The sequence below is a fragment of the Methylosinus sp. LW4 genome, from assembly GCF_000379125.1.
Taxonomy (GTDB): domain Bacteria; phylum Pseudomonadota; class Alphaproteobacteria; order Rhizobiales; family Beijerinckiaceae; genus Methylosinus.
This window is the reverse complement of the sequence record NZ_KB900626.1, coordinates 2656943-2713138: the sequence shown is the minus strand read 5'-3', so window position 1 is coordinate 2713138 and position 56196 is coordinate 2656943. Positions and strand designations below refer to the sequence as shown.

Here is a 56196-nt window from a genome sequence, read left to right as displayed (position 1 = left end):
CGATGCGAGACATTTTCGAGGCTGATCTGCGAATGACCGTTTTCACCGCCGAAGCTCGCGGGCTCGACGTCCGCCGTCTTTTCGCTTGCCTGTGCCTTTGCGCCGCCTTCGGCGCGCCGGCCGCGGAGGCGCAGACGACCGGCTCGATTCCCTCCGGCGGGCGCTGCGCCCGTTTCGGCGAGGGCTTCGTCCCGGTCTCCGGCTCGGATAATTGCGTGCGTCTCGGCGGCCATGTGCGCGCCGGCGATCTCGGCCCCGGCTGGGGGCAGGCCGGCGTGCGGCCGATCGGCCATTCCTATGTGCGCGCGCCGAGCGCCCCCGGCCTCTATGCGCGCTGAAGGCGCGCCCGCTCTCGAGGTCCTTTTCGCGCTCGCGACGTCATGCCCGGGCTCGTCCACGACGAGCCCGGGCATGACGCTGCTGCGCGGGACCGGCTCTCGCCGGGGTCGGGAGCCGTAAGGGGCTTCCGGTCGGAGACGCGCTCCGTCAGGACGGCTTTTCGACCGCGAAGGCCCAGGCGCCGCCGTCGAGATCGAAGCGATCGATCTGCGGCCAGCGCGCGCGCAAATGGCGCAGAATGTCCAGCCGCACCGGCGACACATAATCCTCGGTCACGATCGGACGGAAGTGCTGAGCCGCCTTGAAATAGGCGGGCGCGGGCTGGCGGTTTAAATTGTCGGAGTCGAAGATGAACTCCACCGCTTGATCGGCGTGATGCGGGTGAATGCCGCGATGATCGGAGAGATAGCGCGCGATCGTCTCGCGATCATAGAGAAGATGCATATGGCTCGGCAGCTGGCGTTGCGTGAAATCGAGCGCTGGATTGCCGCCGTCGAGATAGAGATGATGGCCGGTCGCGCCCGTCCACACCGGGCCGAATTCGGTGAAGACGACGCCGCCATTCTTGGTGAGGCGCGCGGATTCACGGCAGGCGGCTTCGATATCGCGCATATGCTCCCACACCGACATGAAGACCACGGCGTCGAAGGAGTTGTCGTCGAATGAGGTGCGGCCGCAAATATCGTCTATGATGACGGGGAAGGCGGAGCCTTGCGCGTCGATGTGGTCTTCCCACAGAGCGAGGCGCTTGGCGGAGGCGATGTGCTCCTGCGCCATCAGCGATTGCGCCTGCGCCTCCGAATAGCCGACGAGCAGCACATTCTTGCCGGCGAGGCTCACATGCCCGCGAATCCGCTCTATGGAGTTGGGCGCGTAATTGAGCAGCGGTCCGGGATAGGGAAGCTTCTCGATCGGCGGCAGCTCGTCGAAGGGCGCGCTGTTCTCGTCGATCGCCTCGGTGAAATAGAACAGAAAGTCGAATTGACGCGGCGACGTCTTCAGCACATCGGGAATGTCGAGCTCGGCGACATCCTTCAATGTCGGCGAATTCACATTCTTCAGCTCGGGCGTATGCTCGGCCAGGAATTTGGTGACGACCTCGGCGTTCGACTCGCGGAAGCCGCGATAATTGTGCTTGCCGAAGCGCGTCGGCTTCGCCACCACTTCCGTATTGTCGCGTGTGCGCTCGACGATCGATTGCATCTTCAGCGCGAGCGCCTCCATGCCGCCCATGCTGGAGAAATGCCAGCCGCCATTGGGCACGCGGCGCTCGTAGGAATAGAGCTCGCGATCATAGCCGAGATTGAGACAGCCGCTGCGCGGGCTGATCGGATCGCCCATGCGCGCGCCTTGCGGCATGATGTTCTTCAGCAGGCCATATCCGCAGGCGACCGTGCCGAGCCAAGGCAGATTGTTGAAGTGGCTGATCGTCTCATTGTTCACGAAATATTTCTTCATCACCATGTCGAAGATGGCGATGTTGCGCGGATTGTCGAGCAGCGCGGGAAGCTGCTTCACGCATTCGGCGCGCGGAATTTCGTCTATGTCCGACACCATGATGATGGCGTCGTCGGGAAGGCCCATCAAGGACAGCGGACGCAGAATGCAGTTTCTCTGCAGATTTTCGACGATCCATCCGAGCTCGCGCGCGCTGCCGAAGGCGCCGGGCATGTCGTCGATCAAATAATGGAGAATGTCATAGCCGGCGTCGCGCAGCTCGGCGACCGCGTCACGAAGCAATATCGGCTTGGGCGCGCCTGTATGCGTCTTCGAGGATTCAACGACGACGAAAGCGTCCACGACATTGGTCAGCTCGGCGACTCGCACCAAGAGCATATCGATTTCGTTGAATCCGATAACACAGTCGACGATCTTCGGCATAGGCCACCATCGTTCCGAAAGCTGAAAGCGGCCGTTTATCTCATGGCGCCGCCGGTGCTGTCCACAAAGGACTCCCGCATCGAAGCAATGGCGCGCGCGTGCGCAGCATCGCTGCGATGCGATAAGGGTGAAGTCGTGGACGTCGCCGCAATGAAGCGCGGCTCTGCTCGGCGCGCGATCACGAAAGACAGATCGGCGGCGCTGAAAACAAAAGGCGCCGCGCGTCATCATTCTCGCGATGACTTTGGAGTGTGCGCGGCTCGGCGCCTATGCTCGGGGTTGTCGCGCGGCGCGCCGATTGACGGCTCGCCGCTGCGAGAAAAGAGCGCGCGCTATTCTCGTGGCGCGCGCTGAAGACAGGGAAGGTCGCGAAAGATCAATTCCCCGCGCGCTGAGCGCCGCCGCGATGGGCGCGCCAAGTGCCGCCGCATTTGTCGGTGGATGAGGACCACGCGCCTTGCCCGGCGTTGCCGTGCAAATGGCCATGGGCGCGGGCCACGCGGCCGCCCTGCGTGGTGAAGCGCGTCATGATGGCGCCGTCGCCTTCCACATAGCCCCAATGCGCCATGCGGCCGGCGGCGAGCGCTGCGGCGCCGGCCTGCGTGCCGACGAGAAGATCGCCGCGAATCTCGATCGAGTCGGGCAGAAGCCCCGGGCAGGAGCCGACGGTCGTGCGCGCCTCGAACGCCCAGCCGCCGTCATAGCGGCCGGCCTCGGGCGCAGCGCTCGCCGATTCGCGCGGAGCCGCTTCGGCGGCGCCGATCGCCATCATCGAAGCAAAAATGAAAATTCCCAGCCCCCGCATCACCCGGCCTCCTCGAACGCACGCTGCAGCGTGTCGAACATATCGCCGCCAGCGTAAATAAATTCTGCAACGCCCGCCGCTCTCAGCGCCGTCTCGAGCTCTCCCGGCCGGCCGGCGAGATAGACCCGCGCGCCGGCGGCGGCGAGATCGCGCGCCGCCTGCTCGGCTTTTTCCGCATAGATCGCGTCGGACGAGCAGATGCATGCGAGTTTCGCGCCGCTCGCGCGAAAGCCCGCCGCGACATCCGCGCCCTCGTCGCCGAACACGGCCTCTATGCCGCCCGCCTCGAAAAAATTCTTGGCGAAATTGGCGCGCGCGGTGAAGACGGCCACCGCGCCGAGATTGGCCAGAAAAATTCGCGGACGCGCGCCCTTCGCCGCAGCGGCGTCGGAGCGTTCGCGCAGCGTCTCGAAAGGCTCGGCGAGACGACGCGGCCGCAGAGGCGGCGATTTCAGCGCGCCGGCGGGGGCGGGCGCCTCTGCGAGCGCGGCGTCGAAAGGCGCCAGCGTCGCCACAGGCGCTTCGCCGATATCGGGAAACGCGTTGGAGCCGGTGATCTTGTCGCGCGAGCGCGCGACATTCTGCGCGCGCTTGCCGGCGACCTCGGCGACGCGGCCCTGGAAGGAGCCCTTCTCCAGCGCCGCGGCGAGGCCGCCCTCGGCTTCGAGGCTCTGGAACTCGGCCCAGCCGCGCTCGCAGAGCGCCTCGGTCAGCGCCTCCATGCCGCCGGAGCCGCTCGCCGGATCGTCGACCGCATAGATGTGGGATTCGTCCTGCAGCACCAGCTGCGTGTCGCGCGCGAGGCGACGGGCGAAATCATCCGGGGCGCCGAGCGCCTGGGTGAAGGGCAGAACGGTCACGGCGTCGGCGCCGCCGATCGCCGCGCCGAAAGAGGCGAGCGTCGCGCGCAGCAGATTGGTCCAAGGGTCGCGCCGCGTCATCATGCGCCACGCCGTCTCGGCGTGGACGAAGATCGGCGCCGGCGCGAGGCCGCAAGCCTCCTCCACGCGCGCGAACAGGCGCCGCAGAGCGCGGAACTTGGCGATGGTGACGAATTCATCGGCGTCCGCCGCGAGGCGGAAGGCGAGCAGCGCGCGCGCTTCGTCGAGCGCGACGCCGCCCGCCTCGAGGGCGCGCAGATAGGCGAGCGCGGCGGCGAGCGCGAAGCCGAGCTCCTGCGCCTCCGTCCCGCCGGCGGCGTGGATCACGCGGGCGTCGGCGGCGACGGTCCCGAAACGATAGCCGGCCGAGGCGAGGCTCTTGGCGCGCGCCGCGAAGGATTTGCTCTCCTCGCCCCAAGGCGCGGGGGAAAAGCCGTGCAGCGCCTTGGCGCCGAGCGGATCGAGCCCGAAGGAGAGGCGCGTGATGCTCGGCTCTATATGGGCGCGATCGAGGATGCGCAGCAGCGTGTCCGCCGCTTTCGGCGCGGCTGGGGAAAACTCCACCAGCGCGGGAATTCCGTAGTCGAAGCGGATCTTGTCGAAGACATGGGCGAGCGCCTCCTCGCCATCGTCGGTAAGGCCCGTTCCATAGGCGCCCTGCGCGCCCGCGAAGACGATGTGCAAGCCGTCGGCGCCGCCCTCGAGATCGCCGAGCGCGAGGGCGTTGGCGGCGTCGGGGCCGGAAACGTCGACCCGCGCCAAAATGGACCAGCGGCCGGCCGCGGCGCGCAGCGCGCGCGGACCCGGCGCGGTCGCGCGCGGATAGAGCGGGGATATCTCCACCCCGTCATAGGTCTTGGATATCAGCCGGTCGAAGGACGCGCCCTTGAGCGCCCGGTCGACGATTTTGCGCCAGCCCTCCTCGTTTCCCGGTGGAAAAACGCCGGCCAGCGGCGCGTCTTGCAAACTCATGAGCGAGCCTCGAACAATGACGGGGTTGCGGGCGTCTTCTTGCATGAAGCGCCGCGCGCCGCCACCCATATCCGCAGCCTTCTCCCGCGCCGGGCTTTATTTTCGCCTCCGGGCGCCTTAACGAGAACGCGACGCCGCCCGCCGCGAGGAGGCGGCCCGACTGGCTGAGAAACCCTGAACGGAGGTGGACGTGGCTGAAGATCCGCAGGATAAGGCCAAGCTCGTCGAAGAGATCATCGAGGTCATCGCCAAGGAAGGCATGATCGACCGCACGAAGGTCACGCCCGATGCGACGATCGAGAGCCTCGGCCTCAAATCGGTCGATATCGTCATGATTCTCACGGCGCTCGAGGAAAAGTTCAACGTCTATATCCCGATGGATGGCGCTCTGCAGGACGCCAAGAATGTCGAGGGATTGATCGACGCCATCGCCGAATATGTGTCGAAAGAGAGAGAGAAACAATAATATGGCCGCTTCGTCCGGGGGCGTCGGCGAGCGTCGGGTGGTGATTTCGGGCATGGGCGCCGTCTCGGCGGCGGGCGTCGGCGCCGCGGCGCTGTGGACGGCGGCCCGGGACGGAGTCTCGCAAATCCGGCCGCTCGTGACCGAATATCCCTATGACGGCCGCATCAGGATCGCGGCGCAGGTTCCCGGCTTCGATCCGTCGCAATATCTCGAGAAGGCGCTTCTCACCTTCTGCGATCCGTTCACGCAATTCACGCTGGTCGCCGCCGATGAGGCGGTCGCTCAGGCCGGCTTTGCGCGCGAGGAGCTCTCCGGCCCGCGCGTCGGCGTCATCGTCGGCTCCGGCATCGGCGGGATGACGACGATCGACAATGGCCTGCGCCATTACTATCAGGAGCGCATAAGGCCCGATCCGTTCAGCGTCCCGCGCCTCATTCCGAGCGCCGCGCCGACGACGCTCGGCATGCGCTATTCCGCCAATGGCCCGACTTTCGCGCTCGGCAGCGCCTGCTCCTCGGCCAGCCAGGCGGTGGGGCTCGGCGCGCAGATGATCCGCTTCGGCCTCATGGACCGCGCCATCGTCGGCGGCGCCGAGGCCTGCGTCATCAATGGCACCATCCGCGCCTGGGAAGGGCTGCGCGTGATGACGCCGGATTTCTGCCGGCCCTTCTCCATGGGCCGCAACGGCATGAGCCTCGGCGAGGGCGCCGCGGTCTTCGTGCTGGAGACGCTGGAATCGGCGCAAAAGCGCGGACATGCGCCGCTCTGCGAGCTCGCCGGCTATGGCACGACGAGCGACGCCAAGGATTTCGTGCGGCCCGATCTCGACGGAATGACCGGCGCGATGCAGGCGGCCCTCGCCGACGCCGGGCTCGGCCCGGAGGCGATCGACTATCTCAACGCCCATGGCACGGCGACCCACGCCAATGACGTCACCGAGGCGGCCGCCATCGGCCGCGTGTTCGGCGAGCGCGCCGCGCATCTGCCGGTCTCCTCCACCAAGCCGATCCACGGCCACGCTCTGGGCGCCAGCGCCGGGCTCGAGCTGGCGCTGACGATCCGCGCGCTGCAGGAGCAGATCGCGCCGCCGACCATCAATTTCCTCGGCTTCGATCCGCGCTGCCCGATAGACGCCGTACCCAATGAGGCGCGCCGCGTCGAGATTCGCACGGCCATGTCCAACTCCTTCGCCTTCGGCGGGATCAACGCCGTGCTGATCGTGCGCGCGCTCGCGGGAGAGGCCTAGATGGCCGAAGCGCCCGAGAGCGGCGAGACGCGGATCGGCCCACTGCGCGTCGTGGCGGACGAAGAGCGCATCGCGCGCTACCGCCGCGAGACCGGCTTTCCCGACACGCTGGAGAAGATCGTGCCGGTCGCCTTTCCCGCCGTGTGGATGACGACAGAGGAGATCGAGACGGCGATCCGCGATTTTTTGGCGGACGCCGATGTGGTTCCGGTGCACGAGTCGCAGAGCTTCCATTATTTCGCGCCGCTGCGCGTCGGCGAGAGCTATGATCTGACCGTCTCCATGCGCCGCGAGGCGGAGCCGCCGCGCCTCGCCGTCAACGCCAACCTCATGACGACAGGCGGCGAGCCGCGCCTGCACGCCGAGACGCTTTTGCGCATCGTGCCGCGCCCGGCGGGCGTCGGGGGCGCTCCGTGAGCGGCGCCTATCTGCCCGCGGTCGGCGAACGCCTGCCGGACTGGCGGATCGGCCCCTTCGACGCCGCCGCGCTCGCCGCCTATGCGGAGGCCTCCGGCGACGCCAATCCGCTGCATCTCGACGAGGATCTGGCGCGCGCCATCGGCTTTCCCGCGCCGCCGGTCCATGGCATGAAGCTTCTCGCCGCCTTCGAGCCGCTGCTCAGCGCTTGGCGGCGCGATTTGTTTCTGGCGCGGCTCTCCGGCAAATTCGTGCAGCCGGTGCTGCGCGGCGAGGCGGTGACGCTCACCGCCCGCGTGCTGCGCTCATCCCCCGAGGAGGGAGTGTTCTTGCGACTTCTGGCCTATGGCGAAACGCGCGCGCCGGCGATCGTCGGCGAGGCGCTGATGACCCTGCCGCGAAAGCTCCGCCGGTGAAGCGCGGGGCGCGGCGCATTCTCGTCACCGGCGCATCCAGCGGCATCGGCCGCGCGCTGGCGCTGCGCTATGCGCAGGAGGGGCGCAGCCTCGCGCTGTTCGGCCGCGACGCTGCGCGGCTGGAAGCGGTCGCCGCCGACTGCCGGGCCAAGGGGGCCGAGGCGGACGTCTCCATCGCGGATGTGCGCGACCGGGCCGCAATGGCGGAGCGCATCGCCGCGGCGGATGCGCGCGAGCCTCTCGATCTCGTCATCGCCAACGCCGGCGTCTCCACCGGCCTCTCCCGCGGCCAGATCGCCGAGGATCCCGAGGCGGTTCGCGGCACGCTGTCGATCAATGTGCTCGGCGTGTTCAACACGGTGGAGCCGGCCATAGAGGCGATGACGGCGCGCCGGCGCGGGCAGATCGCCGTCGTCGGCTCAATGGCCGGGCTGCGCGGGCTGCCCTATTCGCCGGCCTATTGCGCCAGCAAGGCCGCGGTTCATCTCTATGCCGATTCCCTGCGCGGCGCGCTCGCCCCGCATGGCGTGCATGTGAGCCTGATCGTCCCCGGCTTCGTGGCGACGCCGATGACGGACAAGCTGAAGGCGTGGCAGGCCGGCAAGGTCAGCGACGAGAAAGCGGCGGAGATCATCATGCGCGGTCTGGACAGACGTGCGGCGGTGATCGCCTTTCCGCTCTTCGTCTATTATGCGATGAAGCTGTTTGCGATGCTGCCGCCCCGCACTGTCGATTCGGTCATGCGGCTCTTCGAAGTGTCCGTGCCTCAGACCCATGAACGGGAGAAGCCGTGATCGACAGCATCTTGTCTTCGCTCGTCGTTCTGTCGGCTGTGTTCTGGGCCTGCTCCGCCTTGCTGCTGCTTCTCTCGGTGACGGCGGCGCTCATCCATCCCTGGCTCGTCGCCATGCGCGGAACCAGCCGGGAGCAACCGCCCGTCTCGCTCGTCCTGCCGGTGAAAATGCTGGACCAGAGCTTCGAGCGCGCTCAAGAATCGGCTCTCGCGCAGACTTATCCACAATTGGAGGCGCTGGCCTCGGCGACGGAGGCGGACTCCCCCGCCATTGCGGCGATGCGCGACATCTTCGCGCGTCATCCGCAGATCGAGTCGCGCATTCTCCACTCCACGGCGCGTTTCGCCGCGAGTCCCAAGGTCGACAATCTCTTCGCGCCCGTCAATGCGGCGCGCAACGATGTGATCTTCATGAAGGACTCCAACATCGTGCTGGAGCCGGACGACCTTTCCGAGACGATGCGCCATTTGAAGCCCGGCGTCGGCATGGTCTGCGCTATTCCCTATGCGGCGCGGCCGGAGAATTTCGCCGCGCTGGTCGAGGCCGGCATAATGAACGGCCCGCATCAGCGCATGCTGTTCGCGGCCTCCGCGCTCGGCGGCGGCTTCGGCGTCGGCAAGATCATGCTGTTTCGCCGCAGCGATTTTCTGCGCGCCGGCGGCTTTGCGGCTATCGCCCATACGGTGGGCGAGGACAACGCCACCGCCAAGGCGCTGGGCCGCATCAAGCTTCGCACCGTCTTCTCGCATCGGCTGGTGCGCCAGGAATTGGGCGAGCGCGATCTCCGCGACGTCTATAATCGGCAATTGCGCTGGAGCGTGGTGCGCCGCGACGACGAGATCCTCTCCTTCCTGGCCGAGCCCTTCTGCCAGGCGCTGCCGGCCTTCGCGGCGGCGGCGATCGGCTCGCCGCTCGCCGGCGTGACGCCGATGACGGCCTTGACCGTCACTTTTGGTCTGTGGCTAAGCTCGGAGACGCTGCTTTCCATCGCCAAGGGGTGGAAGGTATCTTGGTCCGCGCCGGTGATTTTTCTGACGCGCGAGGCGTTGATGTTCGCAGTGTGGCTGCACGCTTGGACAGCCACCAAGGTCGTCTGGGCCAGGACGACGATCGACACGCGCTCCTGCGGCGAGGCGGCCGCCGCGACGGAGCCGCAAGTCGCGAAGGAAGAAGGATAAAACCGCTTGATCCTCGCTCTTCTGCAGTTTCTCGTCGATAGCGTCTGGCTCGTCGCGGCGCTGATCATGATCCTGATCGGCGCCGGCTTCGTCGCGATCATCGCCCGCTTCCTCTTCGATCAATTGCGCGGCGCGCGCGATCCCGAGGCGATCGTCCTGCCCGAGGAGGAGCTGCCGCATGTGCTGCTGCAGATCCCCGTCTTCAACGAGGCCGAGGTGACGGAGCAGGCGCTGCGCTGCGTCGCCGAGCTCGATTGGCCCAAGGACCGGCTGCATATTCAGCTGCTCGACGATTCGACCGACGAGACGCCCGTGCGCGCCGAGGCGGTGGCGATCGAGCTGCGCGCCAAGGGCGTCGACATTCATCATGTGCGCCGCGCCGATCGCTCCGGCTTCAAGGCCGGCGCCTGCGCCGAGGGGCTGAAGCTCTTCGACGCGCCCTATATCGCCATGCTGGACGCCGATTTCCGTCCGCCGGCCGACTGGCTGCGCCGCACCGTGCCGCTGCTGGTGAAGGACGATCGCGCCGGCTTCGTGCAATCGCGCTGCGAATTCTCCAATTATCGCAAGAATTGGCTGACGCGGGCGCAAGGTCTCGTGCAGGACGGCCATTTCCTCGTTGAGCAACGCACGCGCGCGCTCGCCGGCTGGCTGTTCCAATTCAACGGCACCGGCGGCATCTGGCGCCGTCAGACGATCGAGGCCGCCGGCGGCTGGTCCGATTACTCGCTCTGCGAGGATTTGGACCTCACCGTGCGCGCGGCGCTCGGCGGCTGGCATGGCATCTTCGTGTCCGAGCCGCCCATTCCCGGCCAGGTGCCGGAGGGGCTGCGCGACTATCGCCGCCAGCAGCGCCGCTGGTCCAACGGCTTCGTGCAAGTGGCGCAGAAGACCGTTCTGCCGCTGTGGAACGCGCCCTGGTCGCTGACCCGCCGCGTCGCCGCCATTGTGCTCATCGTGCATCAGATCTTCTTCCCGACGGCGGCGATCGGCCTCATCTGCCTGCTGCTCGGCGTGATCCTGCGCGGCTCGCTGGCGCCCTATCTGCCGGTGCTGGAGTTCATCTTCCTCGAGACGCTGGTCGTCGTGCTCGGCTTCACGCTTCTGCCCTATCTGGCGCTGAAGCGCGGCTCGCTGACCGATTATGTGAAGACCATGGTCTCGGTGCCGCCGCTGATGATCTATCTCGCCTTCTCCAATGGCGCGAAGATTTTGCAGACGATGCGCGGCCGCAAATCCACCTTCAAGCGCACGCCGAAGACGGAAGTGGCGGCGGCGACTGCGACGCCGACGATTCAAGAAGCGGAGTGAGGCGGCCCGGGGACGGTCACAGTCCCCGGACGTGCGAAAGGCGTGCGTCGCGTGAAGGTGAAACGAAGCGAAGGGCGCTGCGCCCGATTTCGCGGCGAGGCGAGAAGGCGGCTCGCATTCGCGCTGATCGCGGGCTTTCCTTTCGCCCTCTCCCCCGCGAAGGCGGGGCCGCCGTTCCTGACCGACGATCCCGAGCCGGTCGAATACGGCCATTATGAATTCTACGTTTTCTCGCAAGGCGCACGCGCCGGCGGCGAGACGAGCGGCGTCGCGCCCGCTTGCGACTGCAATTTCGGCGTGCTCCCCAATGTGCAATTCCATGTGCAGCCCGGCATGGCCTTCCGGCGGCCCGGCGGCGGCGATCTGTTCTGGGGCGCCGGCGATGTCGAGCTCGGCGTCAAATATCGCTTCCTCGAGCAGGACAAGGACGGCGCCGCGCCATCCGCGGCCTTTTATCCGCTGATCGAAACGCCGACAGGAGACGCATCGCGCGGCCTTAGCGGCGGTCGCGCCCGCGTCTTTCTCCCTGTCTGGCTGCAGAAGGATTTCGGCGATTGGTCGACCTTCGGCGGCGGCGGCTATTGGATCAATCCCGGCCCCGGCGCGCGGAACTTCGGCTTTCTCGGCTGGGCGCTGCTGCGCAAGATCGACGAGCGGCTGACGCTCGGCGCCGAAATATTTCACCAGACGCCCAGCGAGGTCGGAGCTGCTGCGACGACGGGCTTCAACGTCGGCGCGATCTACGATCTCTCGCCCCGCTATCATTTGCTGGCGTCGCTCGGTCGCGCTCTGACGCGTCCGAAGGAGACCGGGCAATTCACCTGGTACCTCGGCTTTCAGGTCACCGATGGCGAAGAGGCTTCGAAAAGCGCGAGCGAAGCTCCGCGCTCTTCCGCGACCGTCGACTGGTCTGGATTTCACGCCGGACTTTCGCTTGGCGGTCTCTTTCGCCGCACGGGAGAAACGCTCGTCGTCGGCTATTCCGCGACGCCGGACGCGCCGAGCGGATCGCGCGGAGCGGCGCTCGGCGGCTTCGCCGGCTATGACGCGCAGCTCGGCTCAGCGGTGCTCGGCGTGGAGACCGATGTGGAGGCGGGAAGCGTCTCGGGCGCGACCTTCGGATCGCGTGGGGGCGCGCGGTTGCGCAATGACGCGCGCGCCTCCTTGCGCGGCCGTGTCGGCCTCGCTCGCGACCGCGGCCTATTCTATGCGACCGGCGGCCTCACTGTCGCCGACGTCTCGGCGACCGCGATGGGCGAGCCCTTCGATCGGGCGCAGACCGGCTGGACCATCGGCGGCGGGGTCGAATATGCGCTCGCCGATCACTGGAGCGGGCGCGTGGAGTATCGCCATGGCCGCCCCGGCGAGATCGCCTTCGCCTCGTCGAGCTTCGACGGCAATCTCTACCGCATCCGCCTGAAGGAGGAGACCATTCGGCTCGCGCTCGCCTATCGCTTCGGGCTGGACGCGCCGGAGGAGAAAGAGGGGAATTAGCCGGTCACGCGTGGCCGGCGGCCGAGGACAGCCGCGCCAGATCTATGCCGATGAGGCGCAGGGCGCGCGCATATTTCGACTCGAGATCGGTGTCGAACAATATGGCGGGGTCGGCCGGGCAGTTGAGCCAGCCATTGTGCTGGATCTCATTCTCGAGCTGGCCGGGGTCCCAGCCGGCGTAGCCCAGCGCCAGCAGCGCTCGATTCGGCCCCTCGCCGGAGGCGATGGCGCGCAGAATGTCGATGGTGGCGGTCAGGGACACGCCATCGTCGATTGGCAGCGTCGAATTGTCGATGAAGAAATCCGAGGAATGCAGCACGAAGCCGCGGTCGGTCTGCACCGGGCCGCCCTGCAGCACTTGGATCGTCTCGGTCTCCTTGGGCAGGCTGATGCGCTCCTGCGGCGCGATGATCTGCAGCTGCACCAGAAGATCGGGGAAATTTCGGACCTGCGAGGGCTGATTGACGACAATGCCCATGGCGCCGTCTTCCGAATGGGCGCAGAGATAGATGACCGAGCGCGCGAAACGCTCGTCGACCATGCCGGGCATCGCCACCAGCATCTGCCCGTCGAGATAGCGCCTGCCGGAAGATTTGGAGCCCGCGCCCGTCTCGCGCCCCGCCTCGGGACCGCGGATGATCGGAACGGAGGAGCCGGCGACGCGCGAGCCCGCCGACCGCCGGGCTGCGCGGGCGGCCGATTTCTCGAGGCCTTGTTTCTTGCCGACCGGGCTCATAGGGTCATACTACGCGCGGCGCAAACGCATAACAAGCGCCGTTAGACGACGTAAAAACCGGCGCGGGGGGCGCCCCGAGGACCTCGAAATGCAGTCACGAAATCTGGCGGCGGCGCTCGCCGCGACCTCGCTCGCGCTGGCGTCGCTCGCCCGGCCGGCGGCGGCGCAGGACGCCGACTTCGCAACCCCCTTCGCCCGCGCGGCGCATTCGGCGGCCCGTCTCCTCTCGGCCGGCGCGCCGAGCGGCGGCGTCTATCGCCTGGGCGTCGAGATCGCGCTCGATCCGGGAACCGTCACCTATTGGCGCAGCCCCGGCGACGCCGGCGCGCCGCCCGTCCTCGATTTTTCCGGCTCGGAGAATGTCGCCGCCGTCGAGACGCTCTATCCGGCGCCCAAGCATATCGCCGAGGCCGGAATGACGGTCGCCGGCTATGACGAGAGCCTGGTTTTTCCCTTGCGCGTCACAGCGAAAAAGGCGAGCGCGCCCGTCGTGCTGAAGCTGGCGCTGGACTATGCCGCCTGCGCGCAAATCTGCTTGCCGGCCAAGGCGAAGCTCTCCTTGGCGCTGCCACAGGCCGGGGCCTCGCCCTTTGCCGAGCGGCTGGCGGCGGCGGAGACTTTGGTTCCCCGGCCGATCGGCGCCGGCGAGGCGAAGAAGCTGGTGGAGGTGGCCCGCGCCGGGGCCGGCGCGTGGCGGTTGCGCTATCTCGGGCCGGGCAAGGCCGCGGATGTCTTCATCGAGGCGCCGGAGCCCTACATCATCGACAGCGCCGCCGACGGCCAAGGCGGCTTCGAGCTGAAGCTCGGCGAAGGAAAGCAGCAGGGCGCGATCGAAGCCCGCGCGACCATCCGCACCGAAAAGGGCGGGGTGGAGCTGCCGCTGAAGCTGGATTGAGGCTCTCGATTCCCTTGTTCTGAAAACACTCCAAAACAATAAGAAGGGCGCGGCCCGAGGGCCGCGCCCAGTAAGAAGAAGAGCTCTGCATTCTTCGATATGGTATTTAGAGTCTCATTCGACAAGGGGCGATCGGCGCGCTCGCTCGATCAGCGCGTTTTCGTCTGAAACGGCGCCATGCCCTTGCGGGCGAGAGCGTCGGCGCGCTCGTTCATCTCGTCGCCGGCGTGGCCGCGCACCCAATGCCAGGCGATCTCGTGACGCTCGGCCGCAGCGTCGAGCCGCGTCCACAGATCGACATTCTTGACCGGCTTGCGGTCGGCGGTCTTCCAGCCGCGCGCCTTCCAGCCCTTCAGCCAGGAGGTGATGCCGTCGCGCAAATATTGCGAATCCGTGTGCAGATCGACATTGCAGGGCCGCGTCAGCGCCTCCAGCGCCTCGATCGCGGCGGTCAGCTCCATGCGGTTGTTGGTGGTCCCCGTCTCGCCGCCGCAAATCTCCTTCTCGCGCTCGCCGAAGCGCAAAATCGCGCCCCAGCCGCCGGGGCCGGGATTGCCGGAGCAGGCGCCATCCGTCCAAATGGCGACGCGCCCGCTCATGCGCCGAGGCCATAGTCGCGCGCGGAGCGGATCGTCCGGTGGAAGCGCAGACGGGCGAGATATTCGCGCGGGTCCTTGGGCCGCACCAGCGCGCCCGGCGGCACATTCAGCCAATCGACGAAGCGCGTCAGCAGAAAGCGCAGGGCCGCGCCGCGCGCGAGCAGCGGAAACGCCTCCACCTCCGCCGCCGTCAGCGGCCGCGCGCGCGCGTATGAGGAGAGCAGCGCGGCGCCCTTCTCTGCGTCATAGGCGCCGGCGGCGTCGAAGCACCAAGCGTTGAGGCAGATGGCGAGATCATAGGCCAGCGAATCGACGCAGGCGAAATAGAAATCGATGAGGCCGGAGACGCGATCGCCGAGGAAGAACACATTGTCCGGGAAGAGATCGGCGTGGATCACGCCCTCCGGCAGGCCGCTGGGCCAATCGCGCTCCAGCGTCTCCAGCTCCGTGGCGACGATCGCGCCCAAATCCTCCGCCACCTCGCCGGCGCGGGCGGAAAAAGGCGCATAGAGCGGCCGCCAGCCCCCGACCGAGAGGGCGTTGGCGCGGCGCAGCGGAAAATCCGCGCCGGCGAGATGCAGCTGCGCCAGCGCCTCGCCGAGCCGCGCGCAATGGGCGGGCTCGGGATGATGGATGGAATAGCCGTCGAGAAAGGTGACGATCGCCGCCGGCCGCCCGGCGAGTCGCCCGAGCGCCGCGCCGGCGCGGTCGCGCACCGGCTGCGGACAGCCGAGGCCCTTGGCGGAGAGATGCTCCATCAGCCCCAGGAAGAAGGGCAGATCGGCCTCGGCGACGCGCTTCTCATAGAGGGTGAGGATGAAGCTGCCGGCGCTCGTATGCAGGTAATAGTTGGAGTTCTCGACTCCTTCGGCGATGCCCTTGCAGGACAAGAGCGCGCCGAGGTCGTAGCCGGCGAGAAAGCCGATCAGCTCCTCGTCGTCGACATCCGTGTAGACGGCCATGAGTTCCGCGCGGTTGGAGAAATGCCGGGCGCGTCAAGCGTGCGCGCGCAGCTCCTTGGGAAGCGGGAAGGCGACATCCTCCAGCGCGGCGGAGACGGTCTCGACCGAGATCTCATAGCGCTCGGCGAAAGCCTCCATGATCTCCTCGACCAGAACCTCCGGCGCCGAGGCGCCGGCGCTGATGCCGAGCGAGCCGATGCCGGTGAACATGCTCCAGTCGATCTCGCTGCGGCCCTGGACCAGCTGGGCGGGCGCGCCGGCGCGCTCGGCCACCTCGCGCAGGCGCTGCGAGTTGGAGGAATTGGGCGAGCCGACGACGATCACCGCATCGACCTGCGGCGCGACCTGCTTGACCGCGCCCTGGCGATTGGTGGTCGCATAGCAGATGTCCTCCTTGTGCGGACCGACGATCTGCGGGAAGCGCCGCGTCAGCGCGCTGACGATCTCCTGCGAATCGTCGAGCGACAGAGTTGTCTGCGTCACATAGGCGAGATCGGCCACATCCTCGAGCCGCAGCTCCGCCACCGCCTCCACCGATTCGACCAGCACGACCGCGCCCGGCGGCAGCTGGCCCATGGTGCCGACCACTTCCGGGTGGCCGGAATGGCCGACGAGCAGCACTTTTCGCCCGCGCTTGTGATGAATCTCCGCCTCGCGATGCACCTTCGTCACCAGCGGGCAGGTGGCGTCGATCGCCAGAAGATTGCGCGATGCGGCCTCGGCGGAAACGGATTTGGCGACGCCATGGGCGGAGAAGATCACCGGCGCCTTGGTGTCCGGCACCTCCTCCAACTCCTCGACGAAGATCGCGCCCTTGGCCTTCAGCGCCTCGACCACATAGCGATTATGGACGATCTCGTGCCGCACATAGACGGGCGGGCCGAATTTGGCGAGCGCCCGCTCCACCGCGTCGATCGCGCGCACGACGCCGGCGCAAAAGCCCCGCGGCGAGCACAGCAGAATCTTCAACGGCGGCTTTGACGACGGGCGATGCTGAATATTCATCCTCTAGCGCCTCTCGATCGAAAAGGGGGCGGCCGAAGCGCGCCGCTTTGTGTGTCCCGCATAGGGAAAGGTGTCAAGCCGAGGGTCCGCGCCATTGGGGACGATCGCCCGACGCTCTGAGCCGATCCCTCGCGGCCTGCCGAAAAATCTGCTACACAGGCGATCGACGAAGACTGGCCGCGCCAATGCCGGAGTGTCTCGCGGCCCATTGAGGGGACGGGGGCGAATATGTCGAATATCGTCGATATAATACAGTCCGCCCAGGGCGGCCAGATCATCGAAAATCTCTCCGAGCGCTTCGGCCTCGCGTCCTGGCAGACGCGATCGGCGGTCGAATCGCTGCTGCCGGCGCTGGTCGCGGCGCTGAGCAAGGCGGCCGAAGAGCCCGATTCGCTGCGCCCCGTCATCGACGCCGCCAATGATTCCACTCATCGCGCCGCTTTCGAGAGCGCCGAGGAGGCCCATTCGCAGGCCAGCGTCGAGGGCGGCGACGCCATTGTCGCGCATCTCTTCGGCTCCGCCTCGGCCGCCGGCGAGGTCTCGCAATTCGTCGCGCGCGACAGCGGCCTGCGCGCCGATGTGCTGCAGCGCCTGCTGCCGATTCTCGTCTCCGTCGCCGCCGGCGGCCTCGGCTCGACGCTGGAGCGTCAGAGCGCCGCCGAGCCTCCGGCTCCCGCGCCGGCCCCGGCGCTCGCGCCCTCGGGCGGCTGGCTGAGCGCGCTTTTTGGAACTTTGTTCGGGACGAAGCCGGCGGCCCCGCCGCCGCAGGCCGTCCCCGCCGCCGAGCCCGTGGACGCGCTGGAAGCCGCTCGAACAAAAATTCGCGAGACGCTCGCGCCCGCGGCCGAGCGGCAGGCCGATCTCGACGAATTGCTGGGACGGATCTTCGCCTCGGCGAAGGTCTGAGAGCTCAGGTCAGATTATTGGCGACGGGCAGATAATAGGCCGCCGAGAGCTTTGTGCCGATGATGCGCGTCGCCGCCAGGATCACGATCGAGAGAAAAAAGCCGATCATCGCATATTCGAGGGTGGTCGCTCCGCTCTCGTCGGCCAGAAATCGGCGCAGGCAATTCGGCATGGATCAAATTCCTCGGGCGGGCCGGCCGGGGAGCGGGCGTCGCATTTCATTTGACGAAAACACGGCCGTCTCGGTAACAGAAACATAAGCTTAATTCGTCTCGAAAGCGTTAAGCCATGCGCCGCCCGGGCGCCCGGCGCGGCGGGGCGGTCTTGCGCGCGGGCGGCTTTTCCGCCAATTCAGCAGCCGGAACGCATATTGCTTCGGCGCCCACGCCGGAAGCGCTGTGGTTCGCGCCCGCCCTTTCGCGCCCGCCGAAAGGGAAGTCGACCTATATGGACCGCTGCGCCGGTCCTCACTGAAAGTTGCTGATGGCTCGCGACGTAAACGATACGACGCCGATCACGTCGCGCAATGCGCTCGTGGAGTGGTTCGAGGCCGGCGTTAAGACGCCCGACGATCTCAATGTCGGGACGGAACACGAGAAAATCGCGTTTTTCGACAAAAGCCGCGCGCCGGTTCCCTATACGTCGCCGGCCGGCGGCATAAAGGATCTGCTGGAAGGTCTGGGCGCCGCGCTCGGCTGGGAGCCGATCACCGACCGTGAGGCGATCATCGGCCTCTATGATCCGCATGGCATGGGCGCCGTGTCGCTGGAGCCGGGCGGACAGTTCGAGCTCTCCGGCGCGCCGCTGGCCACCGTCCATGGCACGAAGGCCGAGCTCGACGCCCATTTCGCGGCGCTGGAGCCGGTGGCGCGCCGTTTCGGCGTCTCCTTCCTCGATCTCGGTGCGAGCCCCAAATGGCGGCGCAGCGAGACGCCGGCCATGCCCAAGCAGCGCTATGGGATCATGGCCGGCTATATGCCGAAGGTCGGCTCGCTCGGCCTCGACATGATGTTCCGCACCGCGACCATTCAGGTCAATCTCGACTACACATCCGAGAAGGACATGGTGGACAAGCTGCGCGTCGGCCTGGCGCTGCAGCCGATGGTCACGGCGCTCTTCGCCAATTCGCCCTTCATCGACGGCGAGCCGAGCGGCTTCCTGTCGCAGCGCTCGCAAATCTGGCGCGACACCGACGGCGACCGCACCGGAATGCTGCCCTTCGCCTTCGAGCCCGGCATGGGCTTCGAGCGCTATGTGGATTACGCGCTGGACGTGCCGCTCTATTTCGTGAAGCGCGGCGAGGTCTATCACGATGTCGCCGGCGCGAGCTTCCGCGACCTGCTGGACGGCAAGCTCGCGGCTCTGCCCGGCGAGCGCGCGACAATGTCCGACTGGGCCAATCATCTCGGCGCGATTTTCCCGGAGGCGCGGCTGAAGCGCTATCTCGAGATGCGCGGCGCCGATGGCGGGCCGCGCTCCCATATGACCGCTCTGCCGGCGCTCTTCGTCGGCCTCTTCTACGATCGCGCGGCGCTGGACGGCGCGCTGGCGCTGATCGAGGGCTGGAGCGCCGAGGAGCGCGAGGCGCTGCGCGCCGATGTTCCGCGCCTCGCCTTGGAGGCGCGTATCGGCGGACGGCGGGCGCTCGACATTGCGCGCGATATGCTGGCTCTGGCGCGCGGCGGCCTCGCCCGTCGGGCGAGGCTGGACGCGCAAGGCCGCGACGAGACCATCTATCTCGCGCCGCTGGAGGAGATCGCCGAGACGGGCCGCACGCTCGCAGAACGGCGGCTCGAGGCCTATCACGGAAGCTGGGGCCGCTCGGTCGATCCGGCCTTCACGGATTGCCTGCTGTAAGAGGAGCGGCGCCAGCGCCGCCGCCTCGGAGCCTTGCGAGCGTTCAGCTGAACAGGCCTTGAAACAGTCGAGCGACGCCGGCGACGCCTGTGAGACCCAGCGTGACGGTGATTGTCGCCGCGCGCGTGCGTGTCATGGCCGGATCACGCGACAGCAGGACGCGTCCGATGAAGCCCGTGGCGAAGGCTGCGGCGACCACCGCCGCAACGATCAATGAGATCATCGCGCCCAGCCCGCAGCTCGGTTCGGACGGGCGGTCGAGGAGGGGCTGCGCCAAAAATGCGATGATCGCGAGCCAGAAGATCGATACGGCGGCGAGCCGCCGCCGCCCGCGCATCGCGAGCGTCGAGGCGAAAGGAATGAGATAGCATGCGAGCAGGAGCAGGATCGTGAGCGCCTGCTCCCAACGCATGCGCTCAGTTCTCCTCCTCGCCGAACACCGGCAGCAGCTGCGGCGAGCGGGAGGCCTGGCGCGAGGGAGCGGGCGTCGGCGCCGGACCCGATTGCTGCGGGATGGAGGCGGCGAGGCCGAGGCCGTCGCGCTGATAAATATCCTCGCGGAACTGCATCACCCCGTCGGGCGTCGCCCAGGCGGTGACATAGACCCAATAGACCGGCACGGCGGGAGAGATCTTCACATCGATGCGCTCGCCGGAGCGGATCGCCTCGTCGATATGGTCGCGGTCCCAGCCGGGCGTCTCCTTCAGCAGCCAGGCGACATAGTCGCGCACATTCTGCAGGCGGATGCAGCCGGAGGAGACGAAGCGGAAATCGTCGCCGAAAATGCCCTTGGCCGGCGTGTCGTGCATATAGACGCCGTAAGGATTGGCGATGTCGATGCGCACCACGCCGAGCGAGTTGAAATCGCCGCCCGTGTCCTGGCGGAACTTGTAGTTCAGCGCCTCGAGCGAGTTCCAGTTGATCTGCTGCGGGGAGAGCTCGACGCCCTCCTTATTGTAGACGCGGATGTGATTGTCGGAGAGATAATTGGGGTCCGCCTGCATCTTGGGGATCAGATCCTTGCGGATCACGGAGGCCGGCACGGTCCAGAACGGGTTGAAATTGACCTGGATCGCCTTGGTCTGCATCACCGGCGACTGGCGGTCGATCTTGCCGACGCCGGCCGTGTGATGGGTGACGACGGCGCCGTTCTCCACCGTCTCCACAGTGGCGGCGGGGATATTGGCGGTCACATAGCGATTGCCGAGATCGCGCGAGAAGCTGCGCAGGCGCACGAGATTGGTCTCGAGCTGGCGCAGGCGCAGCTCGGCGGAGACATTGAGCGCGGCGAAGGTCTGCGTCGAGACGACGCCCGTGGCGTTGACGCCGTGGCGCGCCTGGAAGCGCCGCACCGCGGCTTCCACGAAAGAATCGAAGACGGGGCTCACGCCGGCCTCGGCGCCGATGTCGCCGGAGACGATGAGCCGGCGGCGCAGCGCCGAGACGGCCGGGCCGTTGGAGCCGAGCCGCAGCTGCTGGCCGGCCGGCACCATGGGCCAGCCGCCGCGCGCGACGATCTCCTGCAGCTGCGTGATGGCGGCCTCGGTCGCGGCGACGGTCTGCGCAGAGAGGATGGGGGTGGTCGAGCGCGAGACGGTCAGTCTCGGGTCGGCGTCATAGCGCTGCGCCCATTCGGCCTGGCCGTCATAGGCGTCGCCCGCGGCGATCGCCGCAGTCGTCCCGGCGCCGGCGAGAGCGAGAACGCTCAACGAAAAGACGGACTTCGAAAACCTACGCAAGGGGGAGCTCCAATCCGACTGCGCCCGCAGCGGGCGAGGCCGCTGTCGCGCGGCGCGTCGATAGATTTGCGATTCTTTCGTTAAGAAGGCGCGAATAGTCCGGCGTTTTTGTGACGCGCCATGAAAATCCGAGAACCGAAAAACGAAAATCCGAGAACCGAAAAACGAAAATCCGAGAACCGAAAACGCGCCTCTCGACGCATCCCCCGCGCATGACGTAACGAGAGAGCGCTTTTTCACGAATGGCAAGGTGGGCATTTGGGAGCGCGAGACGCCGAGGAGGAATGGGCCGTGCTGATGCGCGCCGCCATAGCGGGCGATTCGGGCGCCTATAAGAGGCTGCTGCTGTCGCTGACGCCGACGCTGCGCGGCGTCGCTCGGCGCGATTGCGCGCGGCTCGGCCTCGATGTCGCAGAGGCCGAGGATATCGTGCAGGAGACGCTGCTCGCCATTCATCTGAAGCGCGACACTTGGGATATGGACCGGCCGATCGGGCCATGGATCATGACCATTGCGCGCAACAAGCTGATCGACGCGCGTCGTCGCCGCGGCGCGAAATCGCCGCTGCCGATCGACGACGCCTTCGAGCTCGCGGCGCCCGAGGCGGCGGACGAGGGCGTCGACCGGCAGGATGTCGATCGTCTGCTCGGCGGGCTCGGCGAGCGTCAGCGCGATCTCGTGCGCTACCTCTCGATCGACGGACATTCGGTGAAGGAGGCGGCCGAGCGCTATCGAATGAGCGAGGGCGCGGTGCGCGTCGCTCTGCATCGCGCGATCAAGGCTCTGGCGGCGCTCTATCGGAGGGGCGAGAAATGAGAACGGAAGAGCTGATCGGCGCGCTCGTCGCGGACCATGCGCCCTCGCGCTTTCGCTTCGCGCAGATTTTCGCCGGCGCGCTCGTCGCCGCCGCAATCGTCGCCGGCGCCGCGCTCCTCGCCTTCATCGGTGTGCGGGCCGATCTCGGCGTGGCCATGCACACGTTGCGCTTTCTCGCCAAATTCGCGGTGACGCTCTGCCTGCTCGCCGCCGGCGTCGGCCTGCTGCGCCGGCTCGCCACGCCGGGCGCAGAGCCCGGCTATTGGCGTTTCGCGCCATTGCTGGCGCTGCTCGCGCTCCTCATCGCGGTCGGCCTCGAGCTCGTCGCCGCGCCGGCGGAGAGCTGGGGCGCGCGGCTCGTCGGACATAATGCGCGCGCCTGCGTCCTGCTCATTCCGTTGATCGCGACGGGGCCGCTCGTCATTCTCATTCTGGCGCTGCGGCGCGGCGCGCCCAGCCGGCCGACGCTGGCCGGGGCGGTCGCCGGCCTCGTCGCCGGCGCGCTGGCGGCGAGCTTCTACGCCACGCATTGCACCGACGACAGCCCGCTCTTCGTCGCCGTCTGGTATTCGCTGGCCATCGGCGTCGTCACTCTCGCCGGAGCGGCGCTCGGCGCGCGACTACTGAGATGGTGAGCGCGCAGGGGCCGCTCCGCGCCGATGTGGCTTTGTGCGAGCGCGGTTTTTTCGAGAGCCGCGCCAAGGCGCGCGAGGCGATTCTCGCCGGCCTCGTCGAGGCGGACGGCCGCAGGATCGCCAAGCCTTCGCAGCTCGTCGCGCCCGGCGCGGAGATCGTCGCCCGGGCGCCGCATCCTTACGTCTCGCGCGGCGGCGTCAAGCTCGCCCATGCGCTGGAGGCTTTCGCCGTCGATGCGCGCGATCGCTATTGCCTCGATGTCGGCGCCTCGACCGGCGGCTTCACCGACGCGCTGCTGCGCGCTGGCGCCCGGCATGTCGTCGCGGTAGACGTCGGCCACGATCAATTGCACGAGCGGTTGCGGCGTGACGCGCGCGTCACCTCGCTGGAGGGTCAGGACGCGCGCGCCCTGACGCGCGCGCATCTGGCCGAGGCGCCGTCGCTGATCGTGATCGACGCCAGCTTCATCTCGCTGGCGATGGTGCTGCCGCCGGTGCTGCCGCTCGCTGCCGAGGGGGCGAGCCTGCTGGCTCTGGTCAAGCCGCAATTCGAGGCCGGCCGCAAGGCCGGCAAGAAAGGCGTCGTGCGCGACGAGGCCGTCCACGCCGAGGTCTGCGCGCGCATTTCCACGGAGGTCGAGGCTTTGGCCTGGCCTGTGCTCGGCGTCATCGCCTCGCCGATCGAGGGCGGCGACGGCAATCGTGAATTTCTCCTCCATGCGCGGCGGGCTTGATGTTGCAAAGATTGGTCATCGAACGTCTCGGCCATAAGGGCGAGGGCGTCGCCCGCACGGAGGAGGGGCTGGTCTTCGCGGCTTTCGCTCTGCCGGGCGAGACGGTTCTCGCCGAGGTGGAGGGCGAGCGCGCCCGCGTCGTGGATATTCTCGAGCCGTCGCCGGATCGCATCGAGGCTTTCTGCCCGCATTACGGCGTTTGCGGCGGCTGCGCCGTGCAGACCTTGGCCGCGCCCGCCTATGCGCAATGGAAACGCAGCCTCGCCGAGACCGCGCTGCGCAACGCCGGGCTCGACTGGCCGGTCGAGCCGCTGATCGACGCCCATGGCGCCGGGCGCCGGCGCGTGACCTTTCACGCCCGCTACGAAAAGGGCGTGGCGCGCGTCGGCTTCATGCGCGCGCGCTCGCATGATCTCGTCGAGATCGACGCCTGCCCATTGCTCGAGCCGCGCCTCGCCGGCGCGCCAGCCGCGGCGCGCGCTCTGGCGCAGGCGCTCGCCGGGCGCGGCAAGCCGCTCGATCTCGCCGTGACCGCGGCGACCGGCGGCCTCGATATCGACATTCGCGGCGCCGGCGAGCTGGAGGAGCGCGAGACTCTGGTTCTGCTGGAGCTCGCCGAGACGCTCGATCTCGCCCGTCTCGCCAATCACGGGCGGCTGGTGACGCTGCGCCTCCCGCCCGGCGTGATGATCGGCAAGACGCAAGTCCTCCCGCCGCCCGGCGCCTTTCTGCAGGCGACGGCGGAGGGCGAGGCCGCCATCGCCCGCCTCGTCGCGCAGGGCGTCGGCGAGAAGGCCAAGCGCGTGGCCGATCTCTTCTGCGGCGTCGGCGCTTTCGCGCTGCGGCTCGCGGCGCAGGCGCAAGTGACGGCGATCGATTCGGATGTGGCCGCGGTGGAGGCGCTGGACCGCGCCGCCCGCACGGCGCGGGGGCTGCGGCCGATCATCGCCCAGGCGCGCGATCTCTTCCGTCGTCCGCTCGACCCTCAGGAGCTGAGTCGCTTCGACGCGGTCGTCTTCGATCCGCCGCGCGCCGGCGCGCTGGCTCAGGCCGAGGCGCTGGCCGCCTCCGCCGTGCGCCGCATCGTCGCCGTCTCCTGCGATCCGCAGAGCTTCGCGCGCGACGCCGCTGTCTTGAGCAAGGGCCGATATGCCGCAAAATTCATCACGCCGATCGACCAATTTCGGCATTCGCCGCATCTCGAGCTGGTCGCTCTCTTCGAGCGAGCGGCCGAGGCGGCGCCGCGCCGGCGCCTGCTGTCGCGCTGAGCGCGCGCCGGCGCGGCATAATTTCTAGGTATGTCTACGGATGGCGGAAGGGCCCGCAAATCCTACATTCCGGCGATGCATTTCATGTGACAATGGACGGTATTCAGAAAGCGTTTTCGGGCTGGGCGGGGAATTTGTCTTGCCAGCCCGGCCGAGTTGGGCATAGGATTTGCGTCCATGTCCAGCGTGGGGAGCCGGCTCCTCGAGGGTCCAGGCTCGAATCTGGAAGGAGATGGTCACATGAATGCGCTTATCGCCGCAACATTGTGCAGTATCGTCCTCGGCGGACTTCCTGTCGCCGCCGCCGCTTATGTGCGGGTCCGCCGCACCGATGAAGCGCATCGCCGTCGCCACTGGTGACCTTCTCGCAAAGGTCCGCAATCGAGGCAATCTTCGCTGACCGCCGTCGAAAAAGGACGCGATGACACGGCGCTGCTCGATCGCCTGAGCGCGATCGTGGGAGCAGCCGGCGTCATCGTCGACCACGGCGATATGGCCGCCTATCTCTGCGAGCCGCGCGACGCCTTTTTTGGACGGGCTCCTTGCATCGTCAGGCCGCGAAGCGCCCGCGAGGTCGCTTCCGTTCTCGCCCTCTGCAACGAGGCGGGCGTCGGCGTCGTTCCGCAGGGCGGCAATACAGGCCTCGTCGGCGGCCAGACGCCCGACGACAGCGGCGCGCAGATCGTGCTGTCGCTGCAAAAGCTCGACAGGATTCGCGAGGTCGATCCCGCTTCCGACACGATGACGGTCGAGGCCGGCGTCATTCTCGCCAATGTCCAGGCCGCCGCGGAAGCCGCCGGCCGTTATTTCCCCCTTTCGCTCGCCGCCGAAGGCAGCTGCACCATCGGCGGCAATCTCGCCACCAACGCCGGCGGCGTGCATGTGATCGCCTATGGAACGACGCGCGATCTCGCGCTCGGGCTCGAGGTGGCGCTCGCCGACGGGCGGCTGCTCAACGGCCTCTCCAAGCTGCGCAAGGACAATACGGGCTATGACCTCGCCCATTTGTTCATCGGTTCGGAGGGCACGCTCGGAATCATCACCGCCGCGACGCTGAAGCTCTTTTCCCTGCCGCGGTCGCGCGCCACCGCTTTCGTCGGCCTTTCCGATCCGCGCGCGGCGCTGGGGCTGCTGACGCTCGCCAAGGCGCGGGCCGGCTCGGCGCTGGTCGCCTTCGAGCTGATTCCGCGCATCGGCGTCGAATTCACGACGCGCCATATCGCCGGCGTGCGTGATCCGCTCGCCGGCGCGCATGGCTGGTATGTGCTGATGGAGCTGGCCTCGCCCGCCGAGAGCGGGGTCGAGGAGCTGCTGACCGAATTGCTCGGCGAGGCGTTGGAGCAGGGGATCGCCGAGGACGCCGCTTTGGCCGCGACGCTGGAGCAGCGCGCCGGCCTATGGAAGCTGCGCGAGACTCTGCCGGAGGCGCAAAAGCCCGAGGGCGCCTCGATCAAGCACGACGTCTCCGTGCCGCTCGAGTCGATTCCGGCCTTTCTCGAGGAGGCGAGCGCGCGCGTCGTCGCCCATGCGCCGGGCGCGCGGCCGACGCCCTTCGGCCATATGGGCGACGGCAACATCCACTATAATGTCTCGCAGCCCGAGGGCGCCGATCGCGACGCCTTCCTCGCCCGCCGCGCGGAGATCAACGAGATCGTCCATGGGCTGGTGACGAAATATGCGGGCTCGGTCTCCGCCGAGCATGGAATCGGCGTGCTGAAGCGCGATCTGCTGCGCAGAGTGAAGGACCCTGTGGCGCTCGAGCTGATGCGCGCGATCAAATCCGCGCTCGACCCGAAGGGAATCCTCAATCCGGGGAAGCTTCTGTAGTCCGGGCGTGGCGCTTGCGGCGCTTTTGCGCCGGCGCCGATTTGTCGGCCGCGCCGCCTTCGAAGCCGACGAGTATCTCGTAATCATCGGCCGCCTGCGCGCCGAGATAGGGGACCGCCAGAGGCTCCGAGATCACGCGGAACTCGCCGCGCGCGGCGCCGGCGGGAACGCTCGCCGAGATGTGATAGGTCTTGGAGGCGAGGATGGATTCGTCCTTTTGCCGCCGCGCGGCGATCTTCAGCGCGCCGGAGAAGGAGCCGGGCTGGCCATTGGGGCCGAGCACGGCCGCGCCCTCCACGCCCACCTTTATGAGAATCTGGTCGCCGGACACTGTGCATTCGCGCGCGAGATGCGACAGCGACAGCTGATAGCGCACCGAGGAATTATCCGCTCCCGGCGGAACGCGCAGCGTCGCCGCGCCGGTGTCGACGAGAATTTCCGGGCAATCGACCGCAGCGCCGGGCGCGGCCTGCACGGGCCGATCGGATTTTTGCGGCTCCTTCTCGCCGCCGCCGAAGACAGACAGCGGATTGGGAAAGTCGAAGGCGCTCGCGCCGCTCGCCGCCAGCGCGGCCGCAATGGCGGAAATCGAGAGAATCGCGAAAAAGCGTCCCTTCATCCGTCTCTTGTCCATCGGCCCTCTCACCCTCTCGCCCATCGTCGTCATAAAACGCCATTACCGCCATCACGGCAATTTGGCGAATCCCTCCTTGAAGCCGGCGAGCGACAAGGGCAGGCCGACGCCTTCGTCCGGCGTCAGATAGATGACGAAAGTGGCCGTCTTGCCGTTCTTGAGCTGCTCGACGAGAGCGTCGTCCATCACCACATCGGCGACGCAGCCGGAGGGCAGGCAGCGCACGAAGCCGGTGTCGCCGATGCGCGTCTTGTCGATGGTGAGGCCGAGGCCTTTGATGAGCAAGACATTCAGCGGCGCGATGACGCGCAGCAGCCGGCTCTTGCCGTCGCTGGTCTTCAGCACCACGACGACGAGATTGACATTGGCCTTGTCCTCCGCGGCGACGCTCTGAATCAGCGCGCATTGCTCGGCGGCGGCGCCGGCCGGCGTCTCGCAGCGAATCTCCCAATCGCCATATTTCGATTTGACGGCGCCCTGCGCCGCGGCGGGCGAGGCCGTAGAACATGCTGCGACTGCGAAAAACAGCCCCGCGACCACATGTCGCAACCTCGCGAGCCGGAGAACGGCGGCGTGCGGCCTCATTTTCGCTCCATCTTTTCTTCGATGCGGATTCCTATGGCCCTTAGGATCGAAAGCGGGCCAAATCGGGGCGTTACGAATAATCTCGAAGCTCCGGTCCTGCGTAGCAAATGGCCGCCCGCTGTCAAGCCGCCGGGCGCCGCCGCCGCAATTTTGCGCAGAGCCAGGTGGCGCGACTTTTTGTCAGGCAGACTGTGGCGCCGCAGCGATTGCGCGGCGCCGCTGTTTGTGGTTGAACCCGCGTGGGAATACCTGACGGGCCGGATTTGTGGCGGGTTCGGGCCGATCTAAAGCTACCGGATAACAAAATCATAACGACCTTGTTCCTGAGGTCCGAGAGGCGATCTTCATGCTCATCGGCAGACGACTCACACTCCGCCGCGCGGCCTTGATGGCCGGCGCCGTATCCTCCCTGCTCCTGCTCGCCGGCGTCGCATCCGCCGAGGTGATCGGGCAGCCCACTCCGGGAGGCCTCGGTCTTCCGGCGACAGTGACGGAAGTCGGCGCCGAGACGCAGTTTTTCTACAATGTCATTCTGCTTCCCATCATCAGCTTTATCGGTCTCTTCGTTCTCGGGCTTCTCATCTACGTCTGCTGGCGCTTCAACGAGAACGCCAATCCGGTTCCCTCCAAGCTCACCCATCACACCGGCCTCGAGGTCGTCTGGACGCTGGTTCCGGTGCTGATCCTGGTGTTCATCGCCATCCCCTCCTTCCGGCTGCTCGCGCATCAGGTCGAGATTCCCGAGCCGAAGGTGACGATCAAGGTCACGGGCAATCAATGGTACTGGTCCTACGCCTATCCCGAGGATCAGGGCGGCGGCTTCTCCTTCGATCAGTTCCTGAAGCCGGAGGCCGAGCTGAAGCCCGAGAATGGCGACGTTCGTCTGCTCTCGGTGGACAATGAGGCGGTCGTGCCGGTCGGCGAGGTCGTCAAGCTGCAAGTGATCGCCTCCGACGTGATCCACTCCTTCACCATTCCGGCCTTCACCGTCCGCATCGACGCCGTGCCGGGCCGCCTGAACGAGACTTGGTTCAAGGCCGAGAAGGAAGGCATTTTCTACGGCCAGTGCTCGAAGATCTGCGGCAAGGATCATGCGTTCATGCCGGCCGCCATCCGCGTCGTCTCCAAGGAGAAATACGCAGAATGGCTGGTCGAGGCGAAGAAGAAGTTCGCCCAGGCCGACGGGCGCATGCGCGTCGCCGACGAGAGCGCCGCGCGCTGACCTTCTCGCATCGCCAACCGAACAAAGCCAAGCATTCTTCGAGGATCACGACCATGGACGCCATCTCGACCGAGGCGGGGGCCCACCACGACCACCCCACCGGCCTGCGCCGCTTTCTCTTCTCGACCAACCATAAAGACATCGGCACGCTCTATTTGATCCTCGCCGTCATCGGCGGCCTCATCGGCTTCCTGATGTCCATGGCCATTCGCGCCGAGCTCGCGCATCCGGGCATCTCGGTGTTTCCGGGCATTTCCGCGCTGCTGCACGGGACCGATCCGACCAATATCGACGCGGCCAAGAATCTCTACAATGTGTTCATCACCGCCCATGGCGTGCTGATGATCTTCTTCTTCGTCATGCCGGCGCTGATGGGCGGCTTCGCCAATTGGTTCGTGCCGATCATGATCGGCGCGCCGGACATGGCCTTCCCGCGCCTCAACAACATCTCCTTCTGGCTGCTCGCCGTGGCGCTGGTGCTGGTGGTGCTGTCGACCTTCGCGGAGGGCGCTCCGGGCTCGCTCGGCTTCGGCGGCGGCTGGGTGTTCTACCCGCCTCTGTCGTCCAACACGGGCCATCCCGGGCCGGCGATGGATTATGTGATCCTGTCGCTGCATCTGGCCGGCGCCTCGTCGATCCTCGGCTCGATCAACTTCATCACCACCATCTTCAACATGCGCGCGCCGGGCATGACGCTGCACAAGATGCCGCTGTTCGCCTGGGGCATGCTGGTGACGGCCTTCCTGCTGGTGCTGACGCTGCCCGTGCTCGCCGGCGCCATCACCATGCTGCTGACGGACCGCAACTTCGGCACCACCTTCTATGATCCGTCGGGCGGCGGCGATCCGATCCTGTTCCAGCATCTGTTCTGGTTCTTCGGCCACCCGGAAGTCTATGTTCTGATCCTGCCGGCCTTCGGCATCATCAGCCACATCGTCTCCACCTTCTCGCGCAAGCCCGTGTTCGGCTATCTCGGCATGGCCTACGCCATGGTGTCGATCGGCTTCCTCGGCTGCATCGTGTGGGCGCACCACATGTATACGGTCGGCCTGTCGCTCAACGCGCAGCGCTATTTCGTCTTCGCCACAATGGTCATCGCGGTGCCGACCGGCATCAAGATCTTCTCCTGGATCGCGACCATGTGGGGCGGCTCCATCTCCTTCCGCGCGCCCATGTGGTGGGCGATCGGCTTCATCTTCGTGTTCACGCTCGGCGGCGTCACCGGCGTGGTGCTGGCCAACGCCTCCGCCGACCGCCAGCTGCACGAGACCTATTACGTCGTCGCCCACTTCCACTACACCATGTCGCTCGGCGCGGTGTTCGGCGTCTTCGCGGGCTTCTACTACTGGTTCCCGAAGATGACGGGCTACATGTACAACGAGACGCTGTCGAAGGCGCATTTCCTGCTGCTCTTCATCGGCATCAACCTCGTCTTCTTCCCGCAGCACTTCCTCGGCCTCGCCGGAATGCCGCGCCGCTACATCGACTACCCGGACGCGTTCGCGCTGTGGAACTACTGGTCGTCGGTCGGCGCCGCCATCGCCGCGGTCAGCGTCCTGCTCTTCTTCTACACGGTCGCGGAGGCTTTCCTGCGCAAGCGTGAGGCGGGCAATAATCCCTGGGGCGTGGGCGCGACGACGCTCGAGTGGACGCTGTCCTCGCCGCCGCCCTTCCATCAGTTCGAGACCCTGCCGCGCATCACCGGCTCGGGCCACCACTGAGACAATATCCTCCGGCCGCGGCGCTCGCTGCCGCGGCCGGAGCGATCCGGCTCTTCTCGCGGGACGAGCGCCCCGCGCGACCTTCGGAACGATCGCCGACACGACGACGATCTCCGCGAGACAATGATCTTCGCGAGAGCGTCGAAAATCGAGAACGAGAACGATCGCCAATAAAAGAGTGAGAGCATGAGCGACGCCTCCTTCATCCTCGACGAAGCTTCGGCCCCGCGCGCGCCTGTCGCCGCCCCCGGCGATTATTTCGCTCTGCTGAAGCCGCGCGTGATGTCGCTCGTCGTGTTCACGGCGCTCGCCGGCATTCTGCTGGCGCCGGCCGCGCCGCATCCTTTCATCGCCTTCGCCTCGCTGCTGGCCATCGCCGTCGGCGCGGGCGCGTCGGGCGCGCTCAACATGTGGTACGACGCCGATATCGACCGGCTGATGACGCGCACGCGCCGCCGTCCCATTCCCGCCGGCCGCCTCGGCCGCGAGGAGGCGCTCGCCTTCGGCCTCTTCCTCTCCATAATGGCGGTGTTCACGCTCGGCCTGGTCGCCAATTGGCTGGCCGCCGGCCTGCTCGCCTTCACAATCTTCTTCTATGTCGTCGTCTATACGATGTGGCTGAAGCGCTCGACGCCGATGAACATCGTCATCGGCGGCGCGGCTGGCGCGCTGCCGCCCGTCGTCGGCTTCGCCGCCGCGACCGGCGCCGTCGATCTCTCCAGCGTCATTCTCTTCGGCATCATCTTCATGTGGACGCCGCCGCATTTCTGGGCGCTGGCCCTGGTCAAGCGCGAGGAATATGGCGCCGCCGGCATCCCCATGCTGCCCAATGTGCATGGCGAGACGCGCACCCGCCTCGAGATCCTCGTCTATTCCGTCTTCCTCGCGCCCATCGGCGTCGCGCCCTATCTGCTGGGCTTCGCCTCGCCGGTCTATGGCGTCGTCTCGCTGCTGCTGGGCGTGGCGCTCGTCGCCTGCGCGGTGGAGGTCTATCTGCGCCGCGACGGCGACAAGGCGCGCCGCGCGGCTATGCGCCTCTTCTTCTTCTCCATCGTCTATTTGACGCTGTTGTTCATGGTTCTGGTGATCGAGAGGCTCGTCGCCCTCTCGTCCTGGCTGGCCTGAAGGAGCATCGCATGACGATCGGCCGACACGAGGACACTGAGCGGCGAGAGGGCGTCGTCCTCACGCCGGAGCAGGCGAAGAGCCGCCGCGCCCGCAACATTGCGATCGGCGTCGCCGTGGCGCTATTCGTGGCGCTCTTCTATTTCGTCACCATTGTGAAGCTCGGCGGCAACGTCGTGCCGCGAGCCGGGTGAGGTCGTGATGGGCGCGGATCGCAAAGAGAAAGGCCACGCCGGTAGGGGCGCCGCGCTGCTGATCGGCGGCTCGGTGGCGATGCTGATTCTGTCCTTCGCCTCGGTCCCGCTCTATCGCGCCTTCTGCTCCGCCACCGGCTTCGGCGGCACGACGCAGGTCGCCAAGCTCGCGCCGGCCAAGCCCGGCGAGCGCAGCATCGGCGTGCGCTTCGACGCCAATGTGGCGCGCGATCTGCCCTGGCGCTTCGAGCCGGAGACGCCCCGCATCGTGGTGCGCACCGGCGAGACCGCGACCGTCTATTACAAGGTCGTCAATCTCTCCGATCAGGAGACGAGCGGCGTCGCGGCCTACAATGTCAGCCCGGATCAGGCCGGCGCCTATTTCGACAAGCTCGCCTGCTTCTGCTTCTCCGAGCAGAAGCTCGCGCCGCATGAGAGCGCCGAATGGCCGGTGGTGTTCTTCCTCGATCCGGCGCTCGAGGCCGATGAGACGATGGCCCGCGTCGAGGAGATCACGCTCTCCTATTCCTTCTTCGCCTCCAAAAAGCCCAAGGACGCAAAGCCCAAGGAGGCGGCGAGCGGCGTAAAGCCGAAGACGTGACGTAAAAAGAATGCGACAGGGGACGCCCGCGGCGGGGGGAGCCACTCGAGCGAATGGAGCCTTAGTGAACGAGACCGGCCCGGCCGGCGAAATCTCGAGGATACTGATATGTCGGACGGACACGCGAAACCAAATCACGATTACCATCTCGTCGATCCGAGCCCGTGGCCGCTCGTCGGCTCGCTCGCCGCGCTGTTCACCGCGATCGGCGCCATTTATTGGATGAAGGGCCTGCCGCTGCTGGGCGTGAAGATCGGCGGCCCGCTGCTGTTCAGCGCCGGCTTCGCCGGCATTCTCTTCACCATGTGGTCCTGGTGGAGCGACATCATCCGCGAGGCCGAGCATGAGGGCCATCACACCGCGGTCGTGCAGTTGCATCACCGCTATGGCGTGATTCTCTTCATCCTCTCCGAGGTGATGTTCTTCGTCGCCTGGTTCTGGGCCTTCTTCAATTCGGCGATCTTCCCGGCCGATCCGCAGCAGTTCGCCCGCACCGAGCTGTTCCAGGGCGTGTGGCCGCCGCATGGGATCGAGGTGCTCAATCCCTGGCATCTGCCGCTGCTGAACACGGTGATCCTGCTCACCTCCGGCGCGACGCTCACCTATGCGCATCACGGCCTGCTGCACAATAATCGCGACGCGCTGAAGAGGGGCCTCATCGCCACCATCGCGCTCGGCCTGATCTTCACCTGCGTCCAGGCCTATGAATACGCGCATGCGCCCTTCGCCTTCAAAGGCTCGATCTATGGCGCGAGCTTCTTCATGGCGACCGGCTTCCACGGCTTCCATGTGATTGTCGGCTCCATCTTCCTGATCGTTTGCCTCGCGCGCGCGCTCGCCGGCCAGTTCAAGCCGGAGCAGCATCTCGGCTTCGAGTTCGCCGCGTGGTATTGGCATTTCGTCGACGTCGTCTGGCTGTTCCTGTTCGCCTCCATCTACGTTTGGGGCAATTGGGGCGGCCATATGGAGTGACGGGACGAGCCCATTTCGGCTTCTTTTGAGAGAAGCGCCGGCGGGGTCTCGTCGGCGCTTCTTTCGTTTCGTCGATCTCTCGCCCTCGCAAAAGGGATAGGAACATCATGGCCGCGGACGAACACTCCACCGTCAATCCTTATGTCGCCGGCCTGCTCGGCCGCTGCCCGCGTTGCGGCAAAGGACATTTGTTCCGCGGCTTCCTCACGCTCGCGCCGAGCTGCGAGGTCTGTGGGCTCGATCTCGCTTTCGCCGATTCGGGCGACGGGCCGGCCGTCTTCGTGATGACTATCGCCGGCTTTATCGTCGTCGGCGCCGCGCTCTATGTCGAGGTCGCCTATTCGCCGCCCTATTGGGTGCATGGGCTCATCTTTCTGCCGCTCACCGTCATCGTCTGCGCCGGCCTGCTGCGGCCGGCCAAGAGCTTGCTGATCGCGCTGCAATATTTCAACAAGGCGGAGGAGGGGCATCGCGCCGATGAAGGCTGAAGCGCGCGCTCTTATCGGGCCGGCGATCTTTTCGCTCGCCATGGCGGCGCTGCTGGCCGGGCTCGGCGTCTGGCAGCTGCGGCGCCTCGCCTGGAAAGAGGCGCTGATCGAGCGCGTCGAGACGCGCGCGGCCGCCACGCCTGTCGCGCCGCCGCCGCGCGCGCAATGGGAGGCGCTCGCGCCGCAGGACTATGATTTCACCCATGTCCGGGCCTCCGGCCATTTCGATCTTTCGCGCGAGGCGCTGATCTTCTCGCCGCCGCCCTCCGGCGCGGGGGTGGAGCCGGGCTATCGGGTGATCGCGCCTCTGCTGCTCGACGGCGGCGGCGCGATCCTAGTCGATCGCGGCTTTCTGCCGCTGTCGCAGCGCGGCGACGAGACCCGCAAGCGCGAGCCTGCCGGTCTGGTCGCGATCGCAGGCCTGCTGCGCGGGCCGCAGGCGCGCAATCTCTTCACGCCGGCCGATGCGCCGCAGGAGGGCCTGTTCTACACCGCCGACGCGCGGGCTCTGGCCGCCTATCTCAAAATCGCCGACGCCGCGCCCTTTCTGCTCGAGCTCGATCCGGCGACGCCGACGCCCGGCCTGCCGCGCGTCTACGACCACAATATCGAGCTTTCCAATAATCACCTTTCCTACGCCATCACCTGGTTCTCGCTTTCGGCTGCGGTCGCCGGAGGCTTCGCCTTCTACGCATTCGGCCGGCTGAGACGGCGCTGAGTCGGCCGCGCATTCTCCAGCGGAGGCGATTCTCGCGACGATTTCGGCGCCTTCGGACTTTGCCGGCGCCGGCTTCGCGGGTAGAAGAGACGCCGTGCGCTACATTTCCACACGCGGCGAAGCTCCAGAGCTCGCCTTCGAAGACGTTCTCCTCGCCGGCCTCGCCTCCGACGGCGGGCTCTATGCGCCCGTGTCCTATCCGGGACTCGCGCGCGGCGATATCGCTTCTCTCGCCGGCCTCCCCTACGCCGAGGCCAGCGCGCGCATCATCGCGCCTTTCCTCGGCGAGGCCTTCGACGGCGCCGAGCTGCGCGCGCTGACGCAGGGCGCCTATTCGAGCTTCCGTCACAGCGCTATCGCGCCGCTGACGCAGATCGCCGACAATCTCTTCGTCCTCGAGCTGTTCCATGGCCCGACGCTGGCGTTCAAGGACGTCGCCATGCAATTGCTCGGGCGCATGATGGACGCCGTCCTCGCCCGTCGTGGCTTGCGCGCGACCATTGTCGGCGCGACCTCGGGCGACACGGGCGCGGCGGCGATCGAGGCCTTCGCCGGGCTCGATCGGGTCGATGTCTTCATCCTCTATCCGCATGAGCGCGTCTCGAACGTGCAGCGCCGGCAGATGACGACGGTCGAGGCCGCCAACATCCACACCATTGCGCTGCGCGGCTCCTTCGACGATGCGCAATCGATTCTGAAATCGCTGTTCCGCGACGCGCGTTTCCGCGAGAGCGTCGGCCTCGCCGGCGTCAATTCCATCAATTGGGCGCGCGTCGTCGCGCAGACGGCCTATTATTTCACGAGCGCCGTCGCGCTCGGCGCGCCGCATCGCGAGGTGAGCTTCGCGGTGCCCACCGGCAATTTCGGCGATGTGCTGGCGGGCTATGTGGCCGGGCGCATGGGCCTGCCGATCGGCAAGCTCGTCATCGGCACGAATTCGAACGACATTCTCGCGCGCACGCTGGCGAGCGGGCGCTATGAGCTGCGCGGCGTGACGCCGACGCAATCGCCGTCGATGGATATTCAGATCTCGTCCAATTTCGAGCGTCTGCTGTTCGACGTCTACGATCGCGACGCCGCGCAGATTCGCGGGCTGATGGGCGCGCTGGATCAATCCAAGGGCTTTACCGTCGCCCCCGCGCCGCTCGAGGCGATCCGCGCGGAATTCGAGGCGAGCGCGGCCTATGAGGCCGACACGACGGAAGAGATCGCCCGCACCTATCGCGAGACCGGCTATATTCTCGATCCGCACGCCGCCACCGGCGTTCATGCGGCGAGAAAACGCCTCGCGATCGATCCTGCGACGCCGATCGTCTCGCTCGCCACCGCGCATCCGGCGAAATTCCCCGACGCTGTGGAGCGCGCCATCGGCAAGCGCCCGCCGCTGCCCGAGCATCTCGCGCATATTCTGGACGCGCGCGAGCGCTTCACCGTGCTCGACAATGATTCGGGCAAGGTCGCGGCCTTTATTTCCGAGCGCGCCCGCGCAGCGCGCGCCACGGTCTGAGAGGGCTTCCATGGCGCTCTTCGGCCTCGTTCCCGCCTATCGCGATCTGCCGCTGCGCGGGGAGGGCGTCTATCTGCGTGGCTCGGAGATGCGGGATTTCGTCGCCTGGGCGTCGCTCCGGGAGCGCAGCCGCGCCTTTCTGACGCCCTGGGAGCCGACATGGCCGTCGGATGATCTCACGCGTGGGAGCTTTCGCTATCGCGTGCGCCGCCACGCCGAGGAGATGGCGCGCGACGAAGCCTATTCCTTCTTCGTTTTCCGCGAGGCGGACGACGTGCTCGTCGGCGGCTTGACGCTCGGCCATGTGCGTCGCGGCGTGTCCCAGGCGGCGACGCTCGGCTATTGGATGGGCGAGCCCTATGCCGGCAAGGGCTATATGTCCCGCGCGGTGCGCGCCGCGCTGGATTACGCCTTCAGCCGCCAGCGCCTGCATCGCGTCGAGGCCGCCTGCCTGCCCTCCAACGCCGCCTCCATCCGGCTGCTGGAACGCAATGGCTTCCATCAGGAGGGCTTCGCGCGGGCCTACCTCAACATCAACGGCCAATGGCGCGACCATCTCCTCTTCGCGCGGCTCGATAGCGACCCTTCGCCGGCGCGCCGAACGCTGTGAGCGGACGGGGATGGCGGGTTCGCCCGTCGTCCCGTTTCGAATCCGCACAGAACAGCCCCGATTCTCTCTGGCACGCATCTCTCAACCTACCCTTCGACATTGCCGACCACGTTTCGAAACGGGACGGCAGGTGAAAAAGGGTAGCGTATTCATGGCGTTCCAGCGTAAACCGGCGTTCCGGGACATCGAGGAGATCACCGTTGGCGGCGCGCGCGTCGCTCGGCTCGATCTTGCGGCGACCGCGCGGCTGATGATCGAGGCGGCGCTCCGCCCCGCGCGGGAGAATGGGCCGCTCTATCTCACCTCCGTCAATGGCGAGGTGCTGGCGCGTCGCCGCGCCAGCCGCGAATTCGCCGAGCTCGTCGACGAGGCCGATCTCATCAGCGCCGACGGCCAGCCGCTCGTCTTCGCCTCGCGTCTGCTGGGCGCGCGGGCGCTGCCGGAGCGCGTCGCCACCACGGATCTCTATCCGCTGGTCGCCGAAATGGCCGCGCGCGAAGGCGTCACCTTCTATCTCTATGGCGGGACGGAGGAGGTCAATCGCGCGACCTATGAGGTCACAAAGCGCCGCTTCCCCGGCCTGCGCATCGTCGGCCGCTCGCATGGCTATCTCGCCGGCGAGGCGCTGGAGCGCAAGATCGACGAGATCGACGAGCTGGCGCCCGATATCGTCTGGCTCGCGCTGGGCGTGCCGCGCGAGCAGGAATTCGTGCGAAAATGGAGCGATCGCCTTCGAAACGTCAAAGTGATCAAGACATCTGGAGGCCTGTTCGATTTTGTGGCCGGCGCCAAGAAGCGCGCGCCTATGTGGATGCAGAAGGCGGGCCTCGAATGGGCCTTCCGCCTTCGTCTCGAGCCGCGCCGGCTGTTCTTGCGTTACGTGACGACCAATCCGATCGCGTTGCTGCTGCTATTGCGCCACACGCATTGACCGTCCTCGCACATCCGCCGGCGCGTCGAAGCCGGCGGGCGTCCGAAGCCGCAGTGTAACGAGTTCGGCTTTGGGTCCCCGGCGCGCCGCGCCACTCCGCCAGCGCCGGGGACGACGCCGATCATCGGCGAATTCCCAAAATGGGAAAAGTTCGGCCGCCTGCGCCATTCAAGTCGAAGGCGGGCGCGAAGGCCCCCTCCCTCACCCTCCCCCGCTGCGCGGGAGAGGGGCGGCCAGCGTTGGACGAAATTTCGATGAAGCGCCGCATCTGCTCCCTCTCCCGCGCAGCGGGGGAGGGCTGGGGAGGGGGCTCGTCCGGCTATCGGCGCTTTTCGCGGCGCAACCCGATCAAATCCGCCCTTGCAGCCGGCTCCACAGCGCATTTTCCGCGCTGAACACATAGTCCAACCGGGCGCTCGTCACCGTGCGCGCGCCTTTGGCGATCAGCCAGTCGGCGAATTGCGGCGCGCCATCCGCCGAGGCGGAGAAGGCGAAAAAGCCGCCGTCGCCACGCTCGCGCAGCTCAACGGAAAATTTCTCCGCCGCCTCGGCGAGCAGCGTCTCGTCCAGCGTCACGCGGGCGCGAATCTCGCGCGTCGTGCGGGCCTGCTCCTCGGCCGCTATGCGCGAGAGGATGATGCGCGCCGCCTCCCGCGCCCGCGGCGTCCAGGGCGCGGTCAGCGAGGCGACGAGATTGGCCTGCGAGCGCAGGATCACGCCATCGTCCAAAGTCTTCAGCGCATTGGCGACGAGCGTCGCGCCGGTGGTGGTGATGTCCACGATGAGATCGGCGGAGCCCGCCGCCGGCGCGCCTTCCGTGGCGCCGGAGCTCTCGACGATGCGATAATCGCCGATGGCGTGCTTGGCGAAGAAGCGCCGCGTCGTGTGGATATATTTGGTGGCGACGCGCAGCCCGCGGCCATGGCGGGCGCGAAAGCCGGCCGAGACATCGGCGAGATCGGCCATGGTCCGCACGTCGATCCAGGCCTGCGGAACGGCGACCACCACATTGGCCTTGCCGAAGCCGAGCGGCGCCAGAATCTCCACCTTGCTCGCCGCGTCGGCAATCGTCTCGCGCACGAGGTCTTCGCCCGTCACGCCGAGATGGACGTCGCCGCTGGCCAGCCGCGAGGTGATCTCGGAGGCGGAGAGAAAGGCGGCCTCCGCATCCTCCACGCCGGCGAGCTGGCCGCGATAGTCGCGCGCCCCGCGCCCCTGCGTCACCTCTATGCCCGCGCGGGCGAAAAAGGCGTTGGCGTTCTCCTGCAGCCGGCCCTTGGAGGGAACGGCGACGATGAGTCTGTCGGGCGTCGTTGCGGTCATGCCGCGATTCCTTTGCGCGCCGTCAGCCGGTCGACCCATATGGCCGCGCCGACAGCGGGAATGTCCTGTTTCGCGCCCAGCGTCTTCAGCAGGCGGTCATAGCGCCCGCCGCCGATGAGCGCCGGGCCGGCGGGCTCGCGCCGCGCCTCGAAGACGAAGCCCGAGTAATAGTCGAGCCTCCGCGCGAAGCTCGCGGAGAAGCGCACGCGATCGAGATCGACGCCGCGCGCCGCGAGAAAGCCCGAGCGCGTGTCGAGCGAGTCGAGCGCCGCGGTCAGGTCGAGCGCGGCGTCCTTCGCCAGCGCGCGCAGCGCGGCCGCGGCCTCGTCGATCTGGCCCTGAATGGCGAAGAAAGCGTCGACCAGCGCATGCTTCTCGGCGCTCACGCCGGCGCCGCCGGCGAGGGCGGCCTGATCCAGAAAGCGCTCGGCGATCTCCCCGGCGCTGCGGCCGCCGACCGGCGAAATGCCGGCGATGGACAGAAGATCCTCGACGAGCGCGCGCGCCTCCTTGGCGTCCACCTTCTCGAGCGCCGCGAGCACGCCGGCGTGCTCCTTGCCATTGGCGGGCGGAGCGAAAATCTGCGACAGCGACTCGCCGCGGGCGTGTCCCGTCTCGAGACGCCGGCGCCAGGCGGGCGGCAGGTCGAGCCGATCTAGAAAGGTGGAGACGAGGCCGGCGTCGCCGGTCTCCACATGCAGAGCCCCGCCATCGGCCGCGGAGGCGGCCTCGAGAGCGGCGGCGAGAATCTCGGCGTCGGCGGCCTCGCGATCGTCGCGGCCGAAGCTCTCGAGCCCGGCCTGCAACAGCTCGCCGCTGCCCGTCTCGCCCTCGGCGGGGAAGCGGAACACAGTGCCGCCATAGGCGAAGGAGGCGGGCGCCCCCGCGGTCGCCGAGGCGAGATAGGCGAGGCAGACGGGGATCGTATATTCCGGCCGCAGGCAGACGTCGTCGCCGGCGGCGTCGCTGGTGAGGTACAGGCGGCCGCGGAAATCCTCGCCCGAGCGGTCGAGGAAGACGCCGGCCGGCTGCAATATCTTCGGCTCGCAGCGGGCAAAGCCCGCGCGCTGGAACGACGCCAATATCGCGCCGAGAGCGTCGCCGCTCGATAAATCGGTTTTCGCCGCCTCGTTCACGCCTCTAGTCCCTCTCTTGCGGCCCTTCCTTAGCAAGCGCGGATGACATTCGCATCCGCTTTCGGGAGGGAGGGTGAACAGGACGAGGGTTCGGTCAGCGCTCGCACTCTTTGGGAGGATTGTCGCCGGACCAATCGGCGAGCGAAATCGTCTGCGCCTTGATCTCGATTTTCTTGCCGTTGCGCGTTCCCTTGCCGGAGAGGAAATTGAGATCGCAGCTCTTGCCGGCGTTGGGGTCGATGGTGTCGCGGCTCGCATAGGTGAAGCCGGCGACGATGAGCGCGCCATTGCGGCGGATGACCGTCAAAGTCTCGCTCCAGCGGTCGCGGCCGATCGAATCATTCTCGGATTTGATCAGCAGCGAGCCCTTGTCGCTCACCGCAAGCGAAGGCCGCTGGCCGGCCATGCCGCCGTTCCAGGCGGCGTTCTTCTTCACGAAGGCCGGCTTGGCCCCGGCGCGCAGAGCGTCCTGATCGAGCCCGAGATAGACATAGAGATCGGCGCCATTGTCGAGATTGTCGACGAGCACGGCGAGATCTCGGCCGCCGCCATCGGAGAGATAGATCGGCGTGGCGGAGAGAATGCGCTCCAGCGGCGCGGTCTCGGCGACGACGGGGGAGGCGGCGAGCAAGAAAGCGACGAGAAAGGGTGGACGAAATCGCATTGGAAAAAACCCTTACGAAATAAGTCGCGGGGGCGCACCCTCATCCGACCCCGCTTCGCGGGGCCACCTTCTCCCGCGAGCGGGAGAAGGGAGCGCCCTGTTCTTCTACTATGTCGGAATAAGAGACGACACTCTCGACGCGAGGGTCGGATGAGGGCCCGCGCCGGGCGAGCCCCTCCCGATGCGTCACTCGCCGGCGTTGGCGGCGGCTTCGGCCTTTTCCTTGGCCTCGAGGTCCTCGCCGGTCTGCTGATCGACGACGCGCATGGAGAGGCGCACCTTGCCGCGATCGTCGAAGCCGAGCAGCTTCACCTTCACCTTGTCGCCTTCCTTCACCACGTCGGTCGTCTTGTTCACGCGCTGCTTGGAGAGCTGCGAGATGTGAACGAGGCCGTCCTTGGCGCCGAAGAAATTGACGAAGGCGCCGAAGTCGGCGGTCTTCACCACGGTTCCCTCATAGATTTGGCCGACCTCGGGGTCCGAGGCGATCGACTTGATCCAATTGATCGCCGCCTTGATCGAGTTGCCGTCGGAGGAGGCGACCTTCACCGTGCCGTCGTCCTCGATATTGATCTTGGCGCCGGTCTTCTCGACGATCTCGCGAATGACCTTGCCGCCGGTGCCGATCACTTCGCGGATCTTGTCGGTGGCGATCTTCAGCGTCTCGATGCGCGGCGCGAACTCGCCGAGCTCGGCTCGCGAGGTGGTGAGCGCCTTGGCCATCTCGCCGAGAATATGCAGACGGCCCTCACGCGCCTGGCCCAGCGCCACGCGCATGATCTCTTCCGTGATGCCGGCGATCTTGATGTCCATCTGCAGCGAGGTGACGCCGTCCGACGTGCCCGCCACCTTGAAGTCCATGTCGCCGAGATGATCCTCGTCGCCGAGAATGTCGGAGAGAACGGCGAAGCGCGCGCCCTCGAGGATGAGGCCCATGGCGATGCCGGCGGTCGGCTTCTTCAGCGGCACGCCCGCGTCCATCAGCGCCAGCGAGGAGCCGCAGACCGTGGCCATGGAGGAGGAGCCGTTGGACTCGGTGATCTCCGAGACGACGCGCAGCGTGTAGGGGAATTCGGCGGCGGCCGGCAGCATCGGGCGAATGGCGCGCCAGGCGAGCTTGCCATGGCCGATCTCGCGGCGGCCGGGCGAGCCCATGCGGCCCGTCTCGCCGACGGAGTAGGGAGGGAAGTTGTAGTGGAGCAGGAAGCGCTCCTTATAGGTCCCCTCGAGCGAGTCGACGAATTGCTCATCCTCGCCCGTGCCGAGCGTCGCGACGACCAGCGCCTGCGTCTCGCCGCGGGTGAACAGAGCGGAGCCATGCGCGCGCGGCAGCACGCCCACTTCGGCGACGATCGGGCGCACGGTCTTCACGTCGCGGCCGTCGATGCGAATGCCGTCGTCGAGAATGTTCCAGCGCACGACCTTGGCCTGCAGATCGTGGAAGGCCTCGGCGACATGCTCCTTGGAGAATTTCGCCTCGCCGCCTTCCGGCAGCAGGCCGGCGAAGACCTTGGCCTTCACCGCGTCCACGGCGGCGTAGCGGTCCTGCTTCACAGTGATCTTATAAGCGGCGCGCAGCTCGGTCTCGGCGATTGCCGCGACGGCGGCGTTGACCTCGGACTTATCGGCGACATTGAGGTCGCGCGGGTCCTTTGCGGCGCGCTCGGCGAGACGGATGATGGCGTCGATGACGGGCTGGAAGCCGCGATGGCCGGTCATCACCGCCTCGAGCATCAAATCCTCGGAGAGCTCCTGCGCCTCCGATTCCACCATCAGCACGGCGTCCGACGTGCCGGCGACGACGAGATCGAGCGCCGAGAGCTTCATCTCCTCGATCGTCGGATTGAGCTTGAGCTGGCCGTTGATATAGCCGACGCGGGCGCCGCCGATCGGCCCCATGAAGGGAATGCCGGAGAGCGTCAGCGCCGCCGAGGCGGCGACCATGGCGAGAACATCCGGGTCATTCTCGAGGTCATGGCTCAGCACGGTCACGATGACCTGCGTGTCATTGCGATAGCCGTCGGGGAAGAGCGGGCGGATCGGCCGGTCGATGAGGCGGGAGACCAGCGTCTCGCGCTCGCTGGGGCGGCCTTCGCGCTTGAAATAGCCGCCCGGAATGCGGCCGGCGGCGAAGGCCTTCTCCTGGTAGTTGACGGTCAGCGGGAAGAAGTCCTGGCCGGGCTTGGGTGCCTTGGCGGAGACGACGGTCGCGAGCACGGTGGTCTCGCCCCAGCTGGCGAAAACGGCGCCGTCCGCCTGGCGGGCGATCTTGCCGGTCTCGAGGATCAGCTTGCGGCCCGCCCAGTCGAGCTCTTCGCGATGGATTTGGAACATGTCTTTTCGTCTTTCTCTCATGACGCGCCATGATGCGCGTCGGCTTGGCGCGGCGTCATGGGCAAGACGGCGAGAGGCTGTGGGGCGGGGATTTTCAAAGACGCGAAGCCGCGAACGCTTCGAAAGATCCTCGCCTCAGCGTCCGGCGATCCTGCCATGACGATCTGCCGAGGGCCGGCGGCGCGGCCCCATGCCGCCCGCCGAACATTGGAAGGGCCGCCCTTTCGCGCATCCCTTCCGGCAATGAAGCGGCCGAATCGTTCGGCCGAACCGTTTTTTCATACGCGAAATCGCGGCGGACCGCGATCTCGCTTTCTCTGACGCTCTTTCGAGGGCCGTCCCGCGGGACGGCCGGAAGCTCAGCGACGAATGCCGAGACGCTCGATGATGGAGCGATAGCGCGGCTCGTCTCTCGACTTCACATAATCGAGCAGCTGGCGACGCTGCGACACGAGCTTCAAGAGACCGCGACGCGAATGATTGTCCTTCACATGGGTCTTGAAATGCCCGGTCAGATTGGTGATGCGCTCGGTGAGGATCGCAACCTGGACCTCGGGCGAGCCGGTGTCGTCCGGCTTGGTCGCATATTCCTTGATGAGCGCCTGCTTGCGCTCGGCAGTGATCGACATCGGTCGGTCCTTTTCTCGTCTGGTGTGGGTCCGCGGGCCGCGGCCGGGGCCGGGATGTCGTCCAGCGAGGGTCGCCGCGAGCGGAGCCGCCCGGAAAACCGGGCGCGCGACGGGCTTATAGCAGAAACGGGCGGGAAGGATAGAGAGCCCTCTCCGCCGGGCTCCGGCGGCGGCGATGCGCCGCGGCCGACCGGAAAGGTGGAGAAAAATCTCCTCTCATTTCCGCCGGCTGGAGCGCGGCCTCCCGCTGCGGCGGCGCGCGACAGACTTTATATCCATTTGATCGGCGCTGTAAATCATTGCTATGACTATGGCTTCGGAACTTTTGTCGCGCCGTTCCGCCGGGGTCAGAAGAGGTTTCTCGCATGTCGGCCGTGCTGACGGCGCTCGCGCCGATTTTCATCCTCATATTTCTGGGCTATGGGCTCCGCCATCGCCGCCTCCTGCCGGAGGAGTTCTGGCTTCCTTGCGAGCGGCTGAATTATTTCTGCCTGTTTCCGTCGCTGATGTTCGCGCAGATCGCGACCGCCGATCTCGCCGACCTTCCCTTGCGCGCCATAGCGGCCACCGTGCTGGGGGCGGCCGCCGCCGGCGGGGCGCTGATTTTCGCCGGCCGGCTGCTGCGGCCGCAGGCGGGGCCGACCTTCTCCTCCGTGCTGCAGGGGGCGGTGAGGCCCAACACTTATGTCGGCGTCGCCGCCGCCACCGCCGTCTTCGGCCGGCCGGGGCTGATGGCGACCTCCATCGCGATCGCCATCGCCATTCCGCTGTTCAACATTCTCTCCATTCTCATCCTCGCCTTCTATGGCGAGCAGAAAAGCGCCGATCCGCGCCGCCTCGCGCGCGCCATCGCCGGCAATCCGGTCGTGGTCTCCGTGCTCGCGGGGGCGCTGGCGAATCTGTCTGGCCTGCCGCTGCCGGCCGTGGCGCTCGAGACTCTGCATGTGCTCGGCTCCGCTTCTCTGCCGCTCGGCCTGCTTTCGGTGGGCGCGGGGCTCGATCTCGCAGCGGCGCGCGTGTCGCTGGGGCCGGTGCTGCAATCGGCGGCCGTCAAGCTCGTCGCTCTGCCCTTCTTCGCCTATTGGATCGGCTCGGGTCTCGGCCTCGATCGCGTGACGCTGAGCGGAATGGTGCTGTTCAGCGCGCTGCCCTGCACGCCCTCCGCCTATATCATGGCGCGGCTGCTCGGCGGCGATCACCGCGTCGCGGCGGGCATCATCAGCGTGCAGACCCTCGTCGCCGGAGTCACAATGCCGATGGCGCTGGCGCTCTCCGGCGGCTGATCGTCTCTTCCAGCGTCACGGCTCGCCTTATGCGGCGCCGACCGGGCGCTCGAGCAGCGCGTCGCGGGCATAGTCGCGCTCGGAGATGAGCGCGGCCTTTTCGGCGGCGAGGCGGTCGCGCTCGGCGGCGAGCGCCTCGCTATGCGCGAGAGCGGCTTCGAGCCGGGCGATGATCTCGTCGATCTCGCTGGACGCCCGATCGCGCTCGACGAGCAAGGCGGCGCTTTCGGCCAGGACGCGATCACGATCGGCCGCAAAGGCGTAGGCGTCAGCGCGAGCGGTGTCGCGCTCCACGCGCATCGCCTCCTTCTCATGCGCCTCCTTGCTCCATTCGGCGGCCATGGCGGCGTTTTCGCTCATAATGCGATCACGGTCCGCCGCAATGGCCTCGGCGTTCGCAATGGCCGCGTCGCGCTCGGCCCGCATCGCCTCCTTCTCGTGAGTTTCCTTGTTCCATTCGGCGGCCATGGCGACGTTTTCGCCCATGATGCGCTCATAGTCCGCGAGGGCGGCGTCGCGCTCCCTTCGCATCGCCTCTTTCTCATAGAGCGCGAGAGCGCGCTCGGCGACGGCCGCGGCCTTTTCCGCGACGGCGGCGTCGCGCTCGGCTCGGATCACTCTCGCCTCGATCGCCGCGCTCTCGCGCTCGACGAAAGCGGCGTCATTCTCCGTCGTGGCGGGCGTATGATCGTCGCTGGGCGTGAGCCTATCGTCGGCCGCGCCTTCGAGCCCCGCTCGCATCTCGTCCCGTTCCTCGAGCGCCGCATCGCGCGCGCCGGCGAAAGCGGCGTTGGCGGTCGCCAGCTGGTCGCGCTCCGCGGTGAGAGCCTGAATCTGCCGGATCAGATCGTCGCGCTCCGCCGCCCGTAGGAAGAGCTGATCGATGATGGCGCGGCTGCCGTCCTCGCGATCGCGGAAGAGCAGCTGCGCGGTCTTCTCGGCGTAGAGAAGATAGACTTCCGGCAGGTAATGCGTGTCGCTCGGGCCGCCCCAGGGGACCTCGCGGCCGGTGATGAACAGCTTGCGCGGCAGCGAGACGAAGGAGACGCAGTCGAAGCTGCGCGCGAAATCATACATTTTCTCGAGCGCGATATTCGCTGTCTCCGCGGCTCCGGGCGCGAAGTCATAGGTGTAGGGGACGCCATTCACCTTGCAGGTGAAATAATGCTCGAGCAGCACGAGGCGCGAAAACTTCCTCGACAATATCTCGATCGATCGCGCGAAGGCGCGCTTCCACAGCGGAAAGAACCGCGCCCAATTGGCGTGGAAGGAAATGCGCTCGCCGCCTTTGAAGATCTTGTCGAAGACCTCCTCATTCATCGTCTCGGGCGTCAGGCCCTCGATAATATTGACGCCCTCGAGCGGATCGATGACGAATTGCGTCTCGCTGAGCGCGATGACGCCTGTGCGCAGATCGCGCGTTATGTCGAAGATCAGCAGCTCTGCGTCTATCTCCAGAAGATTCGGCAGATGCAGCTTCTTCGCGTCATTGACGAGATAGGTCAGGAATTGCGGCGGCAGGCAGGAGAAGCGCGAATCGATTTTCTCGATCGGATCGGCGACCAGCGAAATCGTCGGGCGGCGCCACAAATGTCCGCGCGATCGGAAAAGACCTTCATTCAGCCTCTGGCCGCTCTCGTAAGTCGAGCAGCCGCCCAATGTTATAAAGCTCTGGCGGCGATCGTCGACATGAGCCGCCTCGGCAGGAAGCTCAGAACTTTCTCTTGCAACAACGCTGACATTTTTACCCGAATTGTGCTTTTTCGCCATCGCCATCTTCTTCTTATAACGATGTTACACAAAGTTTCATGTCAGGCTCCTTTGTCGAGATGTAGCACATTGCCGTCGCCGCGTAAAATCTCCTCTACGAAATTACGTGATTTCCGCGTCTCTCTCGAGAAGGCCTGCGCCGAAACGCCGCCGGCGAGCAGCCCGGCGATGGCGCCGCAGAGTCCGGCCCATGCGAGCTGCTCTATGTCCGGCGGCGACGAATCGACGATCAGCGTCACCGCCATTGTCGCGACGCCAGCCAATTGGCCGATCATCGCATCGCGGTCCTGCGCGCGTGGAAACAGCGCGAGGCCGATCAGCGGAACGAAGCCCGCCGCCGACAGCGCGAGCGCCATGCCGACCAGCGTGCGCGCGTCTATGGCGTTGGCCGCGCTCGTCGCCGAGCCGAGCGCGGTGACGCCGACGAGGGCCAGCCGCGTGATGGCGAGGCGGCGGCTGGTCAGCGCCGATTCGGCGCGCAGACGATAGAGCGCGTCATGGCCGACCGCGGCGGCGCAGGCGTGCAGGCTGGCCGCCGCCAGCGCCAGGCCGACGGCGATGACGCCGGAGGCGACGAGGCCGCTGAGCGCGGCGCCGAGCTTGGCCAATTGCGGCAGCGCGCCGATGAGATATTCCGCGCGCACGGAAATATCCTCCGCTCGCAGCGGCGCGGCGGGCGCCAGCTTGCGGGCCAGGCAGGCGGCGCGCGCCTGCGCCGGCCCGTCCGCCTTGGCGCCGCAGATCTGCAGCAGGCCGCGCGCGCTCGCCGAATAGATCGATTCGGGCAGCCGTTCCGGCGTCTGGCCGACGGCGACATTGGAGACGATCAGCGCGGAGGAGGCGACCGTCGCCGCCACCAGCGCCGCCGCCGTCAGCGTCCAGAACAGGGCCGCGATCCCGGCTCGCCGCGCCGCCGCGGCGTCCCGCGTCGCCACCGATGGGGCGAGGGCGGGCGCGAGGGTCGCAAGTCCGAGCGCCAGGCCGAGCGCGGTGGCGATCTCGAGCGCCGCCGGCGCCGGCCGCGCCAGCCGCCAATTCTGGATGATGCGGGTCGCCTCGTTCCAGGCGGTCTGATCGCCGATGAGCGGCAAGGGCGTCGGAAAGCCTTCCGTCATCAGGGCGATCTGCGGCAGGGCGAAGCCGGCGACCAGCACGCCTGCGGCGGCGCAGGCGCTCCACAGCACGCCGCCGACGCCGCCCGGCCCCGCGATGAGCAGAATCGCCGCGCCGATGAAAAAGGCCGCGAAAGGCCGGCCCGCGCCGGTGAAGCCGACCAGCGCGTCCACCGCCGTCTGATAGCCGGCGAGCGCCACGATCGCCGAGGTGAGCGCGGCGACGGCGATCATGCCGAGCCGCGGCTCCATGCGCGAGAAGCGCGCCGCGAGCAGATCGGACAGAGAGAAGGCGCCGGTCTTGCGCAGCATCGGCCCGGTGGCGGCGCCGATGAGCGCGACGCCGAGCAGCAGGCCGAGCGTCACGCCGAGCGGCGAGCCGGCGCCGGTGAGCCGCGCCGCGAAAGGCGCCGCGAGTCCGGTGACGAGCGCCGCCTGCGCAAATCCGACATAGGCGGCCGGCGCCGCGCGTCCCGCCGCGTAATAGAAGGACACGCGCATCGAATGCAGCAGAAAGCCGAGCGCGGCGAGGGCGACGACCGTGAAATAGGGCGACACCAGCACCACCAGCCGCTCCGGCGCGCCGACGCGATCGAGCAGAGCGACGAGCCCATAGGCGGTGGCGAAAGTGACGATCGCCAGCGCGATGCGTCCGTCGAGCCGCGCCCGATCCTCGAAATTCTCCGCCGTGTCCCGCATGTCGCGCCTCCTCCCGCGAGCCTAGCCGACGAGGGCGCCGAAAACCAGCGCGCGCCGTCCCCGAGGCGCGGTTGGCCCTGACTTCGCATGTCGCGGGGCGATCGTAGGGAGAAATGCGGCATGCAGGCGAATTTTCGCAGGATCGACGTCACCGCGGCGCGTCAGATCATCGGGCGCGGGCGCGCGTTGGTGATCGATGTGCGCGACCCGGATTCTTTCGCGCGCGGCCATATAGACGGGGCCGAGCCGGCGAGCCGGGAGAACATCTCCTCCTTCGTCACATTGACGCCGAAAGACCGGCCGGTGATTTTCTGCTGCTATCATGGCAATTCCAGCCAGGCCTACGCCAAATATTTCGTCGAGCAGGGATTTTCCGACGTCTACAGCCTCGACGGCGGCTATGAGGCCTGGGCGATCGCCGAGCGTTCCGCGCCCGCCGCCGCGGCGGCGCTGAGCCCGGCGCTGGAGGCTTTTCTGGCCGAGCACGGCTTTGCGCCCGGCGACGCCAATGGCCGCAACAAGGACAATGTGACGCCGCTGATGGTCGCCGCGCGCCTCGCCCCGCCGGCGCTGGTCGCCGAGCTGCTGCAGGCCGGCGCAGATATTCATGCGACCAATGTGGACGGCAATCAGGCGCTGTGGCTCGCCTGCGTCGGCGAGATAGAGGAGAATATCGCGCTGCTGATCCGCGCCGGAATCGACATTCAGCACATAAATGTGAACGCCTCGACGCCGCTGATGTTCGCCGCCTCTTCCGGCCGCGCCCGCGCGGTGGCGCAATTGATGGCGGCCGGCGCCGACCCGTCTTTCGAGACCGACCTCGGCCTCACCGCGCTGGACATGGCCTCCACCAAGGAATGCCTCGATCTGATGCGCGCCGAGGCGAAGCGCCGCAAGGCCGCGGCCGCCGCCTCCTGACGATCAGCCGTCCTTGCCGCTGACGCCGGCGCTGGCGAAAGTCGCCATGCCGCTGTGGCAGGCCAGCGCCGCCTTGACGAGGCCGATCGCCAGAGCGGCGCCGGAGCCCTCGCCGAGCCGCATGCCGAGATCGAGCAGCGGCTTCTTGCCGAGCCGCTCCAGCACATCCCTATGCGCGCCTTCCGCCGAGACATGGCCGGCGAGGCAATGGGCGATGGCGTCCGGGTTCAGCGCATGCAGCAGCGCCGCCGCTGCGCAGGCGACATAGCCGTCGAGCAGCACGGGAACGCGATTGCGCCGCGCGGCGAGCATCGCGCCCATCATGCCGGCGATCTCGCGCCCGCCGAGCCGGCGCAAAATCTCCAGAGGGTCGGACAAATGGCCGGCGTGAAAGGCGAGCGCCGCGTCGATGACGGCGTTCTTGCGCGCGAGCCCTTCATCGTCGAGGCCGGTTCCGCGCCCGGTCCAGCGCGCCGCCGGACCGCCATAGAGCGCGGCGTAGATCGCCGCCGCCGCGCTGGTGTTGCCAATGCCCATCTCGCCCGGCGCCAGCAGATCGATCCCGCCGTCCACCGCCTCCATGCCATAGACCAGAGTGCCGGCGGCCTCGCGCTCCTCCATGGCGGGGGCTTCCGTGAAGTCCCGCGTCGGATGCTCGAGCGCCAGCTCGAAGACCTTGAGGCCGATTCCATGGGCCTTGCAGATCTGATTGATCGCCGCGCCGCCGGCCGTGAAATTATCGAGCATCTGCCGCGTGACGGCGGCGGGAAAGGCGGAGACGCCCTTGGCCGTGACGCCGTGATTGCCTGCGAAAACGGCGACGAGCGGCCGCTCGATCTTGGGCTCCGCGCGGCCCTGCCATGCGGCCAGCCATTCGGCGATCTCCTCGAGCCGCCCGAGCGAGCCCGGCGGCTTGGTGAGCTCGGCGTCGCGCCGCCGCACGGCGTCCAGGCTGTCGCGGCAGGGGGCGGGAAGGTCGGCGAGAAGATTGCGGATGTCGTCGAAGGGCGTGCTCATGCCGCGTGGCGTGCGGCATTGCGGGGGCGCGAGTCAAGCGGGGAGAGGGCGCCGCGCAGGACAATCAGATGAATGCCGAAAGTCGCGCGATTACCCTCCCCTTTAAGGGGAGGGTCGGCCGGCGATAGCCGGACGGGGTGGGGTTCGCGGGGCGCCGCCCACTCGGCGGCGAACTCCGTCAGCCCAGGCGCTTGGCGGCCGCTGTCAGCTTCTCGATGCGCTCGCGCGTCTCCTCGAGACGCTCGCGGTTTTCGTCGACCACCTCTTCCGGCGCGCGGGCGACGAAATCGGCGTTGCCGAGCTTGGCCTCGATCTTCTTCGCCTCGCCTTCCAGCTTGGCGGTCTCCTTGGCGAGACGCACCTTCTCGGCCGCGAAATCGATGACGCCTTCCAGCGGTATGGCGGCGAGCACGCCGCGCACGATCAATTGCGCGCTGCTCTTGGGCGCGGCGTCGACGAAGCCGATCTGCGAGAGGCGCGCGAGCTTGCGCAGCGTCTCGTCCCAGCGCGTCACGCGCGACTGCACATCGGCGTCGGCGCCGACGAGGACGAGCGGCACTTCCGCGCCGGCGGGCAGATTCATCTCCGAGCGCACGGAGCGCACTTCGGAGACGAGATCGACGATCCAGCCGATTTCGGCTTCCGCGGCGGCGTCCTCGAGCCCTGCGAGATCGGGCCATTGCGCCAGCGCCAGCGGCGTTTCCCGCGCGGGACCTTCGAAACCTTTCACGCCCCACAGCTCCTCGGTGATGAAGGGCATGAAGGGATGCAGCAGCGCGTAGGTCTGATCGAGCAGGAAAGCCGTGGTGGCGCGCGTCTCGTCCTTGGCGGCGCCGTCCTCGCCTTGCAGCAGGGGCTTCGCCAGCTCCAGATACCAATCGCAGAACTGGTTCCAGACGAAGCGATAGGCCGCATTGGCGGCGTCGTTGAAGCGATAGGCCTCGATCGCCGCGGCGATCTCGGCGGAGGCGCGCGCCGCCTCGCTGACGATCCAGCGATTGAGCGTGATCTGATTATTCTTCGGATCGAATCCGGCGACGCGCGCGCAGCCGTTGATCTCGGCGAAGCGCGAGGCGTTCCACAGCTTGGTCGCGAAATTGCGGTAGCCGACGACGCGCTGCGTCGAGAGCTTTATGTCGCGCCCCTGCGCCGCCATGGCCGCGAGGGTGAAGCGCAGAGCGTCCGCGCCATATTCGTTGATGAGGTGGAGCGGGTCGATGACATTGCCCTTCGACTTCGACATTTTCGCGCCCTTCTCGTCGCGGACGAGGGCGTGAATATAAACGTCGTGAAAGGGGACCTCCTTTTTGAAATAGAGGCCCATCATCATCATGCGGGCGACCCAGAAGAAGATGATGTCGAAGCCCGTCACCAGAACATTGGTGGGGTAATAGCGATCGAGTTCCTTCGTCTCGTCGGGCCAGCCCAGCGTCGAGAAGGGCCAGAGCGCCGAAGAGAACCAAGTGTCGAGCACGTCTTCGTCGCGCCAGATTGGTTCCCAGCGAGGCTTGCCAGAAACCTCATCGTCGATGATTTGTTGAAAAACTGGGTCGAGGTCGCCACGCGGCGTATCGATCACGCGCACGGGGCGACCATATCGGGCTTCCGCTAAGGCGATTGCTTCTGCTTCGGTGTGTGCGACGAAGATTTCGGGGTCTTCAATGGAGGCCCATTGGCTATCGCCCACTTCTTTCCGCCCATACCATGACGGAATGCGATGGCCCCACCAGAGCTGGCGCGACACACACCAGGGCTGGATGTTTTCGAGCCAATCGAAATAGGTCTTCTCCCAATTCTTCGGCACAAAATTGGTGTGGCCGGAGCGCACAGCATCAAGCGCTGGTTGAGCCAGCGTTTTGGCGTCGACATACCATTGGTCGGTGAGGCGCGGCTCCAGTACAGCGCCCGAGCGATCGCCGTGCGGAACCATATGCTTATGGTCAGATACTTCCGCGAGCAGCTCACGCTCTTCCATCATCGCCACGACGCGCGCCCGGGCGGCGTTGCGGTCGAGCCCTTCAAGCGCCTCGATCGTTACATCGAGTTCGTGCGAAAATGGGGTGCTATCTATGAAGTCGCGATTTCCCTTCAGCGTCACCGCGCCTTCGGCGTCGAGCACATTGATGAGCCGCAGACCGTGGCGGCGGCCGACCTCGAAATCGTTGAAGTCATGCGCGGGGGTGATCTTCACCGCGCCCGTGCCCTTCTCGGGATCGGAATATTCGTCCGCCACTATGGGGATGAGGCGGCCGACCAGAGGCAGGCGCACATTCTTGCCGACGAGCTTCTTATAGCGCTCGTCCTCTGGATGCACGGCGACAGCCGTGTCGCCGAGCATGGTCTCGGGGCGCGTCGTCGCCACGGTGATGAACTCGCCGGTCGGCTGGCCGTCGTGATAGACCACAGGATATTTGAAGTGCCACAAATGGCCCTTCACCTCGATCTGCTGCACCTCGAGATCGGAGATGGCGGTCAGCAGCTTCGGGTCCCAATTGACGAGGCGCTTGTCCTTATAGATGAGCCCGTCGCGATAGAGCTGCACGAAGACTTTCACCACGGCGCGGGAAAGCCCTTCGTCCAGCGTGAAGCGCTCGCGCGACCAGTCGCAGGAGGCGCCGAGCCGCTTCAGCTGCTCGACGATGACGCCGCCCGATTCCGCCTTCCAGGCCCACACCTCTTCCAGGAATTTCGCGCGGCCCAATTCGCGGCGATGCTGCTGGCGCTCCATCAGCCTGCGCTCGACCACCATTTGCGTCGCTATGCCGGCGTGATCCGTGCCCGGCTGCCACAGCACATCGTCGCCGCGCATGCGATGATAGCGCGCCAGAATATCCTGCAGCGTATTATTGAGCGCATGGCCCATATGCAGCGAGCCGGTGACGTTCGGCGGCGGAATGACGATGGAAAAGGGCTTCGCGCCGGCGCGCTCCGGCCGGCCGGCGCGAAAGGCGCCCGCCTCCTCCCAGAGCTCGCGCATCCGCGCTTCGATGGTCGAGGGGTCGAAGGTCTTTTCCATGGGCATGGGGGAAGCTCGGAACTACCCCCTCTCCCCGTTCACGGGGAGAGGGTTGGGGTGAGGGGCCGGGGCGAGAGGCGGAATGGTCGAAAGAGCGAGGGCCCGGAGCGGGAGCGGCATTGCCGCTCGAGACCCCGAGCCCCTCACCCTGACCCTCTCCCCGCGCGCGGGGAGAGGGAAATCAGGCCAGCGCCTTCAGCGCGCTGCGGCCGGCGTAGATCGCCGCCGGTCCCAGCTCCTCCTCGATGCGGATGAGCTGATTGTATTTCGCGACTCTGTCCGAGCGCGCCAGCGAGCCGGTCTTGATCTGCCCGCTATTGGTGGCGACGGCGATGTCGGCGATGGTCGAATCTTCCGTCTCGCCGGAGCGATGCGAGATCACCGTCGTATAGGCGGCGCGATGCGCCATCTCCACGGCGGCGAGCGTCTCGGTCAGCGTGCCGATCTGATTGACCTTCACCAGCAGCGAATTGGCGACGTCCTCGTCGATGCCGCGCGCCAGACGCTCGACATTGGTGACGAACACATCGTCGCCGACGAGCTGAATCTTGTCGCCGAGCGTGTCGGTCAGGAGGCGCCAGCCCTCCCAATCGTCCTCGGCCATGCCGTCCTCTATGGTGACGATCGGATAGGCCTCGGCGAGCTTGGCGAGATAGGCGACCTGCTCCTCTATGGTGCGCGTGACCTTCTCGCCCTCATAGACATATTTGCCGTTCTTGAAGAACTCGGTCGAGGCGACGTCGGCGCCGAGATAAATGTCCTCGCCCGGCACGAAGCCGGCGGTCACGATCGCCTCGACGATCACGTCCAGAGCCGCCTCGGCGGAGGGGAGATTGGGGGCGAAGCCGCCCTCGTCGCCGACGGAGGTGGAGAGGCCGGCCTTCTTGAGCGCCGCCTTCAGCGTGTGGAACACTTCCGCGCCCCAGCGGATCGCCTCGCGCACCGTGGGCGCGCCCACAGGCAGGATCATGAATTCCTGAAAGTCGATCGGATTGTCGGCGTGGACGCCGCCGTTGATGATGTTCATCATCGGCACCGGCAGCACGCGCGCCTGCACGCCGCCGATATAGCGGTAGAGCGGCAGAGAGGAGGCGTCGGCGGCGGCCTTGGCGACGGCCAGCGAGACGCCCAGAATGGCGTTGGCGCCGAGGCGCGACTTATTCGGCGTGTCGTCGAGCTCGATCAGCGCCTCGTCGACCGCCACCTGATCCTCGGCCTCGAAGCCGACGAGCTCGCCGGCGATCTCGTCATTCACGCTCTGCACGGCGTCCAGCACGCCCTTGCCGAGATAGCGGGTCTTGTCGCCGTCGCGCTTCTCCACAGCCTCATGGGCGCCGGTGGAGGCGCCCGACGGCACGGCGGCGCGGCCGAAGGAGCCGTCCTCCAGCACGACCTCGACCTCGACCGTGGGATTGCCGCGCGAATCGAGTATCTCGCGAGCGTGAATATCGATGATTTCGGTCATATCGGGCCTCTCCGGCGTCTGGCTGCGCAGTTGCGCGCGTTGTAGACCGAACCGCGCCGGGACGAAAGCCTCCAAAACCGGCGAAAGGCCGGTTCCCTGTGGCGTTTCCGGCGCTATTTCGGCGGCGCGCCGGCCAAGCGCGCGAGATCGAAGGCCTCGACGTCGCGCAGCAGCTCGACGAAGGCGGTCGCCCAATAATCGGCCGCGGCCTCGCCCTTGGCGGCGCTGGCCGCCGCGGCGTCGCCGATCGCCCCTTCCTTGGAGAGGTCCTGCGTCTTCCAGCCGAAGCCGATCGGCCGGTCGGCGCGCAGCCAGGTGAAATCGCGCTCGAAATCGGCGCTGGCGGAGCGAAAATGCCGCGCCCGCGCCACATCGACGAAATCCGGCGCGAGCGCGAGCATCAGCGAGGTCTCGATCTCCCCGCCATGTATGCCGAGGCGGATCTCCTCCTCGCCGAACAGCCCGTCGGGATAGCCGAAGCGATGCCAGGAGCAGGAGACGGCGAGCAGCTCGCGCCGAATGCGCAGCTCCAGCGCCGCCTGGGAGATGAGCGCCGAGTTGCCCCCATGCGAATTGAGGAGTACGAGCTTGCGGCAGCCGGCGCGGGCGACGCCTTCGCCGATCTCGCAGAGAAGGCGCAGCGCCGTCTCATGCGAGAGGCTGAGCGTGCCGGGAAAATCGCCATGCTCGATGGAGACGCCGATCGCCTGCAAAGGCAGGAACAGCGCGTCGAGATCGTCCGGCAGGCGATCGACGACGCGCTCGATCATGCCGCGCATGATCTCAGCGTCGACGCCGACGGGCAGATGCGGCCCATGCTGCTCGACGGCGGCGATGGGCAGCACGGCGATGACGCGCTCCATCTCGAGGTCGCGGAATTCGGTGGTGGCGAGGTCGATCCAGTAGCGGGACGGAAGCATGGCGGAGAGGGTAGACCTTTCGGACGGGGATCGCCATAGGGCGCATCCTTCTCCCACAGAGTGGGAGAAGGGAGAACCCGAAGATCGTTGAAAATATCGAGGTGAGGCAATCGATGACGAAACGCTTCGCAGCACAGATCGCGGCTTTGGCTTTCTTCCTCTCCGCCCTCCCGGCGCTCGCGCTGGACAAGGTCTCCTTCGCCACCAATTGGCGGGCGCAGGCCGAGCATGGCGGCTTTTATCAGGCCCTCGTCGACGGCACTTACGCCAAATACGGCCTGGACGTCACAATATTGCAGGGCGGTCCGCAGTCCAACGCGCGGCTGCTGCTCGCCGCCGGCCGCGTCGATTTCTGCATGGGCGCCAATCTCATCCAGACCTTCTCCGCCGTGCAGCAGAAGGCGCCCATCGTCGCCGTCGCCA

General features: G+C 67.0%; 54 protein-coding genes (1 of these 54 running past the window's edge). 31 read left to right on the top strand and 23 right to left on the bottom strand.

What is annotated here, in order from left to right; translation table 11 throughout:
- The first annotated feature begins 32 nt into the window (after positions 1-32).
- Positions 33-338, top strand: coding sequence for a hypothetical protein (locus tag METLW4_RS24865; RefSeq protein ID WP_157235120.1), 306 nt, complete (start codon positions 33-35; stop codon positions 336-338).
- A 148-nt stretch (positions 339-486) separates the two neighbouring features.
- On the opposite strand, the gene METLW4_RS0113600 is transcribed toward METLW4_RS24865, so the two are convergent.
- The 3 genes from METLW4_RS0113600 to METLW4_RS0113585 all read right to left on the bottom strand — a co-directional run bounded on the left by METLW4_RS0113600 (position 487) and on the right by METLW4_RS0113585 (position 4878).
- Positions 487-2220: a methyltransferase domain-containing protein gene (locus METLW4_RS0113600; protein WP_018266764.1), complete on the bottom strand. Its 1734-nt coding sequence runs from the start codon at positions 2218-2220 to the stop codon at positions 487-489.
- Between the two features lie 376 nt (positions 2221-2596).
- Entirely contained in the window at positions 2597-3025 is a 429-nt protein-coding gene (locus METLW4_RS0113590) for a hypothetical protein (protein ID WP_018266762.1), read from the bottom strand.
- Positions 3025-4878: a methylmalonyl-CoA mutase family protein gene (locus METLW4_RS0113585; RefSeq protein ID WP_026191496.1), complete on the bottom strand. Its 1854-nt coding sequence runs from the start codon at positions 4876-4878 to the stop codon at positions 3025-3027. Before METLW4_RS0113585 ends, METLW4_RS0113590 begins: the two co-directional genes overlap by 1 nt.
- A 190-nt stretch (positions 4879-5068) precedes the next feature.
- On the opposite strand from METLW4_RS0113585, the gene METLW4_RS0113580 reads away from it, so the two are divergent.
- The 8 genes from METLW4_RS0113580 to METLW4_RS26550 are packed head-to-tail and all read left to right on the top strand — an operon-like array spanning position 5069 to position 12200.
- Positions 5069-5344, top strand: a complete 276-nt coding sequence (locus METLW4_RS0113580; protein ID WP_026191495.1) for an acyl carrier protein — start codon at positions 5069-5071, stop codon at positions 5342-5344.
- Position 5345: 1 nt separating this feature from the next.
- Positions 5346-6590 carry a beta-ketoacyl-[acyl-carrier-protein] synthase family protein gene (locus METLW4_RS0113575; RefSeq protein ID WP_018266759.1) on the top strand — a complete coding sequence of 415 codons (1245 nt, stop codon included), beginning with the start codon at positions 5346-5348 and terminating at the stop codon, positions 6588-6590.
- The gene (locus METLW4_RS0113570) at positions 6591-7007 is read left to right on the top strand and encodes a hypothetical protein (RefSeq protein WP_018266758.1); all 417 of its coding nucleotides are present in this window, start codon (positions 6591-6593) and stop codon (positions 7005-7007) included.
- The gene (locus tag METLW4_RS0113565; RefSeq protein ID WP_018266757.1) at positions 7004-7423 is read left to right on the top strand and encodes a MaoC family dehydratase; all 420 of its coding nucleotides are present in this window, start codon (positions 7004-7006) and stop codon (positions 7421-7423) included. Before METLW4_RS0113570 ends, METLW4_RS0113565 begins: the two co-directional genes overlap by 4 nt.
- A complete protein-coding gene (locus METLW4_RS0113560) occupies positions 7420-8217 on the top strand; it encodes an SDR family NAD(P)-dependent oxidoreductase (protein ID WP_018266756.1) in 798 nt (265 codons plus the stop codon). Before METLW4_RS0113565 ends, METLW4_RS0113560 begins: the two co-directional genes overlap by 4 nt.
- Positions 8214-9395: a glycosyltransferase gene (locus METLW4_RS0113555; RefSeq protein WP_018266755.1), complete on the top strand. Its 1182-nt coding sequence runs from the start codon at positions 8214-8216 to the stop codon at positions 9393-9395. Before METLW4_RS0113560 ends, METLW4_RS0113555 begins: the two co-directional genes overlap by 4 nt.
- 6 nt (positions 9396-9401) lie before the next feature.
- Complete coding sequence (locus METLW4_RS0113550; RefSeq protein WP_018266754.1) at positions 9402-10706, top strand: glycosyltransferase family 2 protein; 1305 nt, start codon at positions 9402-9404, stop codon at positions 10704-10706.
- A gap of 51 nt (positions 10707-10757) precedes the next feature.
- On the top strand, positions 10758-12200 hold the full coding sequence (locus METLW4_RS26550; protein ID WP_018266753.1) for an outer membrane protein: 1443 nt from the start codon (positions 10758-10760) through the stop codon (positions 12198-12200).
- A gap of 4 nt (positions 12201-12204) precedes the next feature.
- Here the strand turns inward: METLW4_RS26550 and METLW4_RS0113540 are convergent, their stop codons facing one another.
- Complete coding sequence (locus METLW4_RS0113540) at positions 12205-12936, bottom strand: YqgE/AlgH family protein (RefSeq protein ID WP_018266752.1); 732 nt, start codon at positions 12934-12936, stop codon at positions 12205-12207.
- Between the two features lie 88 nt (positions 12937-13024).
- Here METLW4_RS0113540 and METLW4_RS0113535 point away from each other — a divergent pair, with 88 nt between their 5' ends.
- Complete coding sequence (locus METLW4_RS0113535; protein ID WP_018266751.1) at positions 13025-13831, top strand: protein-disulfide reductase DsbD domain-containing protein; 807 nt, start codon at positions 13025-13027, stop codon at positions 13829-13831.
- A 149-nt stretch (positions 13832-13980) separates the two neighbouring features.
- On the opposite strand, the gene rnhA is transcribed toward METLW4_RS0113535, so the two are convergent.
- Genes rnhA through ispH form a run of 3 tightly spaced genes read right to left on the bottom strand, consistent with a single transcriptional unit; the run spans position 13981 to position 16397 of the window.
- Positions 13981-14430, bottom strand: coding sequence for a ribonuclease HI (gene rnhA, locus METLW4_RS0113530; RefSeq protein WP_018266750.1), 450 nt, complete (start codon positions 14428-14430; stop codon positions 13981-13983).
- On the bottom strand, positions 14427-15392 hold the full coding sequence (thrB, locus tag METLW4_RS0113525; RefSeq protein ID WP_018266749.1) for a homoserine kinase: 966 nt from the start codon (positions 15390-15392) through the stop codon (positions 14427-14429). The genes rnhA and thrB overlap by 4 nt, the downstream gene beginning before the upstream one ends.
- A 33-nt stretch (positions 15393-15425) precedes the next feature.
- Complete coding sequence (gene ispH / locus METLW4_RS0113520; RefSeq protein ID WP_018266748.1) at positions 15426-16397, bottom strand: 4-hydroxy-3-methylbut-2-enyl diphosphate reductase; 972 nt, start codon at positions 16395-16397, stop codon at positions 15426-15428.
- Between the two features lie 228 nt (positions 16398-16625).
- Here ispH and METLW4_RS26545 point away from each other — a divergent pair, with 228 nt between their 5' ends.
- Entirely contained in the window at positions 16626-17303 is a 678-nt protein-coding gene (locus tag METLW4_RS26545; protein WP_051079635.1) for a DUF937 domain-containing protein, read from the top strand.
- Between the two features lie 4 nt (positions 17304-17307).
- On the opposite strand, the gene METLW4_RS0113510 is transcribed toward METLW4_RS26545, so the two are convergent.
- The gene (locus METLW4_RS0113510; protein ID WP_018266747.1) at positions 17308-17475 is read right to left on the bottom strand and encodes a Flp family type IVb pilin; all 168 of its coding nucleotides are present in this window, start codon (positions 17473-17475) and stop codon (positions 17308-17310) included.
- Positions 17476-17786: 311 nt separating this feature from the next.
- On the opposite strand from METLW4_RS0113510, the gene METLW4_RS0113500 reads away from it, so the two are divergent.
- Positions 17787-19160 carry a glutamate--cysteine ligase gene (locus METLW4_RS0113500; protein WP_026191494.1) on the top strand — a complete coding sequence of 458 codons (1374 nt, stop codon included), beginning with the start codon at positions 17787-17789 and terminating at the stop codon, positions 19158-19160.
- Between the two features lie 43 nt (positions 19161-19203).
- Here the strand turns inward: METLW4_RS0113500 and METLW4_RS0113495 are convergent, their stop codons facing one another.
- Together METLW4_RS0113495 and METLW4_RS0113490 are read right to left on the bottom strand one after the other, a co-directional pair.
- On the bottom strand, positions 19204-19572 hold the full coding sequence (locus METLW4_RS0113495) for a hypothetical protein (RefSeq protein WP_018266744.1): 369 nt from the start codon (positions 19570-19572) through the stop codon (positions 19204-19206).
- A gap of 4 nt (positions 19573-19576) precedes the next feature.
- Positions 19577-20869 carry a L,D-transpeptidase family protein gene (locus tag METLW4_RS0113490; RefSeq protein ID WP_018266743.1) on the bottom strand — a complete coding sequence of 431 codons (1293 nt, stop codon included), beginning with the start codon at positions 20867-20869 and terminating at the stop codon, positions 19577-19579.
- Positions 20870-21196: 327 nt separating this feature from the next.
- Here METLW4_RS0113490 and METLW4_RS0113485 point away from each other — a divergent pair, with 327 nt between their 5' ends.
- The 5 genes from METLW4_RS0113485 to METLW4_RS0113465 all read left to right on the top strand — a co-directional run bounded on the left by METLW4_RS0113485 (position 21197) and on the right by METLW4_RS0113465 (position 26179).
- A complete protein-coding gene (locus METLW4_RS0113485; protein ID WP_051079677.1) occupies positions 21197-21715 on the top strand; it encodes a sigma-70 family RNA polymerase sigma factor in 519 nt (172 codons plus the stop codon).
- Positions 21712-22350, top strand: coding sequence for an NrsF family protein (locus tag METLW4_RS0113480; RefSeq protein ID WP_018266741.1), 639 nt, complete (start codon positions 21712-21714; stop codon positions 22348-22350). Before METLW4_RS0113485 ends, METLW4_RS0113480 begins: the two co-directional genes overlap by 4 nt.
- A complete protein-coding gene (locus METLW4_RS0113475) occupies positions 22344-23084 on the top strand; it encodes a TlyA family RNA methyltransferase (protein WP_018266740.1) in 741 nt (246 codons plus the stop codon). The genes METLW4_RS0113480 and METLW4_RS0113475 overlap by 7 nt, the downstream gene beginning before the upstream one ends.
- On the top strand, positions 23084-24352 hold the full coding sequence (locus tag METLW4_RS0113470; RefSeq protein ID WP_018266739.1) for a class I SAM-dependent RNA methyltransferase: 1269 nt from the start codon (positions 23084-23086) through the stop codon (positions 24350-24352). The genes METLW4_RS0113475 and METLW4_RS0113470 overlap by 1 nt, the downstream gene beginning before the upstream one ends.
- Before the next feature lie 456 nt (positions 24353-24808).
- The gene (locus tag METLW4_RS0113465; RefSeq protein ID WP_018266738.1) at positions 24809-26179 is read left to right on the top strand and encodes an FAD-binding oxidoreductase; all 1371 of its coding nucleotides are present in this window, start codon (positions 24809-24811) and stop codon (positions 26177-26179) included.
- Here the strand turns inward: METLW4_RS0113465 and METLW4_RS0113460 are convergent.
- Both METLW4_RS0113460 and METLW4_RS0113455 read right to left on the bottom strand, forming a co-directional pair.
- On the bottom strand, positions 26157-26813 hold the full coding sequence (locus METLW4_RS0113460) for a hypothetical protein (RefSeq protein WP_018266737.1): 657 nt from the start codon (positions 26811-26813) through the stop codon (positions 26157-26159). The two genes, METLW4_RS0113465 and METLW4_RS0113460, sit on opposite strands and share 23 nt — an antisense overlap.
- A 51-nt stretch (positions 26814-26864) precedes the next feature.
- Positions 26865-27398, bottom strand: a complete 534-nt coding sequence (locus tag METLW4_RS0113455; protein WP_020493741.1) for an invasion associated locus B family protein — start codon at positions 27396-27398, stop codon at positions 26865-26867.
- A 346-nt stretch (positions 27399-27744) separates the two neighbouring features.
- Here METLW4_RS0113455 and coxB point away from each other — a divergent pair, with 346 nt between their 5' ends.
- The 11 genes from coxB to METLW4_RS0113400 all read left to right on the top strand — a co-directional run bounded on the left by coxB (position 27745) and on the right by METLW4_RS0113400 (position 37487).
- The gene (coxB, locus tag METLW4_RS0113450) at positions 27745-28620 is read left to right on the top strand and encodes a cytochrome c oxidase subunit II (RefSeq protein ID WP_018266735.1); all 876 of its coding nucleotides are present in this window, start codon (positions 27745-27747) and stop codon (positions 28618-28620) included.
- Between the two features lie 53 nt (positions 28621-28673).
- A complete protein-coding gene (gene ctaD, locus METLW4_RS0113445) occupies positions 28674-30341 on the top strand; it encodes a cytochrome c oxidase subunit I (protein ID WP_018266734.1) in 1668 nt (555 codons plus the stop codon).
- 186 nt (positions 30342-30527) lie between these two features.
- Positions 30528-31466: a heme o synthase gene (locus METLW4_RS0113440; protein ID WP_018266733.1), complete on the top strand. Its 939-nt coding sequence runs from the start codon at positions 30528-30530 to the stop codon at positions 31464-31466.
- 11 nt (positions 31467-31477) lie between these two features.
- Positions 31478-31660, top strand: a complete 183-nt coding sequence (locus METLW4_RS0113435) for a hypothetical protein (RefSeq protein WP_018266732.1) — start codon at positions 31478-31480, stop codon at positions 31658-31660.
- 7 nt (positions 31661-31667) lie between these two features.
- Entirely contained in the window at positions 31668-32261 is a 594-nt protein-coding gene (locus METLW4_RS0113430; RefSeq protein WP_018266731.1) for a cytochrome c oxidase assembly protein, read from the top strand.
- A gap of 108 nt (positions 32262-32369) precedes the next feature.
- Positions 32370-33233, top strand: a complete 864-nt coding sequence (locus METLW4_RS0113425; RefSeq protein WP_018266730.1) for a cytochrome c oxidase subunit 3 — start codon at positions 32370-32372, stop codon at positions 33231-33233.
- A 107-nt stretch (positions 33234-33340) separates the two neighbouring features.
- Positions 33341-33721 (top strand): DUF983 domain-containing protein, encoded by a 381-nt coding sequence (locus tag METLW4_RS0113420; RefSeq protein WP_018266729.1) that lies wholly within the window; start codon positions 33341-33343, stop codon positions 33719-33721.
- On the top strand, positions 33711-34439 hold the full coding sequence (locus tag METLW4_RS0113415) for an SURF1 family protein (RefSeq protein WP_018266728.1): 729 nt from the start codon (positions 33711-33713) through the stop codon (positions 34437-34439). Before METLW4_RS0113420 ends, METLW4_RS0113415 begins: the two co-directional genes overlap by 11 nt.
- A gap of 94 nt (positions 34440-34533) precedes the next feature.
- Complete coding sequence (gene thrC / locus METLW4_RS0113410; RefSeq protein WP_018266727.1) at positions 34534-35946, top strand: threonine synthase; 1413 nt, start codon at positions 34534-34536, stop codon at positions 35944-35946.
- Positions 35947-35956: 10 nt separating this feature from the next.
- On the top strand, positions 35957-36556 hold the full coding sequence (locus METLW4_RS0113405) for a GNAT family N-acetyltransferase (RefSeq protein WP_018266726.1): 600 nt from the start codon (positions 35957-35959) through the stop codon (positions 36554-36556).
- 151 nt (positions 36557-36707) lie between these two features.
- Positions 36708-37487 carry a WecB/TagA/CpsF family glycosyltransferase gene (locus METLW4_RS0113400; protein WP_018266725.1) on the top strand — a complete coding sequence of 260 codons (780 nt, stop codon included), beginning with the start codon at positions 36708-36710 and terminating at the stop codon, positions 37485-37487.
- A 348-nt stretch (positions 37488-37835) separates the two neighbouring features.
- On the opposite strand, the gene hisG is transcribed toward METLW4_RS0113400, so the two are convergent.
- The 5 genes from hisG to rpsO all read right to left on the bottom strand — a co-directional run bounded on the left by hisG (position 37836) and on the right by rpsO (position 43573).
- Positions 37836-38810 carry an ATP phosphoribosyltransferase gene (gene hisG, locus METLW4_RS0113395; RefSeq protein ID WP_018266724.1) on the bottom strand — a complete coding sequence of 325 codons (975 nt, stop codon included), beginning with the start codon at positions 38808-38810 and terminating at the stop codon, positions 37836-37838.
- On the bottom strand, positions 38807-39946 hold the full coding sequence (locus METLW4_RS0113390; RefSeq protein ID WP_018266723.1) for an ATP phosphoribosyltransferase regulatory subunit: 1140 nt from the start codon (positions 39944-39946) through the stop codon (positions 38807-38809). Before METLW4_RS0113390 ends, hisG begins: the two co-directional genes overlap by 4 nt.
- Before the next feature lie 94 nt (positions 39947-40040).
- Complete coding sequence (locus METLW4_RS0113385) at positions 40041-40610, bottom strand: hypothetical protein (protein WP_018266722.1); 570 nt, start codon at positions 40608-40610, stop codon at positions 40041-40043.
- Positions 40611-40796: 186 nt separating this feature from the next.
- Entirely contained in the window at positions 40797-42944 is a 2148-nt protein-coding gene (pnp, locus tag METLW4_RS0113380; protein ID WP_018266721.1) for a polyribonucleotide nucleotidyltransferase, read from the bottom strand.
- A 359-nt stretch (positions 42945-43303) separates the two neighbouring features.
- Positions 43304-43573, bottom strand: a complete 270-nt coding sequence (rpsO, locus tag METLW4_RS0113375; protein WP_018266720.1) for a 30S ribosomal protein S15 — start codon at positions 43571-43573, stop codon at positions 43304-43306.
- A gap of 365 nt (positions 43574-43938) precedes the next feature.
- Here rpsO and METLW4_RS0113370 point away from each other — a divergent pair, with 365 nt between their 5' ends.
- Positions 43939-44856: an AEC family transporter gene (locus tag METLW4_RS0113370; protein ID WP_018266719.1), complete on the top strand. Its 918-nt coding sequence runs from the start codon at positions 43939-43941 to the stop codon at positions 44854-44856.
- Positions 44857-44883: 27 nt separating this feature from the next.
- Here the strand turns inward: METLW4_RS0113370 and METLW4_RS0113365 are convergent, their stop codons facing one another.
- Both METLW4_RS0113365 and METLW4_RS0113360 read right to left on the bottom strand, forming a co-directional pair.
- Positions 44884-46446 (bottom strand): DUF6270 domain-containing protein, encoded by a 1563-nt coding sequence (locus METLW4_RS0113365; RefSeq protein WP_157235118.1) that lies wholly within the window; start codon positions 46444-46446, stop codon positions 44884-44886.
- Between the two features lie 221 nt (positions 46447-46667).
- Complete coding sequence (locus tag METLW4_RS0113360) at positions 46668-48437, bottom strand: hypothetical protein (RefSeq protein WP_018266718.1); 1770 nt, start codon at positions 48435-48437, stop codon at positions 46668-46670.
- A gap of 120 nt (positions 48438-48557) precedes the next feature.
- On the opposite strand from METLW4_RS0113360, the gene glpE reads away from it, so the two are divergent.
- Entirely contained in the window at positions 48558-49355 is a 798-nt protein-coding gene (glpE, locus tag METLW4_RS0113355) for a thiosulfate sulfurtransferase GlpE (protein WP_018266717.1), read from the top strand.
- A gap of 3 nt (positions 49356-49358) precedes the next feature.
- Here glpE and cobT read toward each other — a convergent pair whose 3' ends face one another.
- From cobT to METLW4_RS0113335, 4 genes are all read right to left on the bottom strand, one after another.
- Positions 49359-50372, bottom strand: coding sequence for a nicotinate-nucleotide--dimethylbenzimidazole phosphoribosyltransferase (gene cobT, locus METLW4_RS0113350; protein WP_018266716.1), 1014 nt, complete (start codon positions 50370-50372; stop codon positions 49359-49361).
- Between the two features lie 178 nt (positions 50373-50550).
- A complete protein-coding gene (locus METLW4_RS0113345) occupies positions 50551-53388 on the bottom strand; it encodes a valine--tRNA ligase (protein WP_018266715.1) in 2838 nt (945 codons plus the stop codon).
- 181 nt (positions 53389-53569) lie between these two features.
- Positions 53570-54853 carry a phosphopyruvate hydratase gene (gene eno, locus METLW4_RS0113340; RefSeq protein WP_018266714.1) on the bottom strand — a complete coding sequence of 428 codons (1284 nt, stop codon included), beginning with the start codon at positions 54851-54853 and terminating at the stop codon, positions 53570-53572.
- A 113-nt stretch (positions 54854-54966) separates the two neighbouring features.
- The gene (locus METLW4_RS0113335; protein ID WP_018266713.1) at positions 54967-55773 is read right to left on the bottom strand and encodes a creatininase family protein; all 807 of its coding nucleotides are present in this window, start codon (positions 55771-55773) and stop codon (positions 54967-54969) included.
- A gap of 113 nt (positions 55774-55886) precedes the next feature.
- Between METLW4_RS0113335 and METLW4_RS0113330 the strand changes: the two genes are divergently transcribed.
- Positions 55887-56196 carry the 5' end (the start) of an ABC transporter substrate-binding protein gene (locus METLW4_RS0113330; RefSeq protein ID WP_018266712.1) on the top strand. Its footprint extends 710 nt past the window's final position, so only the first 310 of its 1020 coding nucleotides appear in the window; its start codon is at positions 55887-55889; its stop codon lies beyond the right edge, outside the window.

Bases quoted from the DNA above. Each gene is read 5' to 3' on its own strand.
- METLW4_RS0113420 (WP_018266729.1), top strand. From the start codon at position 33,341: ATGGCCGCGGACGAACACTCCACCGTCAATCCTTATGTCGCCGGCCTG.
- METLW4_RS0113585 (WP_026191496.1), bottom strand. From the start codon at position 4,878: ATGAGTTTGCAAGACGCGCCGCTGGCCGGCGTTTTTCCACCGGGAAAC.
- METLW4_RS0113435 (WP_018266732.1), top strand. From the start codon at position 31,478: ATGACGATCGGCCGACACGAGGACACTGAGCGGCGAGAGGGCGTCGTC.
- METLW4_RS0113470 (WP_018266739.1), top strand. From the start codon at position 23,084: ATGTTGCAAAGATTGGTCATCGAACGTCTCGGCCATAAGGGCGAGGGC.
- METLW4_RS0113455 (WP_020493741.1), bottom strand. From the start codon at position 27,398: ATGAGGCCGCACGCCGCCGTTCTCCGGCTCGCGAGGTTGCGACATGTG.
- METLW4_RS0113485 (WP_051079677.1), top strand. From the start codon at position 21,197: ATGCGCGCCGCCATAGCGGGCGATTCGGGCGCCTATAAGAGGCTGCTG.
- METLW4_RS0113415 (WP_018266728.1), top strand. From the start codon at position 33,711: ATGAAGGCTGAAGCGCGCGCTCTTATCGGGCCGGCGATCTTTTCGCTC.
- METLW4_RS0113510 (WP_018266747.1), bottom strand. From the start codon at position 17,475: ATGCCGAATTGCCTGCGCCGATTTCTGGCCGACGAGAGCGGAGCGACC.
- METLW4_RS0113575 (WP_018266759.1), top strand. From the start codon at position 5,346: ATGGCCGCTTCGTCCGGGGGCGTCGGCGAGCGTCGGGTGGTGATTTCG.
- METLW4_RS0113405 (WP_018266726.1), top strand. From the start codon at position 35,957: ATGGCGCTCTTCGGCCTCGTTCCCGCCTATCGCGATCTGCCGCTGCGC.
- eno (WP_018266714.1), bottom strand. From the start codon at position 54,853: ATGACCGAAATCATCGATATTCACGCTCGCGAGATACTCGATTCGCGC.
- glpE (WP_018266717.1), top strand. From the start codon at position 48,558: ATGCAGGCGAATTTTCGCAGGATCGACGTCACCGCGGCGCGTCAGATC.
- pnp (WP_018266721.1), bottom strand. From the start codon at position 42,944: ATGTTCCAAATCCATCGCGAAGAGCTCGACTGGGCGGGCCGCAAGCTG.
- METLW4_RS26545 (WP_051079635.1), top strand. From the start codon at position 16,626: ATGTCGAATATCGTCGATATAATACAGTCCGCCCAGGGCGGCCAGATC.
- hisG (WP_018266724.1), bottom strand. From the start codon at position 38,810: ATGACCGCAACGACGCCCGACAGACTCATCGTCGCCGTTCCCTCCAAG.
- ctaD (WP_018266734.1), top strand. From the start codon at position 28,674: ATGGACGCCATCTCGACCGAGGCGGGGGCCCACCACGACCACCCCACC.
- coxB (WP_018266735.1), top strand. From the start codon at position 27,745: ATGCTCATCGGCAGACGACTCACACTCCGCCGCGCGGCCTTGATGGCC.
- ispH (WP_018266748.1), bottom strand. From the start codon at position 16,397: ATGAATATTCAGCATCGCCCGTCGTCAAAGCCGCCGTTGAAGATTCTG.
- METLW4_RS0113360 (WP_018266718.1), bottom strand. From the start codon at position 48,437: ATGCGGGACACGGCGGAGAATTTCGAGGATCGGGCGCGGCTCGACGGA.
- METLW4_RS0113570 (WP_018266758.1), top strand. From the start codon at position 6,591: ATGGCCGAAGCGCCCGAGAGCGGCGAGACGCGGATCGGCCCACTGCGC.
- METLW4_RS0113535 (WP_018266751.1), top strand. From the start codon at position 13,025: ATGCAGTCACGAAATCTGGCGGCGGCGCTCGCCGCGACCTCGCTCGCG.
- METLW4_RS0113480 (WP_018266741.1), top strand. From the start codon at position 21,712: ATGAGAACGGAAGAGCTGATCGGCGCGCTCGTCGCGGACCATGCGCCC.
- METLW4_RS0113500 (WP_026191494.1), top strand. From the start codon at position 17,787: ATGGCTCGCGACGTAAACGATACGACGCCGATCACGTCGCGCAATGCG.
- METLW4_RS0113590 (WP_018266762.1), bottom strand. From the start codon at position 3,025: ATGCGGGGGCTGGGAATTTTCATTTTTGCTTCGATGATGGCGATCGGC.
- METLW4_RS24865 (WP_157235120.1), top strand. From the start codon at position 33: ATGACCGTTTTCACCGCCGAAGCTCGCGGGCTCGACGTCCGCCGTCTT.
- METLW4_RS0113345 (WP_018266715.1), bottom strand. From the start codon at position 53,388: ATGGAAAAGACCTTCGACCCCTCGACCATCGAAGCGCGGATGCGCGAG.
- METLW4_RS0113430 (WP_018266731.1), top strand. From the start codon at position 31,668: ATGGGCGCGGATCGCAAAGAGAAAGGCCACGCCGGTAGGGGCGCCGCG.
- METLW4_RS0113335 (WP_018266713.1), bottom strand. From the start codon at position 55,773: ATGCTTCCGTCCCGCTACTGGATCGACCTCGCCACCACCGAATTCCGC.
- METLW4_RS0113425 (WP_018266730.1), top strand. From the start codon at position 32,370: ATGTCGGACGGACACGCGAAACCAAATCACGATTACCATCTCGTCGAT.
- rnhA (WP_018266750.1), bottom strand. From the start codon at position 14,430: ATGAGCGGGCGCGTCGCCATTTGGACGGATGGCGCCTGCTCCGGCAAT.
- rpsO (WP_018266720.1), bottom strand. From the start codon at position 43,573: ATGTCGATCACTGCCGAGCGCAAGCAGGCGCTCATCAAGGAATATGCG.
- METLW4_RS0113385 (WP_018266722.1), bottom strand. From the start codon at position 40,610: ATGCGATTTCGTCCACCCTTTCTCGTCGCTTTCTTGCTCGCCGCCTCC.
- METLW4_RS0113460 (WP_018266737.1), bottom strand. From the start codon at position 26,813: ATGGACAAGAGACGGATGAAGGGACGCTTTTTCGCGATTCTCTCGATT.
- METLW4_RS0113540 (WP_018266752.1), bottom strand. From the start codon at position 12,936: ATGAGCCCGGTCGGCAAGAAACAAGGCCTCGAGAAATCGGCCGCCCGC.
- METLW4_RS0113495 (WP_018266744.1), bottom strand. From the start codon at position 19,572: ATGCGTTGGGAGCAGGCGCTCACGATCCTGCTCCTGCTCGCATGCTAT.
- cobT (WP_018266716.1), bottom strand. From the start codon at position 50,372: ATGAGCACGCCCTTCGACGACATCCGCAATCTTCTCGCCGACCTTCCC.
- METLW4_RS0113440 (WP_018266733.1), top strand. From the start codon at position 30,528: ATGAGCGACGCCTCCTTCATCCTCGACGAAGCTTCGGCCCCGCGCGCG.
- METLW4_RS0113600 (WP_018266764.1), bottom strand. From the start codon at position 2,220: ATGCCGAAGATCGTCGACTGTGTTATCGGATTCAACGAAATCGATATG.
- METLW4_RS0113370 (WP_018266719.1), top strand. From the start codon at position 43,939: ATGTCGGCCGTGCTGACGGCGCTCGCGCCGATTTTCATCCTCATATTT.
- thrB (WP_018266749.1), bottom strand. From the start codon at position 15,392: ATGGCCGTCTACACGGATGTCGACGACGAGGAGCTGATCGGCTTTCTC.
- METLW4_RS0113400 (WP_018266725.1), top strand. From the start codon at position 36,708: ATGGCGTTCCAGCGTAAACCGGCGTTCCGGGACATCGAGGAGATCACC.
- METLW4_RS0113475 (WP_018266740.1), top strand. From the start codon at position 22,344: ATGGTGAGCGCGCAGGGGCCGCTCCGCGCCGATGTGGCTTTGTGCGAG.